The sequence below is a fragment of the Bradyrhizobium sp. 190 genome, assembly GCF_023073415.1.
Taxonomy (GTDB): Bacteria; Pseudomonadota; Alphaproteobacteria; order Rhizobiales; family Xanthobacteraceae; genus Bradyrhizobium.
Genome location: NZ_JADPJL010000083.1, coordinates 57672 through 113541, shown reverse-complemented (window position 1 = coordinate 113541; position 55870 = coordinate 57672). Strand labels below are relative to the sequence as shown.

Below are 55870 nucleotides of genomic sequence, written 5' to 3'. Positions count from 1 at the left end.
GGGTATGCGGGGCGACGGGGCGCATTACGGTCGAGGCAAATATGGGCGCCATCTCCGCGGTCATGCAGTATGGCACCGAAAAGCAGAAGCGGCTGGGAGCCGATCTCGTTCTTTCGGGCGACAAGCCGGCGATTTGCATCACCGAACCGGAAGCCGGATCGGCGGCGACCGAAATGACGACGCGTGCAGACAAGCACGGCAACACCTACGTTATCCGAGGCAAGAAGCACTGGATCACGGGAGGCGGGGTCTCAAAACTGCATCTGATCTTCGCCCGCGTATTCGACGAACAGGGAGAAGAGCAGGGGATCGGCGGCTTCCTCGCACTTAAGGGTACTCCCGGTCTGATCATCGGCAAACGCGAGCCCGCAATGGGCCTCCGTGGCATCCCCGAAACAGAGATCATCTTCGAAAATCTCGAAGTCCAGGAGGATATGCTGGTGCTGCCGCCGCGCGGGCTCCGTCGCGGGTTTGCGGATCTCATCGACGCCTATAACAGCCAACGGGTCGGCGCTGGAACGGTCGCGCTCGGGCTCGCGCAGGGTGCGTTTGAGAAGGCCATGACCTTCGTGAAAGAGCGCAAGCAGTTCGGACGCCCGATCGCTGAATTCCAGGGCCTGCAGTGGATGCTGGCCGACATGGCGGTGGCGCTCAATGCCGCGCGGCTGTCGCTTCATCAGGCAGCCCTTAGCGCCGATCCTTTTCCGGATCCTCTTCTCGCGGCGCAGGCGAAGATCATCGCGTCCGAGACGGCCAACACGGTCACGAACCAGGCGCTCCAACTGTTCGGCGCCAGAGGCTACTCGCGGGATTATCCGCTCGAACGCATGGTTCGGGATGCCCGCATGTTCACGATTGCCGGCGGCACGGCGCAGGTGCTGAGGACGCTGGTGGCGTCCAGGATTCTCGACACAAAAATCCCGCAGACCCGCAATGGATATTTGGAGGCGGTTCAGGCTCCATCCCTCGCGGCAAAGTAATCTCTTGCGGTGGTTCGCACCGCGCGGCTATGCGTTGCTGCAAAGTGCGGACGGTAGGCATAGAGTGCCGATGATCGACCACCGTCGCGGTGCCGTACTGTTTGCGGCCTTCCTGCTGAGGCCCATCAAAAAAGCTGTCTCACGATCCAGACGATGAGAAATAGCCAGCCCGCCATGGCGATCGCGACAGCGATCAAATAGTTTACTTTCATCCATGTGCGGTGCACTGGCGATCCAAAGAACAAAGCCGCCAAGCGGAGTATTTTCGCCTGGCGGCTTCGCTGGTGTGGGCCCGGACGCTTGGGGGAAATTGTCCGGTACTCAGTCAATAACCCAGCTTGAGGACGCTGCAACTGAACTCGCAACTTAACCTAACCAGTCAACCTTACTGTTCGGCAGGTCTTGGATCGCAGAGTAGCTTCTGCAACACGAACTTGCTGCTTAGGAGCTCCGCCATTTGCTCCGGCAGACTTCGAAGACGCGCCTGTGGCAGCAACTATTGGATCCTGAACTCATCGAGCTTTCTTCCACCCGCAATCAGTTTGGCTAGCCAGCGCGGGGTTTTGCCTCGCCCCGACCACGTCTCTGACGGGTTGTTCGGGTTTCGATACTTGGCCTCTACCTTCGGGTATGGTCGGCGCTCCGGACTTGGCGACGACAATTCTGCAACCCTGCTGGCCAGCTGATCGAGCTGCTGTTCAAGTTTCTTCTTCTCGTTCTCAATCTTGTCACTCAGGATCGCGCCGATTCTTTCGTGCAGATCCCAGAGGTCGTCGAGCGACATTTGCCTTAGTTTGTCGTCTTTCATGTCGCACCCCAGCAAGGAGCATGAAAAGCCAGTTCGTTACCAAACTGGACGCTTCGAAAGGAAAAGCCGCCCTGAGGCGGCCCTTCGACAAGAAACTGATCGCGGCTTTAGGCCAGAGCAGTCGCTTGGCGCTTCCGTCGATAGGTCATGTAGCCGACGCCGGCAAAGCCAAGGATCATCATGGCCCAGGTCGACGGCTCCGGCACGGGTCCAACATTGCCGTAGGAGATGTTGTCGAATTCGAATGAATTGCTCGACGATGCGAGAACGATCTTGTCGAAGTTCAGGCCGGTGAACGTGACATAAGCGTTCGTCAGGGCGCCCGACTGGTCGCCGTTAAACCCAAGCGCAGGCACTGCGTTGAGGTTATTTCCAAAAAGCGTCAGGAACGGCGAGGCGCTGTTTCCCAGATAGAATGCGACGCTGTTGTAGGAGTCGATCGATCCCCAAAACAGACCGAACGTGTTCTGGGTCCCCGAGAACGTCAGCGTCTCGGACGTGCCACCCAGAATGGACATGTAGTTTGTGGTGTCTCCCGCCGGCGTCGCCGAGATACCCGCCGAAGTTCCCGCGGCATTCTGGGCGATGATAGCCGTACCCGAGAAGGCGATGCCGCCAAGCGAAGCCGGCGCAGCGCCCCACTGGATGCTGGTGCCGGCAAACGTGTCCGGCGTGGCGAGGCCGTCGAACGTAATGTCGTTGTTGGTATTGGAATTGCCGGCGCTGAATGGGCCGCTGGAAGCCGTGACGACCACGGCACGGGCGTTATCGCTCAAGGCGACAAGGGCGGCGAGTGCGCAGAACGGTGCAAGAAATTTTCGCATCATCGGGTTTCCAAAATGAATCGTTAATATCTTGCCAGAAATTTAAATGGGAAAATTAAATAAAGCAAGGCCAATTAAAAGTAAAAGACGTCAATATTAACAGCCATTCCGTCCGACCTGGATGCAGGCCAATGCCGGAGAAGCGCGCATTGTGGGCTCTTTTGCTGCCGCCTTGCGTCCGCTTCGGCCGGCTTCTCCATTTCATGGACGAATTATTCAAATCCTAACGAATGCGTTGGGCCGGAATTATTCATGTCCCGGGCGGCGCAACGCCTTCGCGCGCAAAAGAGCCATATGGATAAAACTGTAACGGTCGGTTTGAGCGGCGGGCAATAGTCCTCCCGTCAAATGCCCCCAGAGCCCGCGAAAGGCTCCTTGGGGGTGTTTGATGTTTTCACGTGATCTGGCCGGCCCGACAAGCAGGGATGCGATTGACGGCTTCGATGCGATCGCCGATGCGCTCGATCGCGGCTTCGATCCCGCCCACGGCAGGAGCTCAAGGCTCGGCGACTTCCTTGCGATCGCGGCAGGCTGGCTCGTTCTCGGAGCGGTTATTTTTTACCCCGGTCTCCAGCTCGCTGCGATCGTGGTCTGCGTGGCTTTCCTCGCAACGCGCTCGTTCGCCCGTCTCATCCTTGGCCCCAGCCCGTCCCGTGAACAGCCGCGCGAAAGCCAGGCTCTGCTGGCCGCCTAGCTGTTCCCTGCGGCTCCCGCGCCATCGGCGGCCACCGCCGTTTGCGGCAAGGTGAGGTCGCCCATGTGAACGGGGTAGGAGTGGGACGTCTTGTCCCAAACGAGGGCTGTACCGGATATCCGGTGGCTGACGTAGATGCGCACGGCGCGCCACGTTGCGAAGAAGTTGACGAAATTGCCAACGACAAGCCTCGGCGCGGCCATCAGGGCATGACGCACGTTGTAGATCATGCCTGTGAACGTCATTCGGTTGAACAGGCGCCAGACCAGAAACAGGAAGTTTGCGAAAAACATCCAGACCGCCCAGTTCTGGTTCAGCAGGGTATAAACAAACTGCTTTTCGGTATCGAAAGCCGCCCGATAGAGTTCGAATACGGTCAAATTGGCGAGCGCAAAATAGGCGAGCATCACCGCAGGGCTGGTGATCACGCCCTTTCTATCTCGCGCCAGAAAGTACTTGGTTCCGAGAGAGCCTTTCCAGCCTTGCTCCTGGGAGCCCTGGAACACGATGCCGAGCAGCCAGCGCGCGCGCTGGCGATAGGCGGCCTCGAGGCCTGACGGAAAGAACTCGCGGGTCGCCACCGGAAGGGTCCGGTGGAGAATGCCTGGGTTGCCGCTGTCGATATCGATGTCGATCGCGTAGTTCGCCGGATAGGCGATAAACGCGGACTTGAACCCGAGCTCAGAGACGCGAAACGCGATGTCATAGTCTTCCGTGAACGATGACGTGCGGAAAGCCTCGCCGTGGTTCTGATCGTTGAGATGCTGGATCGCCTCCCGGCTGAAGCATGCGGAGACGCCGGCGCAGGGAATGACGCCGCTGATCCGCTGCCGAACCTCGAGGTCCTTGGTGTGCATCTCGGCGAACTCATCCATATAGAGGCCCGCGATCATCGAAGTGATCGGCCGGGAGAACGAGTAAACCGGCAACTGAATGAAGTCGTAGATGTCGACCAGCTTGTTGAAGAGCTTGAGCTCCAGCGGGTGAATAAGGTCCTCGGAATCGTGCATCACGATTCCCGCAAACTTGATGTTCTGCTCGGCCTCGAACATGAAGATGTCGGAGATCGTCTGGTTCAGGCAATCGGCCTTGCTGGTCGGGCCATCATGCGGGACCAGCACCATATGGATGTTCTTGTACAGTCCCTGCGCCTTGCGCACCTCGGCCTGGGTGAGGGGATCGTTCAGATAGACGCCGACGAAGTAATGCGCGTGCTCGTAGCGCACGAGCCGGGAGTTCGATGAGAGCATCGAAAAAATGACGTCGTGCTCCTTCCAGCACGGCACCATGATGGCGATGGGACGTTCGGGGATTTGCTCGAGAATCTCCACACTAGGCAATTCCCTGGACTTGCTGTTCGCCGTGCCCATCAGCCTGCTGCTCCAGTACAGCAGGTCCACTACGAGATCGTCGATGCTGGAGACCGCGATGATCACACCGGCGATCAGCATCAGAATCTCGACGACATAGAGATATTGAAAGATGAAGGAGGGAGCTTGTGTCATGAGTTAGGATGCGTGGTGAAGCTGAATGATTTCGGCGGACCGCATTTGCGGCGGCAGGACGAATTGTCGATAGAGCGCCTCGACGATCCGCTTGCTGGCGTGACCATCTCCATAGGGAAATACCGGCCGGGCCATGCGGGTATATTTCGCGCTGTTCTTGTACAGTTCGAACAAGGCACCGAATACCGCCTCGCGCGAAGTCCCGACCAACTCGACAACCCCTGACGCCACCGCCTCGGGCCGCTCGGTTACGTCGCGCAACACCAGAACGGGCTTGCCGAGCGCAGGCGCCTCTTCCTGGAGGCCGCCGCTGTCGGTCACCACGCACCAGGCATTCTGTATCGCGGCGACGATGTCGCGGTAGCCCAGCGGATCGACCAGCTTGATCCGGGGATGTCCCGAAAGAATCTCGATGGCCGTTTCGCGCGCATTTGGATTGGGGTGAACCGGAAAATACACGGCGACGTCGGGGGTGAGATCGACGAAGGCCCTGATCGCGGTGAATGCGTCCCGCAGCGGCGCGCCAAAATTCTCGCGCCGATGCGCCGTGAGGAGGATGGTCCGCAGCCTGGGAAAGTCGGCGGGCGGCGCCGGCTTCGAAGCCGCGACTTCGAGCAATGAGTCGATGACCGTGTTTCCCGAAACGAGGATCTTCTCCCGCGAAATGTTCTCTCGCGTCAGGTTCTGCGCCGCAGCCGATGTGGGCGCGCAGTGGAGAGACGTGGATACGGCGATCGAACGGCGGTGAAATTCCTCGGGGAAGGGCGCGTCAAGGCTTGGCGTGCGCAGCCCTGCCTCCACATGCACAAAGGCGATCTTGCGGTAGAACGCCGCAATCGAAGACGCATAGGCGGTCGTCGTGTCCCCCTGGGCCAGAACGCAATCCGGACGGACCTCGCCGAAATACTTGTCCAGGCGGCGAATCAGCAGGCTGGCGAGAACCGCCGGCGTGCGACAGTTGCTTCGATGCGGGATGGAGAAGTCCGGACGGAGGCCGAATTCGGCAAGCGTGCTGTCGAGTAGATCGCTCTGCTGGCCGGACGTCACGATCCGAACGGTCGCCCATTCGGCTTCGCGCAGGCGGCGGATGATAGGGGCCACCTTGATGACTTCAGGCCGGGTACCAATCACAAAGACAAAAGTGCGGACAGGCGTCGAGTGGCTGAAATGCTCTCTGCGAGGGTGATGCATACCTTGCTTTCAAAAAGACCGCATCGTCCCCCACGATACGAAATATCAACCGAGATGCCGTCCCCATCGCGTTGACCCGACGGCACGATTAGAAAACGCTGGTGTTTTATCTCGCAACCCTAAATCAGACAATTGATTTAAAGGAATTTTCGGAGATTGCCGTGGAAATCCGGAGGAGACTTGATGCATGGTAAATAGCCCGCGCCCGTATTTATACGTGCCGCATAATGTGTGACCATCAGTTTCGTGGCGTCGGAATCGAGTTTGACAGGCGAGGATGGCTGGTCGGATCGAGGAGCGTTGCGGATTATGCAATTGGTGGCCAGGCTTAAGCAGTTAATTCTGGCCTTGTTCTTCAATAGGCGTTGGTGGACTCGTCGCTTGCGAGTCGCGGGCGTTCGTGCGCCCGGTGTGGCGAGGGCGGCTTGGCGGACACGCGAAGGCAATCCTGAAGGCGAGTTCCGCCTTTTGAACCTCCTTGCGAAGCTGCTGAATCTCGAAATAGGCTTTTACAATGTCGACCGGCATTAATGTGCTCTCGACCACCACTCCAAATTGAACCACAGTCCCATCGCCCTGGATGGGTCACGAGGTAACAATGGAGCCGGCAACGAGGTACAGATGGAATGCCATACAAATGGGCTTGCTTAGTGCCGCGGTTTCGCCGCGCGCTTTTAGCGATGGAAGGCTCAATGCTTGTGGGCTGTCGCTCGTCTACCGCAGGACGCCGCGCTTTACCGCAAAAACAAAGTGATTGACGAATGTCTCGAGGCCGTCGCCTCGATTCGCCTCGAGGTTTGCTGCGGCCGAACGAAGCGAGGGATGCGGCCGTTGTTCGATGGCATCCAAATCCGCGGAAACCGCCTCGAGGGCGTATCGCAATCGTCTCAAATCGGAGTTGAGTTTGGTATCCACGGCCGCCACCGAAAAATTATCAAATTAACTAATTAAACTCAAAATATATGTGATGAAATTGTGGCGGTCAATGCGCGGTAATAAAAAATATTCCAATGATTTTATTCGCTTAGTCCGATAAGGCAGCCTTGGCGCGGCTTTCAGGTGGCGGTTTTCTGCTTTTCCTTAATTGCGGGCTGAACATGATTGCAATCAGGAGAAGCAGTCCGTGATGTTTGTGGCGGGCGTGATCGCGTCGCACTGATCCAAGTTTGACCCGGAAAAAGCAAACAGGGATCGTCTGGCAAATGTGGGCAGCAGAGCTTCGTGTGACGATTACTTCATGCGGCTGCAGTGGTTTTCCGCGGCTGCGTTTTTTGCTGGCGCAAGCGTGTCGGCGCGACCGACACAAGCCCGCATCACTCATGGAAGCGATAGCGTGACGCACCGAGGGTTGATGCTCGCTTTGATCTTAAAGCGGCGCATTTACTGCGCAGCAGCGGTCCGGAATAAAACCGGAAATGTTACGCAGCCGTCACAGTGATTCAATAGTGGTAAACGACGATAAATTGCCGCCATGCAACAGCGGCCAGGAAAGCCTTGTCTGAGGCGAGGCTAAGCTTAGCATATCAAGGAAGTATTATGAACAGTATCAAGACAGCCGCGGCAGTGGCCGCGATAACCTGCATCGTGGCGCTAAGTGCATCCCCCGCGTCAGCTGTTGTTATCAGCAATCCAGTAAACAATTACCCCCATAACACCCTTTCTGGCGCTCCGATTGGTGGTCAGCAAACCCAATTCATGGGTGAGACGTTCACCGCTCCTACCACGGGGGCGCTTACTAACTTTCAGTTTACCCTGAATAACTCGACCATCACTTCGTTATATGGGGCAGTGTACGCGTGGGATGGCTCCAAGCCGACCACAATGCTCTGGCAGAGCCCGGTGATATCCGGAAATGGAGCCGGTCTTCTCGACTTCTCGCCCATTGGGCTCAACGTCACGCAGGGCCAGACATATGTGGCGTTCCTGAGCACGTACGGAATCGCTGGTAACGCCGGCATAGCGAGCTTTGGTTCGTGTTTAAGTTTTAGTGGCTGCAACAACGTTAACTCTAACTCCAATCTTGGCACTTTCGTGTGGAGCACTATCCATGACGACACCGTGCCGCTCCCGACGCCTGGTCAAACTCAAAGTTCTTGGTCTTCAGCGAATCACTTCGACGCCACCTTCTCGGCGACGTTCACAAGCGCTGTTCCCGAACCATCGACGTGGGCGATGATGATCCTTGGCTTCGCTGGTGTCGGCTTCATGGCTTATCGCCGCAAGAACAACACCGCGCTTCGCGCCGCCTAATCCGGTCAGCCCTGATTTGAGATCGAGGGGCCGCTTCAGTTGGCGGCCTCTTTCCCCTCAAAGAATTGAAATCAGATACTCCAACTCCATTTTATTTCGGATTTGCGACTAGGCACGTTCGACATACATTTGAGGCGCCAAGTCTTTTCGCAAATGGGCCGCATGATGGCGCTAATATGCGGGCAGGGCGAGCGTGGCTTAAGAGCCCGTATTCCGCCACACGCTGGCTTCGTAGCCATCGACGACTTGCGTGGTGTGGGTAAATTCCTCAAGCTGACGCAGCGGCTCGATGATCTTGCGTGCCACCAGCACGGTATTCGGCTCGGCGTTCTTCTGCATGTGCCCGGCGACGTCGATGACGCGATCCGAGATCGTCTCGAGCGGAGTAGAGTCGTCGAAGTAGACGAGGCCCGCGTTCACGCCGCAGCGAACGGCGAAATCGGCCTTGGACACCTTCACCTCGCGGTTGAACACCTTGAGACTCTTGATGACATCCTTGCCTGACTGGCAAGCGTCCTCCACATGGGCGAAGCATGCCATCACGCCGTCGGGCGTCCATGCCGTCTTCAACACGCCTCTGGCGCGGAAGATGCGCTCCACGAGCTTTCGATACTCTTCGAAGTCATATTGAACTGAAGCAGGATCTTCGCCAGTCTTCATCCCTGCCGATCCGACCACGTCGATCGCAAGGAAGGCCACTTCACGGCCGAATGTGTCGAGCTTCTTCTTGGTTTCGGCAAACACCCGCAGCAACTCCTGACGGTTTACGGCCTTGCCGCTTTCCGCCATTCGCAGCGTGGTTTCCAGTTCGGCGTCGAGCTTGGAGCCCGGCTTCACACCCTCTTTCCGGCGCCATGCCTGGGCCGACTTTCGCAGAAGCCGCCGGTTCGAGGCGGTCTGCGTGCGCTGGGCGATTGCGCCTGAGAAAATAGTTACGGCAATAGCGAGACCAATGAGGATCCAGTCGGAACGATCGCTGCCGGCAATGTTGGTCGGCACATATCGATGCAGCACCGGCACCGATTTAGTGAGAATGTATTCGCGCGCCTCGAACAGCTTGGCTGGAATCGTTGCGTTCTTCGGATTGTCGAACAGGACAAACAGCTTCGGGCCCAGCAGAACAATGATCAGGGCGAACGTTGCGACGCCCAACAGTTTCCTCAGTCCAAACAGCACGTGAACCAGGATCGATTTAGGAGCTTCGCGATGAACCACTTTGATTGTCCCCAGGCAGAGCGGGCGAGACGATCGGACAACCGCTCGATCAGCTTATAGCTCGCCGTCCGCTTTAGTGGCAAATCACCCCGTCCGATCAGGCGGATGCCGGGCCAGTACCCAGGCGGCCCGTTCTTTCGGCGGAGCTTGCTGTCAGGTCGACGGCGGCTTTTCGTCCGCATTGCCAGCAATCGACCCCAGGGCAGACATCGCCGCGGCCTTCAGGCGGATCGGATCGCGCTCGCCGTCGGCGGCCACCTTCAAGATCCTGGCTGCAATCAATCGAAGCTGCTGGCCCGATGCCGGCTCGGGCAAGGAAGCCTCGGCGCCTTCCAGCGCCTTTGACATCAACTCGATCGTTTGCGGACCGAACGAGGGACCGCCAAATTGGCCATGGTCCAACTCCTCGATAAGCCGGCGGGCCTTTCCGCCCGGTGGGGCTTGTTCGGCATCGAGACTTGTCGCGCCATTCTGCGGAGCGTCGGGCTTTGGATCGGACGCAGAACTCCCGCCTGGGTGCATGAGCTTTGCAGGCACAAACAGCTCAAGAGCAAATTTCAAGGTGTCTCGAAATCTCATCTTGCTTCTGTCCGGTTGTCACCTCGGCCTATGCTTGGCAAACCTGTACGCTTGCACGGTCGTTGCTATTGCAGAAAATCCGAATCATCTAGCAATCTAGCCTTTCGTTTTTTCAAAAAAATGCAACGTTGTTGATCGGGCAGCGGTTCGATAGGCTGTACAAAACTTCCTTCCCAACGGTAGTCCAGCGATCTGCCGGTTCAGCAAAGCAGTGCAACGAGAACCGGTCTGCCCAAGGAGACTAGATATGGCACGAGCTTTCAAGGTTCGTTCCGCGGAGCGTGACGCTCAAACCGACAGCGAACGGCTCGGCTCAATTTCGGCCGCCGTTGCGGCCGCAGTCGCGTCGATCCAGAAAGAGAGGGACGCCCTGCGTGCGCGGGTCGATGCGGCGCGCGATCAGGCTGCCTTTGCCACAGGCACTGATTACGATGAATATCTGACGCGCGACGCCAAGGACGCGGCCAGGATCAAGGAATACGAGCAGCAAATGGCAAGCGGCGAAAAGCGCACGCAGGAGCTCGAGCGTCAGCTTGGCGGTCTGGGCGCCATTCAGGAAGTCTTCAGCCGGTATTTCGCCGACAAGGTGCGGTAGGGACCATCGGCCACGGAAAATTGCGGATAATCCGCGTTTAAATCGTATTGCCGGGATTATACCCGCTCTGAGTGCCGAATATTGATCCGGGATCGCAAATGCAAATAGGCCGGCCGGGTCGTTAGCCCCAGGAAATAGCCCACCTGAACGGTGATGATTGGAAGTGCCACGACGGCCAGGCCGTCCAGCAATCCATGGCCGTTGGCCCAGGCCGAGACCAGGTACGCGCCGGCGCCCAGCACTGAAAGCGGGAGCAGCGCCAAAATATTAAAATGGAGGCCCACATAGATGCCGACACCGCAGGCGAGGATGGGCAGCATGCGTCAGCTCGCTCCATAATACGGTTAAAAGCGCATTCAAAACTGATTAAATGTTGCGTCGCACTCCGGCCGAGTGTATGGTCACGGGTATTAACGAAGAGTTACTTAGGCCTTTGAAGGTCTGTCGGATTTATGGTCTCTCTGGCCAATAATCGGACGGTTGGTATCAGTGATACTGCGCGGGCATTTTTCTCATGTCGATTGGAGCGGATATTGGCAACAAGGTAGGCCAACTCGACAAATCCGCTGGCGGTTCTCCCGCTCGTTTTTCCAGCAATGCAGTCCCCTATCTGTTATCGACCGCAGATGCCTTCGTGATCCTGCTGTCCAGCGTGGCGGGGGGCGTTGGATATCAGCTATCCGTCGGCAACGACGTGCCGAACATTCTCCCGCATTGCGCGGTCGGGTTGTTGGCCAGCTTCATTCACATCCTGCGCATGAGCGGCAGCGGCTATTATGATTTTCCTGACAGCGCCAAACCGCGCGTCGAGATCGGCGAAATACTGATTTGCTGGTTTACGACAGGGCTGCTGCTCGCCTTCTTTGCGTTTCTGCTCAAGATCGGCGTCGATTATTCGCGCGGCGCCTTTGTGGTGTTCTATTTTGCTGCGCCGGCGGGATTACTCGCCGTCAGGAAGGCTACCAAGTTGGCCCTGGCGGCTGCCGTTTCGCGCGGTGCGATCGGCCGGCGCGACATCGTGCTGATCGGCGATCTCCAGGAGATCGCCGCGTTGGAGCCCCGGGATCTGCTGGTTTTCTTCGGTACGTCCGAAGTCAGCCGCTTCACGCTCAGTTCGGAAGACGATCCAGTGAAGCGCGACTCCACCGATGTCAGCGTTATCAATTCAGCCGCAAATTTTGTCAGGCGCAACAATTGCCGGGAAGTCTTGCTTGCGATGCCCTGGGAGGATGCGCCCCGGCTGGAGTTCATCCGCGAGCACGTCAAGACGCTTCCGGTAGCAGTGCGGCTCTTGCCCGACATGCGGGTTCGAACGTTAACGAATTATGCGTCGTCGGCGCGTCAGCGCGTCCTCGCCATCGAAATTCAACGTGCGCCGCTCAGTGCCGCGGAACGCTTCGTCAAGCGCGTGATGGACATCGTCATCGCGGCCCTGGCGCTGCTGTTCTTTCTCCCCATCATGGCGCTCACGGCTTTCGCCATCAAGCTTGACAGTTCCGGGCCGGTTATTTTCCGGCAGTTCCGAAAGGGATTTAATGGCAAGCAGTTCATGATGTTCAAATTCCGCACCATGACCGTGCAGGAAAACGGGCCCGCCGTGGTGCAGGCTACGCGCGACGATCCGCGGGTAACGTCCATTGGCCGTCTGTTGCGATCGGCAAGTATCGACGAATTGCCCCAGCTATTGAACGTCCTCAAGGGAGATATGTCCCTGATCGGGCCGCGTCCGCATGCGCTGGCCCATGACAATTATTTTGAGACGGTATTGAGCGAGTATGCGTTCCGGCATCACGTTAAACCCGGCATGACCGGTTGGGCGCAATGCAACGGCGCGCGCGGGGGCACGCCTACGATCGAGCACATCTCTGAACGCGTAAAACTCGACCTCTGGTACATCAACAACTGGAGCCTGTGGCTGGACATCCAGATCCTGATCAAAACCTTTTTCGAGGTACTGAGTAAGCGCAACGCTTACTGATCGGGCGAAGACGCCGGCGCTCGTAATCTGCCGGATGCCTGCTTCCTTCAACCCTTGGGTGCGGGGAACCTCGCTAACTGCGGCGTATTAACACCTGTCCGCCCCCGGAAGGGCAGCGGGCCAATCATGATTTGGGAGATATTTGAAGCACTTAGGTTTGGTGCTCTGCAAACCCATGTTTTACGGAGATTTGTTGCCAAATCTACAATTTTGCTGGAAAGGCCCGCCGCTGGACTTATAGTTTGTAGCGAATCGTGATGGTTACAGGCGGGATGAACAAGAAGCCAAATTTCGATGGAATGTCTGTAGACGAGTTATGGCAGCTCCATGAGGAGCTCAGCCAGGTCTTGTCGGTTCGGTTGACGTCGGAAAAGCGTGAGCTTGAGAAGCGGTTGGCGCAACTTCGGCGCGAGAAGGAAATGCGCCAAACGGAATCCGCGGATGCCCGAAGTGCGCCGCGCGAGCGCCGGAAGTACCCACGCGTATTCCCGAAATATCGAAACCCCGAGGAGCCTTCCGAAACCTGGTCGGGTCGCGGAAAGCAGCCGCGCTGGCTCACGGCCGCGCTAAAGACCGGTCACAAGATCGAGGAGTTCGTGATTGGCAAGCAGGAAACCAAGAGCGAAAGCACTCGCCGCCGCCGCGCATAGGCGCCTTTTGGCAGCCGCGAAAGCTGCGTAACCGGAGGTATTCATGAAGCTTGCGCTCTGTGCAGTGTTGTCCCTGCTGCTGCTTGGAACCGCCGCTGCGGGTCAAGGCAACGTCTCGATGGGCAAATGGCGCTTGGCCGATGCCACCACTGACGCCTGTCTTGCCAACTGCGCCAGTCAAAATGATTCCTGCAAGCGCGTGTGCCCAACCACGCTCGGCGCTCCCTGTCAGAGCGCATGCGACAGCCAGGCCCAAACGTGCAGGCAAAGCTGCCGGAACAGATAGCAGTTAGCGGTCGCGACCGCCGTCCATCGGGCGGACGCGACCTCCGTAGTTATTTTGCGGCCTGCCCGTAGAATTCAGCTTCGGCGTCCCAAGCCGATGTTTCGCTCCAGCCCAACCCCGCCCCGTCAATCCGGTCGGTGTTGATCCGGACCATCGGTTCGGTGAAGTCCTCCTGCTGCAGCAACGTGACCGGGCAGGCAACCCCAAGACGGGATGACATTTCGGTGGCGAAGCGTTGCGCAAAGGCGCCCTGGCTCTCGACATAGAAGCTCGGATTGAACTTCGTTATGCCGCGCTGCGAAGTCACGCTCTCGGCAAAGGTCGCGTAGGCTTTAGCCAGCAAATCAACATGAATGTTGTCACGAACGTACAGAGGTGTCCGTACCGCCGGAACTTCGCCCTTGAACCAGGAGCGTATCAAATAGCTGCAAAACCGCGGTTCCTCGAACGGTCCAATGGGGTTCGCGATCACGAACTTCCCGAGATTGAACTGCAGGGTCTCGCTCAGGAAGCGATAGTATTGCCAGGTGAGGCCTTTCGACAGTCCGTAGGGTGAAAAAGCTCTGAGCGGCGCATCGCCGGCACCTTCGTCCTGTTCGAATACCGAGCCGGTGAGCACGACGCCTGCCGAGCCGCGACCCATCATCTTCTTCAGGACCGCGACAAGATTTTTCGTATTGTCGGCGACGGCGCCAATGACGTCGAAGTCCGGATTGCGGTAATCGCCGGTTTGCGCCGCATGCTGGCACAACAGATCCCATGAGCCGGTCCCTGCGAGATCGAGAAAGCGGGCCGAGCCGAACGGGCAGTCCTCGACGACTTCAGCAACACGGCGAAGCTCGGCCACTCGGCTGCCGCGCAAGCCCGAATAATCGCTGCCCCTGAGGGAGGCAACGACGGTATGGCCTTTCGCGGCCAGGCTGCGCGCAAACCACAGACCGGTAAACGAACTGCCGCCGGTCAGAAGGATTCTCACGTCAGGCCTCGCAAGGATTCGACGCCATGGAATACGGGGTCGAAGTCCGGCCAGCTGCTGTCCTTGGGTGAAACTTCCACGGGTTGCCGCGGCCACTCGATGCCGAATCGTGGATCGTCGAAGCGCAAGCCGCGCTCCTGTTCGGGCGCGTAGAACGCATTCACCAGATAGAACGCTTCGGTGTCGTCGGTGAGCGTCATAATGCCATGCGCGAAACCCTGCGGAACGAAAATCATCGTTCGGTTTTCTGCGGTGAGTTCAACGCCGAACCACTTGCCGAAGGTCGGGGAGTCCGGCCGCAGATCGACGATGGCGTCGTAGAGCGCGCCGCGGATGCAGCGCACCACCTTGATCTCAGCGGCCGGCGCCAATTGATAGTGCATCCCGCGCAGGGTGCCGGCTTTTGCACTCAGGGAGTTGTTGATCTGAACGATTGGCATCGGCACGCCTGCCGCTTCGAATTCTTTCTGACAAAAAAAGCGTGCGAAGAAGCCCCGGTCGTCACCGCGCTTTTCGAGTTCGATCGTGTAGGCGCCATGAAGCGGCGTTGGGTGAAACTTCACGATGTAAGCCTTTCAAGATTATTGCCAGCGGAGGTCGGCAGACAGCCGACCCACCGCAATGTGGTCCTTGAGCGTCTTGAGCCGCATCAGGGAGGATGTGCGAAACTCCTTGTCCGAGAATCCCATTCCGTTCAGTCCGGCTGAGAGGTTTCGGACGGACTGAGCGAGCGGGACCGCAGGGAGATGCGCAGGAGCCAGTTCGGCAAAAAGTGAAAAATCGACCTGATAAGAGCGCAGGTCCGGCGGCGCCGCCGTGTTGATGCTGACCCGGGTTCCGGGCAGTTCAGCGGCCACGACCTGGGCCAGATCGCGGACTTGATAATTTCCTGTGTTGCTGCCGGCGTTCACCACAAGAACCCGTCCGCCCCGGTCGGTATCACGTCCGACGGCCCATTCAATTGCCCTTGCCATATCGGCCACATCGATCAGCGGCCGCCACGGTGTCCCGTCGCTGAGCACGGTAATCTCGCCAGTAGCCAGCGCGCTCGCGACAAAGTCGTTCAAGACCAGATCGAGCCGCAGGCGATCCGACATGCCGCAAGCGGTCGCAAACCTCAGGCAAGTGACCGTCATTTCGCCCGCGTTGCTCGCGCGGAGCGCATTTTCCATCGCGACCTTGGACCGTGCGTAGGCGGTGAGGGGATTGAGCGAGTCGCTTTCGCGCTTGGGGTGACCTTCAGCGGCGCCGTAAATGCTGCAGCTCGAAGCGAACACGAAGCGGCCGACGCCGCGCTGCTCCGCCATCTGCGCAAGCGCAACGCTGGCCTTTTCATTGATCGCTTCGGTGACGCCTTCGAATTCCTTGCCCATCGGGTCGTTGGAAATCGCCGCCAGATGGACGACGACATCGACACCGTCGAGCAGTTCCGGCGGAAAGTTTCTGATATCGCCGAAATGGGCGCGATCCAGCAGCGACTCGGGCAATCTGGTCGGCCCGGTAAGATTGTGGGCAAAGAATGCAGTATCGAAGCCGATCAATTCGGCGTCTGGAAATTTCTGCCGGAGGTGACGCGTAAGGATGGGACCGACATAGCCCATCGAACCGGTAATGAGAATACGCATGGAATCTTTCTTCTTTACCACTTCTTCCAGGGAGCTTTATTGCTTGCCCAAAGATCTTCCAAATATCGCTTATCGCGCAATGTATCCATCGGGTGCCAGAAGCCGTCGTGGAGGAACACGCTGAGCTGGCCATCGGTTGCGAGATTCGTCATCGGTTCCTTTTCCCAGACGGTCGCGTCGCCTTCGATGTAATCGCCGACCTTGGGCGAAAGCACGAAGAAGCCGCCATTGATCCAGTTGCCGTCGCCGCGCGGCTTTTCCTGGAAGCCCGTAACGCGGGGGCCCTGATGGTTGATGGCGCCGAAGCGGCCCGGCGGCTGTGTGCCGGTTACGGTCGCCAGACGGCCTTCGCGGCGATGGAACGCGATGCTTTCGGTGATGTCGATATCGGCCACGCCGTCGCCGTAGGTCAGGCAGAAGGCGTCGTCATCGCCGATATAGGGAAGGATTCGCTTGATGCGTCCGCCGATCATGGTTTCTTCGCCGGTGTCGATCAGCGTCACCCGCCATGGCTCGGCGTGCTTCTGCAGAACCTCCATCCTGTTTTCGCGAAGGTCGAAAGTGACGTTCGATTGATGCAGGAAGTAGTTGGAAAAATATTCCTTGATCACGTAACCCTTGTAGCCAAGGCAGATGATGAAGTCATTGATGCCGTGGCTGCTGTAGATCTTCATGATGTGCCAAAGGATCGGCTTGCCGCCGATTTCGATCATCGGCTTGGGACGAACATCGGTTTCCTCGGCAAACCGAGTTCCCAGGCCACCTGCCAGCAATACTGCGCGCATTAATTTGCCACTCAATACGTTGAGATTAATAGGATTACCGGTATTCATTACATGAAATGGCGAAGCCGCGCGAGGCCGGGTCGTCATTTCGTGACAGAATGGTTTATTTGATTTTGCCCGTCAATTTACGGGTTCCCGCCGAAACGCTGCGTGAAGTCCAGCCGGGTTCATTGCGTGCGCACGTTGAGATTGAATGCGGCCGAGTAAGGTTGACGGGTTAGCTTAATCCACGGCTTTGATTGAGCCGTTCATCGGCGAAGCTATGATGAAGCATGAAGCGAAATCAACCGCATCGGAAGGTCGTCACCAAGCGTAAATCGCGGGCTCGGTCCGCAGATCTTGCGCAAAGGTATCAGGAAGTGTGCGAGCTCCGGCGCAAACTCGAATGCGTTACGGCCAAGGTGGCTTCCCTTCGTCCCAGACAACATTGAGGTGTGAACGCGCGGTCATTTATTTCGGCGCGATTTGCCTTCAATGCCGGAGTTCAGCGCGATGAGTAAGTATAACCTGTTTCAAATCCCGGCGCTCAGTCCCGAGCGGACGTGGGCGGACACCTGGCATCTCTGGACGGTCATTGTGCCGCGGCGCTCGATCACCGGGCGGCTGTTATGGGGCAGGGTATGGCGCCGGCATGACGGCAGGCGCTGGATCTACAAGAAGTTCGTCGAATACGAGCCCGACGACCTCGATTGATGGATTGACTGCTTCACTCAGGCGTTGCGGACACGCCGTTGCGGCGTTCGGAGCGAAATGCCAATGCTATGCCGATGGCGATGATCGTCATCGTCGCCAGCAGACTCGCCGGAGCGGTGCAGTTGATGCACGTTCCAACGATCGAGAAGGTCTCGCTCACGGGAGCTGCGACAAGGTTCATCATACCGTCATCCTGACATTAAAGGCCGAGAGCGCGGGGCGGAATTAAATATAGCAGCTCCGTTCCGATCCAGCCAGCCGCTGGTCGCCGTTGGGGTCATTTTGATGGGTCCGAACCGGACCTATGGTCCTCTCCGGCTATTTTTTCCAGGTTTTCCTCGGCGCAGCTTGGCTGCACACCCCAGTGGTCCGGCCGATTTACTGTCGATTAACTATGATGTTTTACCAAATATTTACGCGCCAAAAATCGTCCACGGCGCGAAGCCGTTGGGGGTTTTACCTTTGTTGCCTTCTCGTAGCCTTGCGACGAGGTTAGCCGCCTGTTCGGCGGCAATACTCGTTGTGTCGGGCTGCAGCACGACCACCACCCCCACGCCTTTGACCACAGTGTCACAACCCAGATTGACTTCGGGACAGCCGGTTTCCCTCGAGCAAACCTATGCGTATGACGGCGGCCCTACGGGCGCCGTGCCGCTTCCGTCACCCTCATCGCAGGCCGTTGCCGTCATCGATGGTGGCAGCGGCAGCATGATCGGCGGGACGTATTCGAAGCGGAAGACCGCCGGGGCGGACGGGAACGTGGTTCTCAATCTGGCGAGCGTTCCGCTTCAGCAAGCCGCCAAGACCGTTCTCGGCGACATGATCGGCGTGAACTACGTCGTCGACCCTCGCGTCGACGGCGTGATTTCCGTGCAAACGACGCGTCCGGTCAGCAAGGCCGAGGCGATGGAGATGTTCCAGACCGCGCTGGTGCCAATCGGCGCGGTGCTGGTGCAAAGCCGCGGCACCTACCGGATTGCGCCTGCCGACCAGGCTGCCACGGGCGTGATTGCGACCGGCGATGGTCCGGCCGAGAGCGCCATCGCCGGCAACGGCATTCGCGTTGTTTCCCTGAAATACGTGTCCGCGACCGAAGTCGCCCGCGTGCTGGAGCCGATGGTGCCGAAGGGCGCCATCGTCCAGGCCGACGATGCGCGCAACATCCTCGCGCTCAAGGGCTCCCCGGCGGAAATCGAAAGCATGCTCGATTCGATCTCGGTGTTCGATGTCGATGTCATGAAGGGCATGTCGTTTGCGGTCGTTCCGGTGAAAACGCCGCAACCGGAAAAAATGGTCGACGAATTGAAGGCGATATTCGCGGCTGAGAAAGAGGGGCCGCTCAAGGGTCGCGTCAGGTTCATCGCCAACACGCGGCTTGGCGCGATTCTGGTCGTGACCTCGCAGCCGAGCTATTTGCCGAGGGCGCAGACCTGGATCAGGCGGCTCGACGCCAAGGCCGCCGGCTCAGAACGGCAGCTCCACGTCTATCAGGTGCAGAACCGGCCGGTGGCGGAACTCGCCAGCGTACTGCAGTCGATGTTCGCGAATGAAATGAAAGTGGTGAAGCAGCCGACGCGCAGCGTTTCACCGCGATCGAAGCAGGCGAGCTTCTCGGCAAGCTCGGCAAGATCGCCGGGAGCAGGCGGCGCGACCCTGGATATCGATCAGGGCGGACCGATCGGGCTTCGCGGTGTCAGTCCTGCCAACGATCTGCAAAGCCTGCAACGCGCACTGAACAATGAGCCGGAAGCCTTGGCGCCGGATTCGATGGAGCCATCTTCGTCTCCGTCCGCCAGCAGGGTGGGCGATGAACCGCCGCTCAAGATCGTCGCCGACGAAACTAAGAACTCGCTCCTCATCATGGCCAATGAGCGGGACTACCAGCGCGTGCTGCGCGTCATTCAGGGGCTCGATGTCGTCGCCAGCCAGGTCCTGATCGAAGCTGTCATCGCGGAGGTGGCGCTGAACGACAAGCTGCAGTATGGCGTGCAATGGGCGCTAGCGAAAAACCGCACGCCGACCGCCACGTTCACAAATGCGCTGACCGGCGGCGTTGCTTCCGTTTTTCCCGGGTTCAACTATGCCGTCAACGCAGCCAGCATCGCGTCGACACTCAGCGCATTGAACGCGATTACACGCGTGAATGTCATTTCGACACCTTCGCTTATGGTGCTGGACAACAAGACGGCCAGGCTGCAGATCGGCGATCAGGTGCCGATCACCACGCAGACCGCGACCAGCACCGTGACGGCGCAAACGGCGATCGTCAACTCGATCACCATGCAGGATACCGGCGTGATCCTTTCGGTGACGCCACGCATCAATGAAAGCGGCCGGGTGCAGCTCGAGATCGAGCAGGAAGTCAGCGCCGTGGTGAAAACCACGTCGTCCGGAATCGACTCGCCGACCATCCAGCAGCGGCGTGTGAAGACCACCGTGGTCGTCAACGACGGCGAGGTCCTCGCGCTCGGCGGGATGATCCAGGAGCAGGCCAACAAGACCAGCAACCAGATCCCGCTGCTCGGCGACATGCCCGGGCTCGGAGCCGCGTTCTCCAACCGGGGCGACCAGGTCCAGAAGACCGAGCTCGTCATCCTGATCACGCCCAAGGTTGTCCGCGACGGCACGGAAAGCCGTCTCGTGACCGAAGAATACCGGCGCAAGATGCATGTCTACATGCCCCACACGACGTCGCGCGAGCGTACGCCGGCCAATACGATGCAGCGGATAACGTCACAGTGACGAAACGAGCGGCAGCCTATTTGAGGAATTTCTCGCTGTTGTCGAGCATGGCCTGCTCGCTGGCCGGCTGCGTGACCTATGCCTATCCGATCATCGAACCGCCTCCGCCCTATGCCGTCTTGCCGGTCGATGAATCCATGAGCTGCAACGGCATCGCGGCGTCTTTCCGTTACGCAGCGCGGCGTGCCGCGCGGCTGGAGTATTGGCTGGCGGTGGGGCCGCTGGCAGGCTACGGCTACGAACGCTACCCGCTGGATGCGCCCAAGCAGCTCATCGATGAACGCAGGCGGCTCGATGCGCTGGCGGATCTGCAGCGCTACAAGGGCTGCACTGTGATGGAGCCGGGCCCCGCCGTCGTCGAGGAGCGTTTGAAGCTCGAAGGCTCCGTCCGTCCGCCGCCGCCACCACCTCTGCCGCCACCGGTCGTGCTCAACTCAAAAGGCTAGGACGCGGACTCATTAGCGCGCAGCTGGGCTCAACATGCCCGGCCAAGGAGCGCTTTGGTCGCGATGCGCCCGAAAGCGGACGCGTTATGCTCACTTTGAGTTTCGTCGTTCGTGACCCGGAACGGACCTCAGATGTGATGTGGTCACCCCTGCTTCGCCGTTCGCGTGAGCGGAGTATCGGGCGGCAACGAGACCCAGGGGTGGCGTGACTCCTCCCACACCGAGACGGTCGGCGCCGGGAAACTCGGGTCGGCGAAGTTTCCGATGGCAACAATGACGCGTCCAGGAAAACTTTCGCTCTCCCAGTAGACCGTGGAGCCGCATGTCGGACAGAAGTTAAAAGTCACCACGCTCGCGCTTTCGGCTGTCCGATTCCACGTCGTAGCCTTACCGGTGAAGGTGACCTGCTCGCGCCGGAAGCTCGCTTGGTTGCTAAATACTGCACCAGTACGGCGCTGGCACGCCAGACAGTGACACGTGGAGATACGCACCGATTCGCCTTCGATCGTGAGGTGAAGCTGCCCACAGCTGCAGGCGGCGTGTCGGGTGGTCATGGCTCAGCTCCTCGGCTGCTGATAGTGGCAGAGTGTAGGCTGGACTTGAGAACAATGCACCAGACGCAGTGGGGCCGCGCCCGTTCTCCTAGTGCTTCGGGTCACTTCGCGCAGCCGAAGAGGTGCTGCGACGACAGCATCGCGCGATGTCCGAGTTCGAGGGTGAAGCGGACCTCAATGTCACAAGCGCCGATTTCGGTTGATGGCACTTTTGAGACATGCCGACCGTCCGCGACGGTGTCCGCTTTCGGGGGAAAACCGGAAGCCATCGACGGAGAGCCAAACCGACGCAATTGACCCGAAGCGGACATTTGATCGCAGCAATCAGACCACTTGTTTTAGCTCCTCTCGGCTGGACGAGGCGGCGGAGCCTCGCATCAAAAAGGCATCGGCATCGCCGCGTTGTTGCCTACCTAGCGCGATTGACGTATTGCCCATATGCTACCTCTGGGATCAGGAGGGCGACAGCGGGGTCATGGTTGGACGCCGAATAACGGTCAAAGCGAGACTTGGGTGTCCGAGGAAGCAAGAGTGTCAGATACGGAACGGGCTGCAGAGGCCGAGGCGATCCGCAGCAAATTGATAGCGCTGGAAGAATACCGAAAGCTTCTCAACGGCAGGGAATTGACGTCGAATTGGCTAGTCGTCGATCAATCCATGATCGACACATTTGCTGCCGCCACAAGAGATCATCAGTTCATCCATGTCGATCCGACGCGTGCCAATGCTGAAACTCCGTTCGGAGGAACGATTGCGCACGGCTTCCTGACACTGTCATTGCTCTCGACCCTCGCTTTCGACGCCATGCCGGGCGTGGAAGGGACCCGCATGGGCGTCAATTACGGCTTCGAGCGCGTGCGTTTCCTGAGCCCCGTCAAATCCGGAACACGCGTGCGCGGCAAATTTCGTTTAATCGGCCTGACGGAACGCGCGGTATCCTTGCAATCCGCTTGGGAAACCGTGGTTGAAGTGGAGGGCGCAATTAAGCCCGCGCTAGAGGCGCACTGGATTACCCTCGCGTTAGTGGACCCGCGCAACGACTAGCTTTGTCTTGCGCACAAGTCTCTACGAAAGCATAGGCTTCCAATCCACATCATGTTGGGAATAAGGAGGCGAGGCCCATTCTTCGTCACTACGTCCTCAGGGCAGCAAAGGGGACCGTCGAAAGACCGACATTTCCTAACCGCCAATTGTTCAACGGGACAAGCAGGTCTGTTCTTGGCACTTTTGAGACATGCCGACCGTCCGCGACGGTGTCCGCTTTCGGGGGAAAACCGGAAGCCATCGACGGAGAGCCAAACCGACGCAATTGACCCATACCGGAAGTCGAGCTCCGCTCGGATGGGAGCACCTGGTCATCTCCAATTCCCGCCGCCCAGTCGGCGCCGGATTAGACAATTGTCCCGCTCCGGATACCTCGCGGGTCGATACCTCGGTTCGAGGCGACATAATCGACCTCACCGCGCGAGATGCCGATGTCTTCGAGCTCCCTGTCACTCAAGTCGAGAAGGCTAGTTTGTATACGGTGGCGATGACGTCGCTCTTGGTATGCATCCCAGCATATCCAGAAGAAGCTAGAGACGTATCGCGTCGATCTAAATGTTCGCTCCAGCCAAATTATGTCGTTGATCGTGCTCATTCGGGCCTCCCGAGGGTGCTGCACCATTCAAGGTGGCAGGAGATCGGCAGGCGTGCTTGATCAGCAGCTTACATTTTCCTCACCAGAAGCTTATTCTTGGACTACCCGGCCGACGGCCGGGCCGTGAAATCGCCCCTCATCCAAGGGATCACGCCTTGCGCTATCTCTTCGAGGACTACGCATTCGACACCAACCTGCGCGAGCTGTATCGCGGAGCGGACGTCGTCTCTGTCACGCCACAGGTATTCGATTTGCTGGAATACTTGATCCGCCACAGGGCGCGCGTTGTTAGCAAAGACGACCTCATTAACGCTATCTGGAACGGGCGCAGCGTGTCCGATGCAGCGCTGACGACCCGCCTGAATGTCGCCCGGAACGTGATTGGCGATTCGGGCGGCGAACAGCGCCTCATCAAGACCCTGCCGCGCAGAGGCTTCCGTTTCATTGGACAAGTGCGGGCAGCGCAGGAGCCCTCGGGCGTAGCAGGATACGATAACCCTATAGAACCACCGAAGGCCACTCTGCCGCTTCCGGATAAACCTTCGGTCGCCGTTCTCCCCTTCACCAACCTGAGCGGCGATCCCGAGCAGGAATACTTCGCGGACGTTCTGACCGGATCGCCAGCGAGGGAGCGAAAGGAACGGTCACCTCGCGAGATCGACCAGGAGGTAGCTCGCAAGGCGGCACTTGCCTATGAGAAATGGAGGCGCGACGCCGAGAGCCGAAAGGAAGAGGCGGCGAGGGAAAATGCCCGCCAGCGTCGCGAGCGGACCATTGAGAAAGTTCAGGCCGCGCTTGATAAGGCCGAGCGGGAGCATACCCGTAGGGTTGATGTCATCGAGACCGAGCGCGCCGACATCGAAGCACGGGCACAGGCCGAAGATGCACGCTGGCACAAGCAGAAGAGCGAGCTAGAAAAGGAATTGCGTCGTGCCCGTAGCTGATCGAAAGAACGTTGATGAAATACTCCGAAGCTCGACCCTACGCTGATCCCGAGAGGGCCGCGCGCCGCATCGTTGAGATCGCCAGCACCGTCGAGCCGGTGCAGGACGGGCGCCTCCACGTCGAGCTGATCAACGGCCCGTTTTTGTTCAAGGACAAGGGCAGCCTGGCCGAATACGGCGCGGGATGGCGCTCGCCATCGAGCGCGGCTGGCTGACGATGCATGAGAGCGGCACTTATGTGCGTTTCACACCGGCCGGTGCTGATCTGTTCGCGTAGCGTCAGCCCCCACGCTGTCGATGTCGGCTTTTGGCCGATTTTGTTGCAAAAGTCGGCTGTTTGCGATGGATAGTTCGGCCACTTCGCTAGGGGCGGCCGGCTTTGATCCGCCGGCCCTGACGCCTCTACACAACTCCAACGCTACGCGATGCACAAAGCCTGAGCGGGTGGCGGTCGCGCGACCAGCGACGCGAGCCGCCGCAGGTTCTGGGCGATGGCAGCAAGAACAAACTCGTCCTGGGCGCCTCGTGGTCCACGCAGTCGAAGCCGACCGAGCTTCAGGATGCGCTTCAAGTGTGCGAACCGCATCTCGATCTTCTTGCGCTCACGTCGTGACTTCTCAAAGCCTTCGGTGTCAGCAAACGACCGGGCAACGTCTCGGGCGTGTTCATGGATGTCGCGCGGGATCTTGCGCGATGGGTCTTTTGGACAGCACTGCGGTTTGAGTGGACATACATCGCAGTCGAGTTTGCTGGCGCGATATAGAAGTGTCCTGCCCTCGTGCACGGTGCCGCTCGTTCCGAGTTGCTTCCCGCCCGGGCAGTGGTAGACGTCGCTGGTCGCATCATATCGAAAGTCGCTGCGCGAGAAGGTGCCGTCATCTCGCTTCGACTTGTCGAACACGGGGATATGTGGCGCGATGCCCTTCTCCTCGACCAGCCAGTTCAGCATCGGAGCAGCCCCGTAAGCGGTATCCCCAACAAGCCGCTCCGGCTTGAGACCAAAGCGCTCCTCCGTTCGCTCAATCATGGTCCTCGCCGCTCCGACCTCGGCCTGGCGAATGGAGCGGGAGGCCTCGACGTCAACGATGACGCCGAACTTCACGTCGATGAGATAATTGTCGGAGTAAGCGAAGAATGCTGGTCCCTTGTGAGCCCCGGTCCACTGGGCCGCAGGATCGGACGGCGAGATGAACTTCGGGACAACGTCACTGGCCGCACCCCACGCCGTATCGTCGAGGGTCGCCAGATACTCCTTCACCGCGCGGCTCGATCTTGCCGGATCACGATCCCTGCGCCAATCCTGACCCGCGATCGAGCGCTGCTTGTTGGCGTCGGCTTGGATCAGGCTCGCATCGACGGCAAAGCCTTCGCCACCAACCAGACCGGCCGCAATGCACGCCTCAACGACACGCTCAAACACGCGGCGAAAAACATCCCCCTCGCGAAAACGCTCGTTCCGGGCACGCGAGAACGCCGAATGATCCGGGACAGCATCGTCGATACCGAGCTTGCAAAACCAGCGATAGGCGAGGTTCACCTGCACTTCACGACAGATCAATCGCTCCGAGCGGATCGCAAAGACATAACCTACGACCAGCATCCGGATCATCAGTTCCGGATCGATCGACGGGCGGCCCATCGACGAATAATGGGGTGCAAGTTCGCTGCGGAGCCAGGATAGATCGAGAGCAGTGTCGATCTTCCGCACCAGATGATCTTCGGGGACCGCATCGCCAAGACGAAACTCGTAGAACAGTTGACCTTGGTCACTCTTCAGACGGCCCATCATGGATCGACCTCACCGAGAATCGCGTCACCACAACGGAATCACGCTTCGCAGCCTGTCTCAACTGACTTTTGCAACAAAATCTGCCCGAAGGCGAAGTGCCGTGATGTCGGCTCCCGCGCCGCTGTTGGGGGAGAAGCAGACATCGGGTGGCCGACTCGCAGCAACCGACTTTATGAGTACGCACCCTAGCTGCAGCTTTGAGTCGTGCGGAAGGTCAGCTTGCTGCTGCTTCGCGAACACGCAGGCATGCGCGCGCAGCGCCTTGGGGGCGCTCCTGCCGCGGGCTTGATGAATCGATATCCCCGCGCCGCCATTCGCGGATGACGTAGGGGCGCCCGTTACCGCCCTCCAGCGAGACCAGTGCCTCGCGTATGAAGCGCGTGCCGTCCAAGGCGCTGATGTCCGCGCGGATGGTCATGCTGCCGCCTGTGGGCAGCCCTCGCTTGGCGGTCGCCTGCTTCGGCTCGACATTGAGCAGTCTAAGCATGGCGGGGGAGGCGGCTTCCATGTCAGGCTCCGGCCGTCCCGAGCGAACCGTGACATGGCGAAGCGCTGTCCGAAACAACCGGGGCGACATGCCGTCGATCTGGTCCAGTTGCATCACGGTCGTGAAGCGCGTTTCAGCAGGCCCTGCGGCTGGTGTGATCTGCGCCTTCGGTTTGCGGAATTCGATGATCTGCGCGGCGATGCGCGTGCCTCGCGACTGATCGCCGGTGAGCGCGGTGAAGAGGCGCGTCAATGCGGCCGCGCTCGCCGTGTTCAGGTCGATTTTTCCGGTCTCTTCCTCGACCGTGATCGTGGCGCGTTCGCCGCCGGGCAACCGGCACCGTAACGGAAAATTAACGGCTTGTTCGGGCGCAGCAGTCAGCGCCGTGGCAATCGCCAGATTGACGGCGCTCTCTGCCGCCATCTCGGCTGCGGTCACCGAAGCGTAGTTCGACGACGTCTTGGTGCGGTAACGCGCGCCGACGATGACAGCCATTCCAAGCAGCGTAATCAGGCCCAAAGTCCAGATCACGGCGACCAGCGCGAAGCCCGATTGGCTGGCCCTGGAGCGAGGCAGGGAAGGGCGTTCCGGTCGGTCGGGGACAGGACGTCGGTTGGTTCGAGCCTTTGGCCGGTTTGCCACGTCGATAAGCCTTGCTGGGCCGGCCAGCGGACCTGACCTTGCATCTTCGGCTGATATTTACGCGGGAATGGCAAACAAAGCGTCAAACAGCTTGTGTTAATCAAAACCCCCTAGAATCGCGCGGACGCAGACCCCACCGCCGAGCGCGCGAATGTCATTCGATATCCAGCAATTGTTGCGCCCGGCCGCGCCTCCAGGCCGGGGAACGGAATGGCCGAGGCCAAGGGACGCCGGCTTCGCGCAGGCGTTCTCCGACCTTCTGGTCGGCAAGGACCTGGTCGATGCCGCCGCCGTCGGCCGGGCCCGGCGGGCCGCCGAAGCGGCTTCCGAGCGTTTCGATCTCGTACTGGTCAAGCTTGGTCTGATTTCCGAGGCCGACCTCTGTCTGGCCTACGCCACCTATTGCGGTCTTCCTCTGATCGAACCTGTGGATCTCCCGGCCCGGCCCGTCCTGGCGGATCGCTTGCAGTTCTCTTTCCTCAAGACTAATCGGATCCTGCCGATCTCGTTCGACGGCCGGCGCCTGTTGATCGCCACCGCCGATCCCTTTGTCGACGAGTCCGTAAAGGCCATCAGCTACATGCTCGACGTGCGCGTCGAGCTCGCCGTGATTGCGCCGGCGGAAATCGAGCGCGCCTTGCGGACGCTGTATCAGGTCGCGGCGTCCGAGATGCCGCCTGAGGAAACCGACGACATCGCGATATCAGGCAACGACGGCAGCGAATTCGACGTCGAGCGTCTGCGCGATATCGCCAACGAAGCGCCGGTCATCCGGCTGGTGAATCAGATCATTGCGAGGGCCGTCGAGCGTGGCGCGTCCGACGTGCACATCGAGCCCGGACGCGATGCCGTCGCCGTTCGATTCCGCGTTGACGGATTCTTGCAGCAGGAGCGTCTCGTGCCCGCGACGCTGCGCGCAGCGCTGACGACGCGCGTGAAGATCATGGCCAAGCTCGACATCGCCGAGCGGCGTTTGCCGCAGGACGGCCGTATAAAGACCGTGGTTCGCGGCGTCGAGATCGACATTCGTGTCTCGACCTTGCCGACGGTGTTCGGCGAAAGCGTCGTGATGAGAATTCTCGATCGAACCCGGGTGGAGCTGGATTTCACCAAGCTCGGGCTCGACGGCAGGACGCAAGCATGTCTCCAGCGCCTGATGGCGCTTCCGAACGGCATCATTCTGGTCACCGGTCCGACCGGCAGCGGTAAGACGACGACGCTCTACACTGCGTTGAAGGATCTCAATCGACCCGAACTGAAGCTGTTCACCGTGGAAGATCCGATCGAGTATCAGCTCTCCGGGATCAACCAGATCCAGGTCCAGCCGCAGATCGGTCTCGACTTCCCCACGGCGCTTCGCTCGATCCTGCGCCAGGACCCTGATATCGTCATGATCGGCGAAATCCGCGATCTCGAAACCGCGCGGATCGCCATCCAGGCAGCGCTGACCGGCCATCTGGTGTTCTCGACCTTGCACACCAACAGCGCGATTGCCGCGATTACGCGCCTGATCGACATCGGACTGGAACGCTACCTTCTCGCCTCGACGATCGCGGGAGTGATGGCGCAGCGCCTGGTCAGAAAGCTTTGTCCGGTCTGCTCGCGACTGCACAGCGACGGCGAGCGCGCGCATGGCAAGCTCAAGATGGCGATAGCAGGCAATCCGCGAATAGATTGGTCGCACAGCCGGGAGCCGGTTGGCTGCGAGGCGTGCGGCAATACCGGCTATAGCGGCCGCACGACGATTTCGGAGCTGCTGGTAATCGACGATGCCATCCGCGAAACGATCGGAAGACGAAGCCAGGATCAGCGTGCGATCGAGCAGATCGCGCGTGAAGCAGGCTTTCACTCGCTCTACGAAGACGGCTTGCTGAAGGTCGGGGCCGGCGAGACTTCGCTTGAAGAAGTCCTTCGCGTAACCCGCGCGTCCTGAAGGGAGCACGGCCCGTGGCAACTTTTCACTACAAGGCTTACACGGAACGAGGCGCGGTCACCGTAGGGACGATCGTTGCCGAAGGCCTCGATGCGGCTATCGACGCGCTCTACGGCTCGGGGCTGACGCCGTTCGAAACCTACGGCGTGACCGACCGGACGGCGGAACGCTCGGGACAGCCATCCGCTCCAGCGCGCGAAACGGAGACGTCGATCTGGAAACGGGAGCTCGTTCAGTCAAACCGCTTCAGCCTGAAGGAGCTGACCGCCTTTACGGTTGAGCTGGCTTCGCTGACCAATTCCGGGCTGACGCTCGATGCCGCGTTCCGGATCATCGCAGGGCCGGGCGCCGCGCCGAAAACCGCGCGTCTTGCCAACGGGCTTCTCAAGGACGTGCTGGCCGGATTGCAGCTTTCGGAGGCGATGGCGCAACGACCGGACGTGTTTCCCTCGGACTACCGGGCCATTCTGGCTGCCGGCGAAGCCGGAGGTGTCACCGGGCAGGTCCTCAAGCAGATCGCCGAATTGCTGGCGCGCCGGCTCGAGATTCGCAACAAGATTGCCTCCGCGCTCGTCTATCCCCTGATCCTGATCTTGATGTCGCTGGTATCGGTCGTGGTCATCGTGTTCGTGCTGATACCCAGCATCTCGCCGATCTTCGTCGATGCCGGCCTTCCGCTTCCGGGCATCCTGCATTTCTTCGAGGAGGTTCAGGACAACTGGCTGATCGTCCTGCTGGCAGTCGCTCTTTGCGGCGCAGCGGGTTTCGTATTGTGGGGCAAGGCGAAGCAAAATCCGGAAGTCATGCTCGGTGCCGATCGCTTGAAATGCTCGGCGCCGGTGATTGGCGCGCTCATTCGAAACCGCGAAGCCGGTGGCTTTGCGCGGGCGCTCGGCACGCTGCTCGTCGCAAGGGTGCCGTTGATGTCTGCGATGCAGACCGCCCGTGCGCTCGTCACCAACCGGCACCTGAATGCGCTCTACGAAAACGCGATCAAGCGTGTTCCGGAAGGCACGCCGCTGCACCGCGCCTTCGAGGGGGACGGTCTGTTGCCACCGGCATCGCTTCGTCTCGTCGCCGTCGGAGAGGAATCCGGTCAGCTCGGCCCCATGCTCATTCAGGTGGCAAGCGTGATCGAGGCCGACCTGCAGCGGCGCATCGAGCGCATGGTCAGCCTGCTGACGCCGGCTTTGACGCTTGTCATCGGCGGAAGCATCGGTGGGCTCATCATGCATGTGATGAGCGCCGTGCTGTCGATCAACAATCTCGCTTTCCAATGAGACGCCCCGCACGATCGTCCGCCGGGTTCACGCTGGCCGAATTGCTCGTCGTCATCGGGATCATCGGGCTTGTCCTTGCCGGCACGCTGTCCGCCAAACCGAAGGCCGTGGCCACGCGTGTCGCCGTCACGGCGCGCTCCGTCACGGCGACGCTTCAATTGGCCCGCGCGCAGGCGATGTCGAGCAATGCCGAAACGCTGTTCCGGATCGACGTGGAGAAAGGCCGGTTCGGCCTGCCGAATTCCATGCACAATCTGCCGCGTGGAATGATTGCCGCGGTGGTGGTGGCCGAGACCGAACGTTCCGGCGATCTCGGCGGTATCAGATTCTATCCGGACGGCCAGTCTTCCGGCGGCGAGATCGCGTTGACGCTGGATGGGCGATCGGCGCGCATCGCCGTCAACTGGCTGACCGGCGAACCGCGGTTGATCCAATGATGGGCGCGCGATCCAGACGAATGTTGACAAGGCGCGATGGCGAGCGAGGTTTTGCGCTAATCGAAATCCTCGTTGCCTTCGTCATCCTGGCGCTGGGGCTCGGTGCAATATCGACCGGCGTGGTGATGGCGATGCGTTCCGATGCGCGCACGCAGGTCAATCGCAGTGCGTTGCGGGTTGCACAGTCGCGTCTCGAAGCCGCCGGAATTTCCGAGGCGCTTGCGCCGGGCTACCGGGAGGGGTTGGTTGCGAACAAATTCCGGTGGCGGCAGACCGTCACGGAACTTCGTCCCGCCGGCGATACGCGATCGGCGCAAGGCGCGCGGCCTGCGCCTGCAAATGGCGCCTTGCAGTCGTTCTGGGTTGAAATAGCCGTCGAGGCGCCGGACGGCACCGCCATCAAGCTCGCGGCGTTGAAGCTTGCGAGCGAGGCGAAGCCATGACGCGCGCGGTCCGCAGCCGGCTGATCGCCCGCGTTGCTGCGCGCCGGAGGGGCGAGCAGGGGCTGACGTTGATCGAGCTGCTCCTGTCGCTTGCCATCCTGGCGATCCTGACAGGCTTTCTGGCCGGCGGGCTGTCGATGGCGCGGCAGGCTTTCGGCGCCGATCGCGCGAGCGAGATCGTGAGTGAGACCAGTGCCGCGATCCAGACCGTCGCCGCGCTGGTGGGGTCCGCGCTCCCAGTCCGGTTTGACGGGGCAGGGCCGAAAGACGCCATCGGGTTCGACGGTCGCGGTGAGGTGGTTTCCTTCGTGGGGTTGAGCGAGGGACGGTCGTTGCGAGGCGGGTCGCACAAGATCGTCTTGCGGCGGAGCGGCGGCGATATCGTCGTCGATTTCGTCCTACTCAAGGGCGGCCTCGCGAAGGAGAATCCCGAACCGTGGCCAACGCGCGTCGTGGTGCTCCGCGGCGTACGCGAAGTTCGTCTTGGGTATTTCGGCACCATCGACCCGAAGGTAAAGCCGGCTTGGCGCGCCGATTGGGTTCGCGCCGAGCGGCTGCCGGATCTGGTCTCGATCCGGATTGAATTTGAGGACGAGCGGCGCAACGAGCCCGCCACCGTCGTGGCCCTGCGTCAAGGATAGAGCAGATGAGATCAGGTTGGGCCGTGACGACGGACCATCTCGTGCCCCGGATGCAAGCGGCGTGAGTGCTGCGAGCCGGGGCCCATCCTACTTTGCATGGGGTTGTTTTGACGATTTTGCGTCTGGGCGCTGAGGCGTGCCGCCCAAGTTTCGAATAATCGCGTCTAAACAAGACGGTAAACGAATGATCAAACCCAGTTGAAGCACGGACTGAGGACCGCCGGGCACCTCACGCAGCCAGTGAACGGCCGCTCGTTACTCTTCGTAAAGAATTAGTAAATAGGCTTCGCGCATTCGAATCGAATGTCCCGATCACGCAAGTGACGATCATGCCTGTCGCCGATCTGCCAGCCCGCGCCGGTGGCCTCCACGTCCTCACGGCGTGGGGCAAGGGCTTTGCGCAATGGTGGCTGTCGGGCCTGCGTGACGCGGTTCCTGCGCGCTGGCGCGAATGGGCCGAGGGCGAGGCGAGGCCGCAGGTCACGCTTTGGCGGGATGGCGACAGCATCACATGCCGCTTGGTGTCTGCCACGGGTCCCGGGGAAATCCGGATTCCATCGCCGCTTTTCAACGCGGCCGCACTCGAGCAGTGGCTCACCGAGCAGGGCGCGTCGCGGGATGCGACGACCGTGGCGCCGGTGCTTTCGCGCGAGCTTTTCTTTCTGCGCGAGTTGAGTGTGCCCAAGGCGGCCTTTGGCGCCCTGCCCAAGATCCTTGACCAGGACATATTGCGGCGAACGCCATTCCAGCTTTCGGATATCTGGCATGCCGCAACCGCTGTCGGAGAGGAATCCGATGGCGTCGTTCCGATGTGTCACTGGATTATCAGGCGTGATCGCGCCGAGGCGGCTTTAGCGGAGCTCGGTCTGGCGTCGCGGGATGTCGACTGTCTGGCGGTGGCAGACGCCGGCGGCGAGGCCGCGCACGTCATCACGTTCCGCGCCGTCAGTGACGAAGATCCGGCGTGGGCGCTGCGGGCGGTTCGGCTGCTGGCAGTCGCCGCGCTCGGCGCCGTCCTGCTTGGCCTGATCGTGTTCGAATGGCGCCAGGCCAGCGTTGCCGCCGCGCTGGAGACGGCAGTTGCTGAGGCCCGGCTATCAGCTCAAAGCGGTCGCGACGGCCTGGATCCTGCGGCGCGCTTGTTCGCAATGAAGGCTGAGACCGGCATCCTTGCGGTGTGGGACGAGCTGTCGCGTATTCTGCCCGAACATACTTTTCTGACCGAAACCCGCATCGCCGACGGCACGGTGACGCTGTCAGGGTTTTCGGCGGATGCCGCACGTCTGGTTCGCATCATTGACCAGTCTCCGCTGTTTTCGGGCGCGACGCTGAGTTCTGCGATTACGCCGGATGCGAACGAGCGCAAGGATCGCTTCAGCATCGTGTTCAAGCTGCGTGGCGCGCGTGCGGCGACCGCGAGATCCCGGGCTGCGCCATGATTCAGAATCTGAAATTGGCGCGCGGCACGCCGTTCCTGGCCTTCAATGCTGCCGCGATACTCTTTGTCGTCATCTTCTTCCTTGCACCGATCATGGCGCACTTTGCCGGCAGGGGCGAAGACATTTCGGACAATGCGGCGCAGCTTGCGCATTTCCAGACCGTGACCCGCGCGGCAAAGAAGTCGGCCGGCAGCGTCGGGCGGTCCGGCGATCCTTTCCTTTCCGGCAGCGAGGAGCGCGTCGCCAGCGCCGACCTGCAGGCCAGCCTGAAGTCGATGGCGACGAATGCCGGCGTCAACCTGCTCGCTATCCGAGGGTTGCAGGGCGGGCGGTCCCACCCGTTGCACATGATTGTCGTCAGCGTAGAGCTCGAAGGGCCGCTGAAGGCCATCAGGGACATGATCTTTGCGATCGAGAACCAGACGCCGCTATTGTTCGTCCCCTCGGCCTCGTTCCGCAGCCTGGCGGACGGGGAGGACGGTCCGATCAGGGCCGAGCTCAGGGTTCAAGGAGCTATCCGCAACGGTTCGCAGCCTTCCGGCAGAGAGGCAGCCATGGGCGGCCGGCAAGCCGGCCCTGGATCGGCTCCGGCGGAGCGGATGCCATGACGTCGTTGGCGCAAATGGTCCAGCTTCGGCTGTCGGGCATGACCGGTTCACCGCGGCAATTCGCGGCGTCCAGGCTTGCCGCCATGCTCGGGCGGACCGACCTGCCCAGCCGGAGCGAATTGACGGCGCTGCGGCCTGCGACGCGCGTTCTCATCGTGGGCTTTGCGGCCTGGATCGGACTGGTCGGCGTGATGACACTAAGCGCGGTGATTTCGCTTGAGCTTTCGACGGTCACGGCCCCGACCTGGTTTGGCAGAAGTGGACCGGTCGCCAAGGCCTCCGAAGCGCGCGCCGCCGCGGGCTTTGAGAATATCGTGCAGCGCCCGTTGTTCTCACGGAACCGGCAGGGTTTTGTTGCGGCCGAGCCGGTCGCCGCGCCACCGCCGCCGATGGCGACCTTGGACGCAGGGATCACCCTCAAGGGGGTGTTCATGAGCGACGGGTTGGCGAAGGCGTTCCTGGTCACGACGCAAAGTCCGCTGGGCGTGTGGGTTCAGGTCAATGGGCAAATCGACGGCTGGCGCGTCGCCGCGGTGACCCCCGAGCACGTCGTGTTGGAGGGGCAGAGCGAGAAGTTGACGGTGCCCCTGCATGCGAGCGGGAGATGATGCGCGCGCTCCGCAAGACCAGTGACCGTACCAGCCGCTTTTTTGGCGAAGCGCTGGCATGGCGCTCGCCAGGGCGGCCATACGTTGTCGTGGCATGGGCCTTGATCGCCGGCGCGGTCTGGTTCGCCATCGGCCTTGCAGGCGATCCCGCCTGGGCACTGCCCACCATCGCAGGCTGCTACCTCGTCGTTCTGTTGGCCGCTGTTTGCGCCATTGACGGCCGCTACGGGATCATTCCGGACAGCATGGTCCTGGCGCTGGCCGCCGGCGGCGCACTACAGGCCTATCTGTGGGGCCCGGCGGACTTCTGGTGGCGTGGATTTGAGGCTGTGCTGGTCTTTGCTGCCGCGTCGCTGTTCCGCGCCGGCTATCGCTGGCTGCGGGGTTTTGACGGCCTGGGTTTCGGCGACGTCAAGTTCGTCGCGGCGGGCACCCTTTGGATCGGCGCGGAAGGAATTCCCGGCCTGCTGTTGATCGCGGTGGTCTCCGCTCTGGTCAGTTTGCTGATCCTGAGAGCGCAAGGACATGACCTGCACGGCAAGCAGGCCATCTCGTTTGGGCCTCACCTTGCCGTCGGCCTTTGGTGGGTCTGGCTTTTGGGACCGCAGCCGATTTAAAGGACGATACGATCCCGACTAAACCAAAGCACGCTGCACGCTGTAGATCCTGGCGGTCAAATGCCGCCGGCGCCGAACGCCCGCCACGGCCGTAGACAAAATTGGCTTCGTTCTGCCAAAAATCGACTGTTTCGCGAGCAGATGAAATAGGTATCATAATGCCGGAAAGGCGCGACGCATCGATTGCGAAAACTAAGCTGATTATCGGATTGGCTGTGGACTATGGGCATGCCGGAGGTTTGGGAGACTTCGACCTACTTTTCGCCGGCTGCCTCGACGGTAATCAAAAGCTCAGACTGGTATCCTGTTATCGCTCGTTTCGAATTCGACTTGAACCGAATCTTTGCCTAAGAAATCTTTGCTCACGGTGTAGAATATCGCATGGCCGGTATTTTTCGGGCCGGGCAAGCGTTGGTTGCCGCAACTTCACCCGTCACAATTTGTAGGCCTACAGCCCCGTGCGCTGGCTTCTCCCGAAGTTTCGGCAAGAGGATCCGTTGCTGGTGCCGCTTCCCTGAGTCCAGCCCGAGGCCAGATTCTGATTAAACGTGACGACTGCCGAGCCGCTGCTGACAAAAGAGGTCAGCGCAAGCGCAGTTCCGAGTGATCAAACCCAGCGACGAAAATCGCATAATTCCCCATTTATTATTGGTTGTATTATCCCTAAACACGTTTGTTTAATTAGAGTCAATCTCCGGTGGGGATAACACTTCGTTGCACGTGCACCTCACGGCTATCACCCTGGCGCTTATTTGGAGTTGGGACCCTGACGTGAGATCGGACTGCTAGCCGCGGCGAAGCATCATATCGGGAATTGGGCATTTTACAGCCGCAACCAGCGGCTTAAGTCAGGAAGGCCCGTCAATCGCTCAGGACGGTTTATCCTTGGCGAACCACAGCCGATGCGTGATCCTCGCGAAAAGGATGCCGGCCGCTCCGCCTGCCATTTTCTCCAGCGCATCGACCATTGTGCCATGCCGGTCCGTCGTCATGGTCTGCGCAAGTTCGAGAAGGACGGCGCCGCCGAGCACCACACAACAAACCAGCAGCAGTTTTTGGGGGTAGGCGTAGGCAAACAACGCGCCGAGCACGGCGAACGCCAGGACATGCTCGAAATGGGCATAAGTCCTCATTTCCGGACCCATCAAGATCGGTGCAAGCTTGAAATAGATCGAGTACACGAACCCGACGTGCGTCAGCGTCGCGTAAGCGATCGCGGTGATGGCAACCCATGCAGCTATCGTAATTAATTGGGTGACGATTTTCCGGTTCATGCTGAACTTGTGCAATGGCGTTCGCTTCCGCGCGAATGAATTGGTGGCTTAACCTTACCGTGGCGAAACACCCGGGTGAATGGTTTCGCGTGTCGATCCTCATGGCTGACTGCAGGATTACGCGCGAGCAACGCGGAGGACGACGGTCGGGGAGCGCTTGCTTTTTCGGGCTCTACGCTGGCGCGTATGGTCACGGGCCCAACGTTTCTTACGACCATCCTTCCGGGCTTGGCGAGCATGCGCAGTTGGGTTGGTGCTACCATGGTTATGATGGCTGTTCGTCCTACTGGAACATGCACAAGCCTCCCACCGAGGACCAAGCTCAAGAGCGCACTGAATTAAACATCCGAAACAAGATTTCCTTGCGACGGTTCCTAATCTGCTTCGAAATTAACTGCAAAATCAGCCCGTTAGGCGCAAAAATTCTGCTATTAATCCGATTAAAAAATGGGCTCGATTTAATCAATAAAATAAAATCGCTGATGTGGGCGCGGCTGGATCTAGAATTCGCCTTGTACGATCAGCCGCCGGACAAAAAAGAAGCCGCCCAATTGGGCGGCTTCCAATTCAGACACGGCTGAAATCATCAAGCGAGACGAAAGCCGATCTTCTTCGAAGTTTCCCGACGGCGATAGGCCAAGAAGCCAACGCCGACGAAGCCCAGGATCATCATCGCCCAGGTCGATGCCTCAGGGACAGCCGCCACCGACGCGTTATCGAGCACAAAGTCAGCCGCAGGAATGCCCTGTCCATCGAAATTCAGCGAGAAAGTATAGGGACCAGCACTAGCCGCGAAAATAGCCGAGTAGAGGGTCCATCCGCTCGCCAAAGTCTTGGCCGTGAAAAGCGGGGAAAGCACCCCGTCCACGCTCGACTGGAGAGTGGCATCGAATGGGTTATTCCGGCCATTGTTGGGGGAGTAGATCTCGAAGCTCACTTGGTAGTTCTGACCCTGCGTCAGGCTGATCGACTGGGAGATCGACTGGGTGGCAGTGTCTGAAACGAAGTAAGCACCAGAGTTACCACCATTGGGAGCTGCGGGGATAGGTTCCCCGAACGCGCCGGTCGGATATTCGCCAGTTTGATTATAGGCAATAACGACCTGAGGATAGCTAACGTCACCGCCGGTATTCACCGTCCAACTGGTGAAATCCCCTGATTCAAACCCGCTGTTTAGAAGAACATTCGCCTGTGAGGCGCCGCTCTGCAGCAGAACGCCAATTAATGCAGCGCCAGTAAATTTGAGCAGCTTATTCATTTTTTCACTCCTGGAATTTAATAAGATATTAATATCTGCGAATTCTAGCCAAGTCAACCGCGGCGGCGCACAACATTCCAAATCATTCGTTTATCAGTTTTTTAGGCTGTTTTTGTCCATTTTTGAAACAGGAAGGTCAATTTCGCGGCAAGCCCTATTCGGACCACCAAGACAGCGGCCTCGGCCGTGCCATTCTAATGCTGGAGATGATTCCATCGAAATGGCGAAGCTTGTCGCGCCGGGATATGATCCAAAATTTAGATCATTTTTTCAAGGGCAATTAAACGTTTTTCCGCCTTATGGCGCCGTCGGACCCGTGCGGCGCCTGTGAGCACGGTCCATGTCTACCTGTGGGAAGATCGAAATCGTCAAAAAAACGAGACAAAAACTCGGGGGCTGACGCGGGGAGGTGGTTATTATCGAAGCAAGCTGGTCGCCCTTCGATCGTTGCCGAACACGCGCCTGTTTGGCAAAGAACCCCGGAAGGTGAAACGGTCGCATTTATCAGTGGTCCCAAAGACCGATGTCCGACGTCGGTGCGGCTGCCTTTGGCGCGCTATCATCAGAACCGGCGATGGCATGAAATCTGGTCGGCAAGCGTAGATGCGCCGGCCCGCCTTCAATGACACGGAGTATTTGTCTGATCCGTGCTTGCATCCAGATAAGCTCCGAAATCAATCTGGAAAACGACGCCGCTCCAAATTGCCGAATCTATGTCTTGAGCGGATATTCTCGCAGCAAGGACATCGTCCTCAATTGTTCGGCCATTCCGGGATTTGAAGTCAAGACCACCCAACCCCTTCTTGCTCCAGTTTCTTCCTTTGATCGAGTTGTAGGGTAGAAACAAGATAGTTTTGAGAGACCGGAACTCCGAACATAGGCGAGGGTCAACTCCTTGTCTGGCGCATAGTGGTCAAAGCCATAACCCGCATCGTCCTCCACCTTGAAATCGTCGATCAGGACGACGGCGTTGGTGTAGTGACTGAAAATCAATTCGAGTTCCTCCCGCAAGGGAAGATGATTTTCCCAATGAGAATCTAGATAGAAAAGTTGTCGAGCGTCCTTCTCCACCGATCCGAGGGCAATCCGTTCCTTCAAGAATGGGACCGAGGATTGCAAGTAAACTTTCGCGTTCGTGAATCTGGCCAGCCGGGCTCGTGAAAAAGTCCAATAGCGTTCCGCAAGCTCGACGGTTTCGAATGGAAGGCCAAATTGAGCAAACCATTCAGCCGTCGTGCCACGAAATGTTCCAGTTTCGACAATTCTATCAATGGCGAGCCCGTGAATGATCTGGCGCGTGGCCTCCAATCTGGAGGTCATGCCGTTCATCGCAAAACCCCAAGGATAGAACTTGCCTTTGCTGCGAGAATAGTAGTCCGCAAGGCCAATGACGCGTTGAAAATTCATAACCCCACCGCAAAGTGATTAAGCAAAGTAACCATATATGACGCTTTTCCGTGCAAGTAACCTCGGCGGGTTCCTACTTTTAAGAGCTTCTGGAAACAAATCCATCGGTAAATCTGCCGTAGATTTGGATCGGTTTGAATAACCCTTCGTGATGCCAGCTGCTGAATGATCGCGATACATATCGCCGCAATACCGCGTTTGATAGCTGTGCCCTTCTCATTTTGGCACTTTGTACCGGTTCAGGGCTACTTTCGAGATAATTGAATCTTTAACCTTACCTTGGGACGGAAAAGTCACAGGTTTTGCCAAGCCTTTGTCGGCCAGCTGTGGCGGTAAACTTTCCAATAAGGGAAACTATCGATTGCGGACCGATCGTTTAGGCGAAACCCAACGGATTTTCGATAAGATTGCTGAAAGACAAAATCAACAAGGACGGGCGGGTAGGGTGTTTGCGGACCGGCGAAAAAGCGAACGTCGCTCTTGTCACGGGACGGCAAAAATTCAGTTTGGGGTCGGTTCTCTGCCGCGCGACTGCACGATCACAGACATATCTGATGGCGGTGTGCGGGTCATCGTTGAAAATCTCGATATGCCTGCGGAGTTCACTCTGATCCTTTCAGCAGGCCGTCCGCGCCTGTGCCGCCTGGCGTGGGGCATCGGATGCGAATTCGGCGCCCAGTTCATCGACCAGCTGGCCACGGCCCGGTCGCAACATTCGGCACCCCGGAGCGGCGCCAGGACACTGGAATATGCGTAAGGCACATTCAGCTCTGTTTGTGCTTGTCCTCGCGCTGATCGTCCCCGAGATCGCAGCGGCCGGCGGCACGTTTGTCGTCGCCCCGGGATTTCGCGGGTTTGCCTATGCGGGCGGGTATGGCTACGCGCGCCTCTACGGTCATCCATTTGACGATGGCTACGATTATCCGTTCGGCTATGGCGAGTATGCCGAGTACGGTCCATGGGCCTACCGCGGCGATGGTGCATGCTATGCGCTGCGTCGGGTATGGACCCTCAGGGGCTGGCGGCAAAGATCGGTGAGAGTCTGCGATTAAGCGCAAGGTTCGATCCGGCGCGATCTCGCCCGCACGCCCTAGAAGTCAAATGCCCAGGCGAGGCTATGCAGAAGCAGCCACGACCAGCCGATCATGGCTGCGGCGATGGCAAACAGGTAGACGAACCTGGCAGCGCCTGAGCGCATGACGCTACTTCGAGGCTAGCCGGTTGACATGGGCCGGCGCCCGTAGCGCGGCCTGGGTTCGGAACACCGCCTGGCGCAGCCTCACCACTTCTGCGTAGCGGTCGCTCAGCGACTTCTCGACCGGCAATTCCCTGATATCTTTTGGTTTGCTCAAACGCTGGCGCTTCACGAAATACTCCGCGAGTTCATACAATCAATTTGGCCGAATACGGTAACTCAAAAACAACCATAGTTTCCCGCGCGTCGTTCGCAACGCAACTCGTGCGTTAAGCTTGATACCCGCGCAAAACGTTAAATCGGGAACCTCGCTCTGGCGCTTGCGTGATGTACCGTCGATCTCGAATGCTCGAACCATCGCCGCCATTTCGCAGAAGGCAGCACGATCGCTGAACGGATGCTGAACGATCAACCCTGATACGCGGCACGTTGCGAAATCGGCTTATCTGGACGATGCCGCCGGTGCTCCGCCGGCATTCTTGTGCCATGGCCACGCCGAGAGGATGCGCTCCGCGTCGGCTTCTAGAAGCTTTCGCTTCGCGATGACTTCTTCCTTCACAAGCCGGAAGTCTTCGTCCTGATACAAGAAATCGGAGCAGCGTGAATTGTAGTCATTTGCAAGTGCGTTATAGGCGCGGATGTCTTCGGGCCCCCGGACCTGCTGCTTGACCACACGCAGCCGTTCTTCCTGAAAATGACAGTAACGAACATATTCTCGCGGAAAGCGTTGGCCTTTGCCGACCGGGGGAAGCAACTCCGGTTCCGTTTTCGGCTGAGGCGGATTAGGTGCCGAGGCGACAGAGAATGTTGCTCCAAGTTCCAGAGTCCAGTACGCACCCAGAAGTCCAAGCATGGCCAGCAGCGCCGCAGCCGCGAGCATGGCTTTCTTGATGTGACGGAAGCCGCGGTTTGCTGCAGGCACCGTAAGATCCTGGTCCGGACCGATATCGTTCGAAGCGGCGCGCCGCATATCGCGCAGTATTTCTCCGACTTCATCGAGCCGTGCGGCCGCATCCGGAATTGATCCGAAAGCGTCAAGCGCGTGATCCAGAACCTCCTGCACCCTGGGGTAATGGTGTTGGCGGCTCAGAACGCCGAGCAAGCCAAAGATGCGATCGGGAGTGACGTTCATCTCCGGCTCGCTGAACCCCTGGTGCGCGTCCAGCAACAACACGGGCTCGCAGAACGAGGCCCACAGATGCAGCGCCTCGGCCAGTCCCTTCATCGAGGAGGCATCGTCCGGCCGTTGCTCGAACGATTGGCAGGCATTGTCGACCTGCTGGTCAGCGTTGGAGCGCATCTCTCCAATGGCGCGCCGATAGGCTGCCAGCAGGAGGGAATGCGTCTGGATGAGCGGCTGTTCGCGCGTTGCAAGGATCCGGCGAGTGGCCTCGAGCAGCGGTCCTGCGGCACTTTCGACCGGGTCGTAGGCGTCGATAACGGCCACGCAATGTGTGTTGAGCAGATCGTTCAAGCCATCCCTTACGCTCGCTAGCGATGGTGGGGCCCAGCCGGCTTGATGCCGGAGCGCCTGCAGGGCTTGATAGATTTCCATGGCATCGATGGAATTGTGCGCGTCAATCAAGGCAAGGAGCAGTTCGCTCGACGCGCCGCGGCGAGCCGCGTAACGTGCAATGAAATTGGCCCTTGAGAGCGGTGCAAACTGAGCCGACGTTTGCAGTATGTCTTCGTCGGAAGCGTCGGCAGGCAGTTCGGCGTAAAAGAAATCGACGCGATCGGGCGTGCAGCCGAAGGGATAGGAGAGCTCGCCCGGCAGGCGCCGGACAGGGTCCAGGAGGTTTGCATAGGCTTTCGCCAAGTCCTTCTCCGGCGCGATACGCGTCTCTCGTGCCCGAGCCAGAGCGGCCTCGATCTCCAAGGCTGTTGCGCCAGGATCGATTCCCAGGAGGCGGAATGGTTGAGCTAACGGACCAGATCCGGAAGGCGAGGTATTGTTGGCTGAGACTGCCATATCAGGGATATCCGACGTGCGCTCCGCTGGCGCAAGCTCTCTTGGAACAGAGCGACTACGTCGAACCGTTTGTCGAGATGGTTGATTGATCAGCAACGTCGAAGTCGTTTCTGAGCCGCACGCCGATGTCGTGCACCCGCGAACACCAGAGCTCGCGATCGATGCGGGGGGCCGGCTTCCAGTCGTATTGTCAGCATGGCGTTCCACGGATTTGATCCATAGACCGTAACGATAAATCCGCGTGCTGGGCAACCATCGATGCTGCGCAGCGACTTCATGATGATGCCTCCTGCGATTTCTTCTGCGTTACGAACCTGTTTTGCCGCCTGCGTCGGTAGGCGGGGCAGGCGGGATGTCCGGATCGGGCTGCCTGCCGATGGGAAGCGGGGGAGGCAGGCTCTGGCTGCTAACCTCGGCTGCGGCCGGCGGCGCCGCACGGGAGGCGACCGGCGGCGGCTCCGCGGGGCGAGCTTCGTTCGCAATTTCTTTCGGTATCGCAGCGATCTTTTGGGCAAACTTAACAGGCTTCGATCAATCTCTTCGTCGGTGGGCAGTAAATAATCCCGGATCGGGGTTGAAAAATTTAGGAGGTCAAGGCTGGATTCTTGACGTCGGTCACCTTGAAGCCCTTCAAAAATACGCTATGCCGGATTGAATCAGAAAGGTGCTGCGGAGGTGTGGTGTCTTCCTTTCCGGTAAGTAGAACCCGCAATCGCCAAAGCGACAGGCCCGCAATTCTGCAAATGTCGACCATGGCGGCGTAGAACGCGCCGTAATTCTTCAGGAAATGGCGTCTGCGGGCTTCCAGGAGATAGGGCGGCAAACGCTTGGGCTTATTGTTCACGCCGGTCGATTGACCGACGAGGTGGACCACGTGGCTTGCCGGAACGTACCAGGTCGGCCAACCCTGCTTCCTGGCATTGAAGCAATAGTCGATGTCGTCGAAATAGGTGAAATAGCCTTCGTCGAGCAATCCGGTCGCTTCCATAGTCTCGCGCCGGATGATCATGCTGGCGCCCGCAACCCAGTCAGTTTCGAAGGTGTGATCGACCACGGGAGGAGCTACGATCCAACGCTTTAGAAGCCTGCTCACCGGCCTGAGCTTCAGGCTGCCTTCGAGTTCTCCGAGCGGTGACTGAAAGCGGAACGCGGATCGTTGCGGCGTGCCGTCGGGGTCCTCGAGGCGACTGCCGGCGATGCCGACGTCCGGATTGTTGTCCATGAAGTCGACGAGCGCCTTGAATGCGTTCGGCCGGACGATCGTATCGGAATTGAGCAACAGGAAGTATTGCGGCTTGTCAGCCGATTCCAGCGCCGGACGCAGGACCGCATTATTGCCGCCGGTAAATCCGAGATTTACCTCGAGTGCCGTGAGCGTGCACCAGGATGACCAGCCATTGTCGTCGATCGCCCGCTGGATGAGCGCGGCGGAATCATCTCCCGACCCGTTTTCGCAGATCGCGACATGGATACCGGGAACGCTGGCGACCTCCTTTGCGACCGAATGCAGGCAATCAATCGCAAGATGGGTGACACGGTAATTAACGATAACAACGAGCAATTTCACGGCGGGAGACCAGTTGGTTCAAGGCAATTGGCGATCATTAGTCTCGCAGATCAGAAAAGAAAAGGCATCTTTGATCTTCGCCCGCCGCCTCCGACGTGGATCGGGAGCAGAGTGGGTCGCGTTAAATGACCTCGCGGGCCGTCGCCGGCGGCCATGTCGCGGATCGATATTCGTTTTGTATGTGCGGACTCTTGCATAGCGCACGATGGGTAAATTGCAGAGACGTGAGCCTTCGGTCTCTGCAAGGCTGACGGGCTGATGTTGGTTGAAAGTAGCCTACGGGATCCCAATCCTCGCCACAGTTTACTTTACCCTGACGTGACCCCGGCCGGGGCAGCGACGCAACAAATGCGCGCTTAGCCCTCGCCCGTACGTTGGGCCTCCGAGAATTTTTCCCGAGAGTACTTGACGTTAACCGTCTTTTAAGCGCCCTGCACAGTAGATGGTCACAGGCGGTGCCGGCGTGCGGCTGACCTTGACCGCCGGCCGCGGTTTCTAGGTCGTGCTGCTCGCGGACTAGCGCGGTTGAGCTACTCCTCTGCGGCGATTGAGCAAACCGCTCTTAATGCATTTCTTCTTCGTGAGCGGGCCCTGCGTTCGTAACTTTCCAATTTCTTCAACCGCCCCAAGATCGCATTGACCTGCTTCTGATCATTCAGATTGGTGTAAATCAATTCTTGAATAGTCTGAGCTGACAGGACTTTGACTCTTTCAAGTTGAACCTGGCATTCGGCGACGTAGCGGGCGCGCTCCATGATCCAACCATCGTTGCTTCCCTTCGCCAAACTTTTCGCAACGTGATCCATTCTCAATTGCTCAGAGCGAATCGATCCAACCCTCGCTGCCAGTCCGTGCCTTCGCGCATTATTGCAAGAACGTTTCTTGCCCTCTGCGGTTCGGGGGCCGGTGCTCCTAAGCGCATTGGTCCTGTTAGCCTCTCGCTGTCGAAATGTACTCACAAGGTCATTCCTTGTTCGGAGCAGGCAGTCCAACATTCTCAATGACCCTGTCCGACATTTGACGGGCGCGTCGCGCCAGCTCGCGGTGACCCCAGACCTCGCGGAGGAGAGCATTGCGCCTTTGCTGGGCGGAAAACAGTCTCTTTTCTAATACCTCGAGCGTCGGAAGACTTTGGAGAAATACCTCAACCTCTATCGCATGTTCAGAAATGCCCTTGCTGTTGAGACGCTTTTCGATTTCTTCTCGAGAATTGATATCCTCGCGCCACCGCTTTGCCTCTAGCTTGGCTTCAATCTTCGCAACTTTTTCCGCACCGGGCGGAGCATCCGAGAGGATTCCTCGCGTCAACAATGCCTCGATGCCATGACTCACTGACGCCGCTTTCCAGGCAACTATTAAGCGACGAAGGTTTAGGATCTCAAAGGTGATATCGACGAGGTCGATAACAAAAAGCTGCTCGACATAATTTGTTGGCCTGATGCTTTCGAGCATCCTCAGGCTGATCTCGGAATATTCGGTCGGATCTTCAAAATCCCCGCGCACAGGAGCGCTGCCGAGCATAGTGTCGAACTCTTCCGCATCGAATGCTTCTGGTTTGGACGAGGGCTGCAGCCCTGGCGAAAGTTCCGACACGGCGAAACCTCTCTTGTTGGAGTAACCTCCTGCAAGGGATCAGATTCGCGCTTCTCTAGGACTGGCGCCCCAGAAAAAATAATTGCTCGGAGTATTTCGGGGGTAAACGCGCCGCTGAACAAATTTTGGCCTTAAAGGGAAAGTCCATCTCTAGGACCGAGAGTTGCGTTCTGGCCCATATGCAGCTTTGCTTCATTAGCGACGCGGCGGCCGAGTCTCTGTGAGTTTGTGAGCGCCACAAACTCACTAGTACCGATCGTCATTTGCACGATTTGGCCTTTTCAACCGCACGCCCGCGCCACCGCCACCGCCATTCTCGTCGATAAACTCGACACCCGCAGCATGCAATGCCTGTGTAATTCGATCGCCAGTTTCGGTTCTTCCACCTAGCGGGCCGTCGCTGGCCTCTAATCTCTTTATCGTCGGTCGAGATATGCCGGCGGCGGCCGCCAAATCATCTTGAGTCCAACCTAAGAGGGCTCGGGCAGCTTTGACTTGGCGGATCGATACTTTTGGTATTGACATTCTTCCCAACTTAGATACTTTTAGTATCGATAGATATCCCTGTATCTTCGTTATAGGAAGAATTGGCCATGCCTCAACATCTTTCCAGACCTGAGCACGGCGTAGCTCGCCGGTCTTTTATCGGAGGATCCGACGCACGCGTAATTATGGGTACCGACGAGAAAATGATCATGCGTCTTTGGCATGAAAAGCGTGGCGAGCTTGAGCCAGAAGATCTGACGGCAAATTTGGTCGTGCAGCTTGGTACGGTGACCGAAGACCTCAATCGGCGCTGGTATGAGCGTAACACCGGTCATGTCGTCAAAGACGTACAGCGGCGGGTGAAGCATCCGGTTATCAAATGGATGGCTGCTACACTCGACGGAATCGTTGATCCAACCGGTGCCGTGTTCGAAGCCAAATTCATGCTGCCTTGGACATTTTCGGAGGAAGCAGCCGCGGAAAAGCACATGGCGCAGCTCCAACATAACATGTGGGTCTGCGATGCGCGATGTTCGGTCCTTTCTATCATCACGGGAGGCGGTAAATGGGTCGAACTCACCATTCGTGCCGATCCCCTGTACCAACACCTCCTAATTACCGCAGAGAAAAAATTCTGGCGCTGCGTTCAGAACGGCGAAACGCCGCGATTGTTCGGCGTAGAGCCACCTCGGCCTCGGCTTGAAGCGGTTCGTGTTGTCGATATGAGCCCTTCGAACAGTTGGGCGGAATTCGCGGCCGCATTCAAGCGAACCCGCGCGGCCCACCAGGAACACGAAGGCGCAAAAGCCGATTTGAAAACGCTCGTGCCAGAAGACGCCAAGGAGGCCAGCGGCCATGGCCTCCGGGCGAAACGCTCCAAATCTGGAGCAATCAGCTTTGACCTCACGGACGGGGAGGCGGCCAATGCATCGCTCCAGTGAATCGATCGGAGCCATTGCTGCGGCTCTCGCCAAAGCCCAGGGCGAACTCACGAATCCTGAAAAGTCCCTTATCGCCACCATCCGCTCGCCCTTTCCGCGGGAGAACGATCGTACGTTTCGTTATGCCTCGTTGGCCAGCGGCCTTGAAATTGTGCGTAAGAGCCTTGGGCGGCACGAGATCGCAACGATTCAAACGACCGCGATCGATAACGAAATGGGTCACATTCGCCTGACGACCCTTCTGGCCCACGCATCCGGCGAATGGATCGCGTCGGACTGGCCGGTCTGTGCGATCGCGCAAACGAATACACCACATCTCATGGGAGCCGCTCTCAGTTACGCCCGACGCTACGCACTGTTTGCTCTGGTCGGTATCACGGGCGAGGACGATCTTGATGCGCCGGATCTGCTCGTCGAACCGTCACCGGCAATCAATGTTCCGATGATTCAAGATCAAAAGGACCCTAGAAGCCGAAAGCGCCCAAGCGGATCGATCCACAAGCCATCCCAACCAATCCTCGCGCCCGACGCTTCAACTGATCTGCGGGATAAGCTGATTGCAGAAATCAACGGCTCGAAAAATCCAGACGATCTTGCGCTGTGGGTACACAGACGGTTCGCCGCCAAAAATACGCTCACAACAGAAGACGCGGCGGCGGTCGAGACTGCATATATTCATGCCTTGAAAGCATCTCACGATGGTCTCGACTATCTCTTTGAACCCAAAGGAGGATCATCCGACTTGCTTCCGATAACGCCAGAAAACGGTGAGGGCGACATCGCTTCAGGCGAATTGGGCCGAATAGGAAGCCAAGGATCCGTAGCCCAGAAAAGGGTAACGTCTTTCCCAAAGGCCACCAGGGTGCGAGATAAGGGCCATCTTCGATTTGTAGCAGAGCAGGCGTGCCTTGTTTGTCAGCGTTCTCCTTGCGACGCCCACCATATAAAGTTTGCAGAACCCCGAGCTCTTGGACGAAAGGTGAGTGACGAATTTACCGTGCCGTTATGCCGAGATCACCACAGCGAGTTACATCGTTACGGTAACGAGAGGGCATGGTGGGCCAACGTCAATTTGGCGCCTCTTGAGGTGGCAAGAAGTCTATGGGACATGACTATGTCGGGGCTTGGTAATGGACCGTCGCTTCCCGATTCTATTCGTGACGCTTCGCCGGGCAATCCACGATGAATAGCTCCGTTCAAGTCTTCTGGGTGCACTCTCATGATGTGCTCTCACCGAACGGAAGCCGGTTAGCCCGACTTTCTTCCACGCGTCCTCTTAAGCGGTCGATCAGGAGGTAGATCACCGGCGTCGTGTACAACGTCAGGATTTGAGAAACCAGCAATCCGCCGATGATGGTGATGCCGAGCGGCCGGCGCAGTTCGGTGCCGGGGCCGGTGGCAATGACCAGCGGAATGCCGGCAAACAGGGCCGCCATCGTCGTCATCAGGATCGGCCGGAAGCGGGCGCGGCAGGCCTCGAAGATCGCGTCCGCCGACGACAGGCCGCGGTTGCGTTCGGCATCGAGCGCGAAATCGACCATCATGATGCCGTTCTTCTTGACGATGCCGATCAACAGAATGATGCCGACAAAGGCGATCACCGTCAGCGGCGTATTCATCAGCTGCAGCGCCAGCAGCGCGCCGAGCCCTGCGGACGGCAATGTCGAGATGATCGTGATCGGGTGCGCCAGGCTCTCATAGAGCACGCCGAGCACGATATACATCGCCACCAGCGCGCCGAGGATCAGCAGCGGCTGCCGCCCGCTGGTCTTGTTGAAATCGCCGGCATTGCCGTCAAAACTGCCGCGGATGCCTTCCGGCATATGCAGTTCCTCGACCGCGCGCTGGATGTTTGTGGTTGCGATCTCCAGTGGCACATTGGGAACGAGGTTGAACGAGACCGTGGCCGATGGAATCGACTGGGTGTGATTGATCGCCAGCGATGCCAAACCGCGGTCATAGCGAACGACGGCGGACAGCGGCACCTGAGCGTCGTTTGCGCCGGCCACGAAGATGCGCTCCAGATTTGAGGGATCGCTCTGGAATTTCGGATCGATTTCCAGCACCACCATGTACTGGTTGCGTTGGGTATAGATGATCGAGATCTGCCGTTGCGCGAACGCGTTGTTCAGGGCGTCGTCAATGTCCTTGACGCGGACGCCAAGCGTGGCGGCGGTGTTGCGGTCGATCCTCAGCGTGAGCTGCAGCCCGGCGGCATCGCGGTCGGTGGAAATGTCGGTAATGCCCTCGACCGTCTCCATGCGTTTGGCGACGATGGGGGCCCACTTCTTGAGCAGGTCGACGTCGACGCTTGAAACGGTGTATTGGTAGTCGGAGCTGCTTTGGCGTCCGCCAGCGCGAACATCCTGAGCGGCAAACATATAGAGCCGTACGCCCGGCATTGTTTCGAGCTTCTTGCGTAGCCGGTCGATCACGAGCTGGGTGCTCAGGCCGGCTCTTTCCTGCGGCGGCTTGAGGCTGATGAAGAACAGCCCCCGGTTCGCCGTCATGCTGCCAAGGATCGATCCGACCCCTGCGACGGCGTCGTCCGATTCAACGGCGTCCTCAAGCTGTTGCTGAAATCTGGTCATGGACTGGAACGAGGTGTCCGATGAACTTTGCGAGGCACCGACGATGAGACCGCTGTCGTCGGTCGGAAAATAGCCCTTCGGGATCTTGATATAGAGCACCACCGTCAGCGCGATGGTCGCAAAGAACACGATCAGGGTCAGGAACGGGAAGCCCAGCACTACCCGCAGCGTCCAGGTGTAGAAGGAAACGACGCGCGCCAGCGTGCCTTCGACCAGGCGGTCGAACCAGGTGGCACGGTCGGAGGTCGCCTCCTTGATGTAGTGCGCGCAGATCATCGGTGTGACCGTGAGCGACACCACGGTCGACACCACGATGGCGAAGGTCAGCGTCAGCGAGAATTCGCGCAACAGCCGGCCGACGATCCCGTCCATGAAAATCAGCGGCGTGAAGGCCGCGATCAAGGACAGGCTGATCGAGAGCACCGTAAAGCCGATCTGCTTGGCCCCTTCCAAGGCCGCCGGGTAAGGCGCCATACCCTGTTCGAGATTGCGGTACATGTTCTCGATCATGACGATGGCATCGTCGACCACGAATCCAACGGAGATCGCCAGCGCCATCAGCGACAGATTGTCGATCGAGAAGCCGGCGAGCCACATGCCGGCGCAGGTGCCGGCCAGCGCCAGCGGCGCCGAGACACCCGCTGCGATGGTCGGCGTCAGCCGCCGCAGGAAGACGAACACGACCACCATGACAAGGAACGCCGTCGCCAGCAGGGTGAACTGCATGTCGAGCACGCTGGCGCGGATGGTGCCGGTGCGGTCGACCAGCGTCGAAATCTCGAGGCCGGCGGGCAGCCATCGCTTCAGCTCCGGCAGCAAGGTCTTCACGCGATCGACGGTCTCGATCACGTTGGCGTCGCCCTGCTTGGTGATCTGGATCAGGACCGCGGGCTGCTTGTTGAACCAGGCAATCGAGCGGTGGTTGCGGACGGAATCCTCGACCTCGGCGACGTCGGCAAGACGGACGAAATTGCCGGCCGAGCTCTTGATGATGACGTCGCGGAATTCGGCCGCGGTGCGCATCTGCTTGTTGGTCGAAACGGTCTCGCTCTGGCGGCCGCCGTCGAAGATGCCGACCGGGCCCAGCGGATTGGCATTGATGATGGCCAGCCGCACGTCGTCGGTGGCGATATCAGCGTTCGACAGCGCCACCGGGTTGAGCGCGATCCGCACCGCCGGCTGGTCGGCGCCGCTGACGAAGACTTCGCCCACGCCGGGCACCTGCGAGATACGCTGCGCGATCACAGTATCGGCGACGTCGTACATCGCGCTGGTCGTCAACGTCTTCGACGTCAGCGCCAGCACGAATACGGGCGCCGCCGCGGGATTGGACTTGCGGAACCGCGGCAGCGACGGCAGGTCGGTCGGCAGATCGGCCAGCGATGCATTGATCGCCGCCTGCACGTCACGGGCGGCGCGGTCGATGTTGCGGCCGATCGAGAACTGCAGCTGGATGCTGGTGCTGCCGAGCGAACTGGTCGAGGTGATCTGGTCGAGGCCCGCGATCTGGCCGAGCCGGCGCTCCAAGGGGGCTGCGACGGTGGCCGCCATTACGGCGGGATCCGCGCCGGGGCGGTTGGCGAACACCCGGATCATCGGGAAGTCGACATTAGGCACCGCCGAGACCGGCAGGAAGGCATAGGCGACCATCCCGACCAGAAAGAGCCCGATTGCCAGCAGCGTGGTGCCGACCGGCCGGCGGATGAAGGGCTCGGAAATCGAGGCCATGCTCAATCTCGTCCAAGGCGCCGGCGGAGTGGGCGCCGCATGTGGTGCTCCAGTCTTTCGAACCTGCCGGAATCGCGGATTAAATGATTGGCCCGGACAGCGTCAGTTTAATTTGGTATTTACCAGACGGCCGCGGCCCTGAATAAGCCCTTCTGCAAATATAATTAGCTTTCCCGATCTCCGTTACTTGACGTTGACCGTCTTCCCAGCGGGTTCCATTCGTAAACCCTTTGAACACCGGTAGCCAACAGTATCGTTCGCGGAAATTCACGAAGATGAATTCAGGGGCGATCAGGATGTTGGCCAAGATATTGGACAGGGCGAGACCCCGTGTCGGAAGGCTGTTCCGGGCGGGGACATTGCAGTCCCGCGACCGTAAAAATGCGGGTTATACGCTGCTCGAATTGCTCGTCGTGATGGGCATTCTGGCGGTTCTGACGGCAATCGCGACGCCGCAGCTGATGGGTTATTTCGGCAAAGCCAAGACCCAATCGGTGCAGCTCCAGATCGAGAATATCGGGACCGCGCTCGAGCTCTATTATATGGAAAACGGCACCTATCCGAGCGCCAGCGCCGGCCTGAAAGCCCTGGTCGAGGCGCCGCCCGAGGCGCCCCGCTGGAACGGCCCGTATCTGAAGAAGGCGAAGAACCTGCTTGATCCGTGGGGGCGGCCTTATCAATACGCCATCATCGACAGCCAGTACGAGGTCTATTCGCTGGGGCCGACCGGCAAGGCCAAATCCGCTGACAACTCCGCGAATGCGGGCGCGGCGGCGTTCCGCGGCGGTTAATGGGCCGAATTAAATGTTTTCCGAGAAGTGATAGACTAGCGTGGATGACGGGGCCTGCGGTAAAATCAGCTCGGTCGCGCGATCAATCGTCTTCAAATTTTCCCTTAACGATGATTGGACCTGACTATGACGTCTAATATGAACCGTAGAACCTTTCTGCGGGGCGTGAGCGTAGCTTCCCTGACGTCGATGCTGCCGGCCGCTGGGCTTGCGGGGCCAGTGCCTCTGGCAGCGCCTAGCATCAGCAGCGGTACAGCTTCACTGCGCTCGGTCATCAACATCGGCTTTGCTGCGGGCGGAGGTGAGTATCGCTTTATCGATCATTTCTTGATTGCGGAGCAGTTTGGTCCGGTCGGAAATTCGTGGAGCACTGGGCCCACATGGATGCAATCGATTGGTAAGGACGGCTATCCAGTCATCAGCATAAAGGCTTCGGATAATAAGCCTTTTGGTGGAGGAGTACGCATACCCGCTTCGTTTCAATACGGAGAAGTTGGGAGCGGCCAGTACTACGTGCTGCGATGGAAAGGTAACGGCGAGGTTAGGCTCTCGCTGCAGGCTGGTTCCTGGGCCTATCAGGCGAGCAAGAGCACCAACGCCACTCAGGTTTCGTCCGACCGGTGGAAGACGACTTCTGGCTCCGATACCTACATCGTCCTGAGCTTTAGTGGACCGGCGCAACTCTTCTCAGTCATCGTCTACGCCACAGATGGGACAGGTGCGCGGTTGCGCAACGTGCAATTCTATCGATTGACTGACGAGGCTGATCTGCAAGCCGGAAAAATCTTCCGCACGCCTTACAAGCAGTCGTTGGTCGATCTATGCCCAAGTGCAATTCGATTTATGGATTGGGTCGGCGGAAACAATGCGAAGCAGACGCGATTTGATACCAGTCGCACGCTGCCCACGTATGCGGCTTGGGGAGGTTCGGCAGGAGGGGGCGGTAATACAAATTGGGTGGCATCGCCGCCGTATGGCCAGACAACGGGAGTGAACCAGTATTCTCTTGCGTCCGTAACGGGGACGCCGGCCACGCCATTGCAAGGGGAAGTTGTCACCTGCCGTATCGGTTCAGGGATGGTGCGTGCCGGATCCAAAACGATAAAGGCGGTGACCAACTCGAATCCCGGGCGCGTCACCGCGAATGCTCATGGCTTTGCGACAGGCGATATTATTTCACACAGGTTCGCCAGCGGCGTGATGCCAAAGCTGAATCTTCTGCCCTGCACGATCACGGTTATCGATCAGGACAATTATTCGATCGGAATCGATACAACTACATTCGGTTCATTTTCGGGCGCTGCGCAGGCAAATCAATTCATCAGCCTAAATGTGGGAGGAAGAGGGGCTTATCCAGTCACATTCCCGATTCCGACGGCACCTCCCTCGTATTACGGAAACGGCTACATCGCGAGTGGAGATTACAAGACGTTTGTCTTTGACAAGACTATCGCGGCCCAGACGGATGGCGCAGGTAATTATGTCTACGGCGTGTGGATGTTCAATGATCTAGGCGCAAACAACGGACATGATGGCGGTGTACCGCTGGAGATTTGCACGGCGCTCGTGAACGAGGTCAATGCGATGCGACCGGCGCGTCCAATTCATATGTGGACGAACATCCCACACCTTGGTCTTTGTTCGATGGATCCGGATTATGGATTGGAATCGAGCTGGGGTATCCAGGCGGTGAACGTCATTCTTAACGGCGCCAATGGCTTCAAGGGACTGTCTTCCGGCCTGCAACTGTTTGTCGAGTTCAGCAACGAGACATGGAACTCAGGCGGCGCCGGCTTTTCTCAAACATATTACTGCGCATATCGCGGCTCACTCCGTTGGCCAACTGCGGGAGCTTCAGATTACGCCAGCATGGTCGCGCTTCGCTCAGTCATAAACGTGGAAGATATCAAGAAATCCGCGTTCAATAATTCGCGTCTGCGATTTGTTCTGTCAGGTCAAGGCACGCTTGGAATCTCAGGATTGAACTTGGCGCGCATCGATGGAAGCAAGTTCTATCTCAATGATCCATTGAACGTGTGGGGACCGACTATAGCGCCGATGGCGCACCACGATTTCTTTTCGTTCGGCGGATATTTCTTGACGAGCACTTCGTTCGATACCGCAAATCTTGACGCCTATGCATTTAGTTGGGCCAAGAGCACCGGCAATGCTGCAGCTCAGGAATTGATATGCGCCGCATACGTGAAGGGGATAGTTGATCCTGCCTTGGGCGGAAACGAGACATTGGATCGCTACCGGACGGTTCTGCTGCCCGCCTACATCTCCAAAATGAAATCCTACGGCAAGTCGGTCATTATGTACGAGGGTGGATGGGATCGTAACGTTCAGGCTATCAGCGCAGGTGGTCAAGTCACGGGGACCCTTCCGTATGCCCAGGGAACGATCGACGGAAAGACCAACATGATAACCGGAGTGAATACGTCCTATGTAGCGGCGTTGGCGCCAGGATATTTTGTTGCGGGCTATGGTATCCCCGCAGGGACAACAGTGTTGTCGGCATCAGGCACCTCGATCACACTCTCTAACAACACCACGGCTAGCCTGTCGTTTGGCCAGTTCGTGGCCTTTACTCCTCAGCAAATGTTTTTGCGCGCTGTGAAGCGGAGCCAGTCATGGGCGGATGCAATGCTCAAATTTATGAACCAGTTCGGCGCGGGCGCCGGAATGCCCGCCGAATACATTCAAACCGGCCTCCGCTGGGGACATAATTTCCCAACCGCTTATGGCTTCGGAAATGCTGAATGGGGCGATGCCTCTCCGGTGTGGCTTCAGCAAGGAGTCAGGAATCGCAGCATAAACTAGCCTCGGCTGTCTCTGCGAATAGAAGCAGATGTGCTTGTCTGTCTGCCTCTAGGATAACCTGGTCGCCTTTCGCCGAGACTACGCTGAACCGCCAGCTGCGGAAGACGTGAATATGTCGGCTGCAGCCTGGTAGGCGCTAGTCGCCTCTATCGCGATTCGATGTGAGTTGAATGATGTTATGCAATCCTTTTTTGCCTGGGATCCAAGGGCTTTGGCGAGTGAGGGATCATCAAGCAAGGACCTGCAAGCTTCACTCAATTCGGCTACATTTTGACCAGTAAACAGAAGTCCGTTGTGTCGGTGTGAGATCAGCTCAGGAACTCCACCTACATTGGCCGCGACGACCGGACTTCCAACCGACATTGCCTCAAGAACAGCGTAGGGGAACATTTCGAATCGTGATGCAACGATTGTAAAGAGGTGGTTAGGTCGCAACGACATCACCTCAGCATGAGATATCTTGCCGAGGTAGTCGATGCGAGACGAGGCGGAAATTGGCAGGTGTTGACCGACGAACTGTTGAAAGGAATAGTTCCGTCCGTCATTGTCTTGAATTCCGGCGTCTGGACCCACGAAGGTAAGTCGAAGGCTTGGATACTGTTCGGCTAGCTTTCCGAACGCACGAAGCACCAAGTCACCGCCCTTCAATTCATCGAATCTGCCCACATAAAGTACGCGATTTATATCGGATTGGTCCAAATGCCAGGTGGCGGTGTTTGCACTTGCACCCGAGGGGTTCGGAATCACGCGCGAGTTTTCCAATTTGATGTTGTAATGCCTCTTCACCTCCGTCAGGGCGGCTTGCGATGGTGACGTCACCAAAGTTGCTGCTTCAATTCCGATGCCTTCACACCTTACTTTTTGCGCGTAGCGAACGGCATCTCCGCGGTTGCCGAAACGTGCGGTGAGAAAAGCGGGACCATGCAACCTGACAACCAAAGGAACAGCGTTTAGCCGCGCAACGGCTGCGCCCCACCCGAAAGACTCCTCCATTTCAAATACGTCGATTTGATGCTCGTTTTTCAAAGCTTCGACGGCCGCGGCAATTCGCATTGCGGGTACTTCGAGAATGTATTGATGCGGAAAGATGCGCGACCTGATGCGGGAGAGTAAGGGCTGAGAAAATGAGAAAGTGCGCAAGTCAATTGTGAATCGATCGCATTCGCCGATGCAGTTTGGCGTCAGTATGAAGACTTCATGCCCCAGTTCGCGTAGTGCTGGGACAAGGTGTGAGGCGTAGGTAACAATGCCATTCGCAACTGAGCCCGCGGGCCAAGAGGGTACGTAAATCGCGATTTTCATTTATAACCTAAGTCGTTTGGGGTGCACCTAAGGCAAGGTCCCAGGAGAGCGCCCGATAG

Annotated in this window: 54 protein-coding genes and 4 pseudogenes (1 of these 58 running past the window's edge); 28 read left to right on the top strand and 30 right to left on the bottom strand. The window is 58.8% G+C overall.

Translation table 11 applies throughout. From position 1 onward, the window contains the following. Positions 1 to 980, top strand: the 3' portion of a protein-coding gene (gene acdA / locus IVB22_RS40350; RefSeq protein ID WP_247522697.1) for a 3-sulfinopropanoyl-CoA desulfinase. The gene continues 232 nt to the left of window position 1, outside the view; the window shows 980 of its 1212 coding nt (coding positions 233-1212); its start codon lies beyond the left edge, outside the window; the stop codon is at positions 978 to 980. A 496-nt stretch (positions 981 to 1476) separates the two neighbouring features. Here the strand turns inward: acdA and IVB22_RS40345 are convergent, their stop codons facing one another. Then, positions 1477 to 1788, bottom strand: coding sequence for an H-NS family nucleoid-associated regulatory protein (locus tag IVB22_RS40345; protein ID WP_247522696.1), 312 nt, complete (start codon positions 1786 to 1788; stop codon positions 1477 to 1479). Between the two features lie 107 nt (positions 1789 to 1895). After that, a complete protein-coding gene (locus tag IVB22_RS40340; RefSeq protein ID WP_247522695.1) occupies positions 1896 to 2615 on the bottom strand; it encodes a PEPxxWA-CTERM sorting domain-containing protein in 720 nt (239 codons plus the stop codon). A 385-nt stretch (positions 2616 to 3000) separates the two neighbouring features. Between IVB22_RS40340 and IVB22_RS40335 the strand changes: the two genes are divergently transcribed. Then, positions 3001 to 3306, top strand: coding sequence for a hypothetical protein (locus tag IVB22_RS40335; protein ID WP_247522694.1), 306 nt, complete (start codon positions 3001 to 3003; stop codon positions 3304 to 3306). On the opposite strand, the gene IVB22_RS40330 is transcribed toward IVB22_RS40335, so the two are convergent. The 4 genes from IVB22_RS40330 to IVB22_RS40315 form a co-directional block, all read right to left on the bottom strand. Next, positions 3303 to 4811 (bottom strand): glycosyl transferase family protein, encoded by a 1509-nt coding sequence (locus IVB22_RS40330; RefSeq protein WP_247522693.1) that lies wholly within the window; start codon positions 4809 to 4811, stop codon positions 3303 to 3305. The genes IVB22_RS40335 and IVB22_RS40330 overlap by 4 nt on opposite strands. Positions 4812 to 4814: 3 nt before the next feature. Then, positions 4815 to 6002 (bottom strand): non-hydrolyzing UDP-N-acetylglucosamine 2-epimerase, encoded by a 1188-nt coding sequence (gene wecB, locus IVB22_RS40325; protein ID WP_249805730.1) that lies wholly within the window; start codon positions 6000 to 6002, stop codon positions 4815 to 4817. Positions 6003 to 6338: 336 nt separating this feature from the next. Beyond that, the gene (locus tag IVB22_RS40320; RefSeq protein ID WP_247522691.1) at positions 6339 to 6530 is read right to left on the bottom strand and encodes a hypothetical protein; all 192 of its coding nucleotides are present in this window, start codon (positions 6528 to 6530) and stop codon (positions 6339 to 6341) included. Positions 6531 to 6716: 186 nt separating this feature from the next. Further along, positions 6717 to 6917 carry a hypothetical protein gene (locus IVB22_RS40315; RefSeq protein ID WP_247522690.1) on the bottom strand — a complete coding sequence of 67 codons (201 nt, stop codon included), beginning with the start codon at positions 6915 to 6917 and terminating at the stop codon, positions 6717 to 6719. A 1218-nt stretch (positions 6918 to 8135) separates the two neighbouring features. On the opposite strand from IVB22_RS40315, the pseudogene IVB22_RS42245 reads away from it, so the two are divergent. Next, positions 8136 to 8252 (top strand): annotated as a pseudogene (locus tag IVB22_RS42245) (PEPxxWA-CTERM sorting domain-containing protein); the annotation flags it as partial. Positions 8253 to 8450: 198 nt separating this feature from the next. On the opposite strand, the gene IVB22_RS40305 reads toward IVB22_RS42245, so the two are convergent. Then, complete coding sequence (locus IVB22_RS40305; RefSeq protein WP_247522688.1) at positions 8451 to 9467, bottom strand: hypothetical protein; 1017 nt, start codon at positions 9465 to 9467, stop codon at positions 8451 to 8453. A 153-nt stretch (positions 9468 to 9620) separates the two neighbouring features. Then, positions 9621 to 9815, bottom strand: coding sequence for a hypothetical protein (locus tag IVB22_RS40300; protein ID WP_247522687.1), 195 nt, complete (start codon positions 9813 to 9815; stop codon positions 9621 to 9623). A 478-nt stretch (positions 9816 to 10293) separates the two neighbouring features. Here IVB22_RS40300 and IVB22_RS40295 point away from each other — a divergent pair, with 478 nt between their 5' ends. Then, positions 10294 to 10641, top strand: a complete 348-nt coding sequence (locus IVB22_RS40295; RefSeq protein WP_247522686.1) for a hypothetical protein — start codon at positions 10294 to 10296, stop codon at positions 10639 to 10641. A gap of 56 nt (positions 10642 to 10697) precedes the next feature. On the opposite strand, the gene IVB22_RS40290 is transcribed toward IVB22_RS40295, so the two are convergent. Next, positions 10698 to 10961: a hypothetical protein gene (locus IVB22_RS40290; RefSeq protein ID WP_247522685.1), complete on the bottom strand. Its 264-nt coding sequence runs from the start codon at positions 10959 to 10961 to the stop codon at positions 10698 to 10700. A 194-nt stretch (positions 10962 to 11155) separates the two neighbouring features. On the opposite strand from IVB22_RS40290, the gene IVB22_RS40285 reads away from it, so the two are divergent. Both IVB22_RS40285 and IVB22_RS40280 read left to right on the top strand, forming a co-directional pair. Continuing rightward, complete coding sequence (locus IVB22_RS40285; protein WP_256467529.1) at positions 11156 to 12619, top strand: undecaprenyl-phosphate glucose phosphotransferase; 1464 nt, start codon at positions 11156 to 11158, stop codon at positions 12617 to 12619. Positions 12620 to 12891: 272 nt separating this feature from the next. Beyond that, complete coding sequence (locus tag IVB22_RS40280) at positions 12892 to 13269, top strand: H-NS family nucleoid-associated regulatory protein (RefSeq protein WP_247522684.1); 378 nt, start codon at positions 12892 to 12894, stop codon at positions 13267 to 13269. A gap of 335 nt (positions 13270 to 13604) precedes the next feature. Here IVB22_RS40280 and IVB22_RS40275 read toward each other — a convergent pair whose 3' ends face one another. Genes IVB22_RS40275 through rfbF form a run of 4 tightly spaced genes read right to left on the bottom strand, consistent with a single transcriptional unit; the run spans position 13605 to position 16941 of the window. Then, the gene (locus IVB22_RS40275) at positions 13605 to 14627 is read right to left on the bottom strand and encodes an NAD(P)-dependent oxidoreductase (protein WP_247522683.1); all 1023 of its coding nucleotides are present in this window, start codon (positions 14625 to 14627) and stop codon (positions 13605 to 13607) included. Continuing rightward, positions 14528 to 15094: a dTDP-4-dehydrorhamnose 3,5-epimerase gene (rfbC, locus tag IVB22_RS40270; RefSeq protein WP_247522682.1), complete on the bottom strand. Its 567-nt coding sequence runs from the start codon at positions 15092 to 15094 to the stop codon at positions 14528 to 14530. The genes IVB22_RS40275 and rfbC overlap by 100 nt, the downstream gene beginning before the upstream one ends. Positions 15095 to 15112: 18 nt before the next feature. Next, on the bottom strand, positions 15113 to 16156 hold the full coding sequence (locus IVB22_RS40265) for an NAD(P)-dependent oxidoreductase (protein WP_247522681.1): 1044 nt from the start codon (positions 16154 to 16156) through the stop codon (positions 15113 to 15115). Between the two features lie 14 nt (positions 16157 to 16170). Then, on the bottom strand, positions 16171 to 16941 hold the full coding sequence (rfbF, locus tag IVB22_RS40260; protein WP_247522680.1) for a glucose-1-phosphate cytidylyltransferase: 771 nt from the start codon (positions 16939 to 16941) through the stop codon (positions 16171 to 16173). 492 nt (positions 16942 to 17433) lie between these two features. Here rfbF and IVB22_RS40255 point away from each other — a divergent pair, with 492 nt between their 5' ends. After that, complete coding sequence (locus tag IVB22_RS40255; RefSeq protein WP_247522679.1) at positions 17434 to 17634, top strand: hypothetical protein; 201 nt, start codon at positions 17434 to 17436, stop codon at positions 17632 to 17634. A 13-nt stretch (positions 17635 to 17647) separates the two neighbouring features. Here IVB22_RS40255 and IVB22_RS40250 read toward each other — a convergent pair whose 3' ends face one another. After that, complete coding sequence (locus tag IVB22_RS40250; RefSeq protein WP_247522678.1) at positions 17648 to 17818, bottom strand: hypothetical protein; 171 nt, start codon at positions 17816 to 17818, stop codon at positions 17648 to 17650. A 229-nt stretch (positions 17819 to 18047) separates the two neighbouring features. Next, entirely contained in the window at positions 18048 to 18173 is a 126-nt protein-coding gene (locus IVB22_RS41505; RefSeq protein WP_256467528.1) for a hypothetical protein, read from the bottom strand. Between the two features lie 169 nt (positions 18174 to 18342). Between IVB22_RS41505 and gspD the strand changes: the two genes are divergently transcribed. Next, positions 18343 to 20376: a type II secretion system secretin GspD gene (gene gspD / locus IVB22_RS40245; protein ID WP_247522677.1), complete on the top strand. Its 2034-nt coding sequence runs from the start codon at positions 18343 to 18345 to the stop codon at positions 20374 to 20376. Next, positions 20373 to 20822 carry a hypothetical protein gene (locus IVB22_RS40240; protein WP_247522676.1) on the top strand — a complete coding sequence of 150 codons (450 nt, stop codon included), beginning with the start codon at positions 20373 to 20375 and terminating at the stop codon, positions 20820 to 20822. Before gspD ends, IVB22_RS40240 begins: the two co-directional genes overlap by 4 nt. A 143-nt stretch (positions 20823 to 20965) precedes the next feature. Here IVB22_RS40240 and IVB22_RS40235 read toward each other — a convergent pair whose 3' ends face one another. Next, a complete protein-coding gene (locus IVB22_RS40235) occupies positions 20966 to 21376 on the bottom strand; it encodes a GFA family protein (RefSeq protein ID WP_247522675.1) in 411 nt (136 codons plus the stop codon). Positions 21377 to 21907: 531 nt separating this feature from the next. Between IVB22_RS40235 and IVB22_RS40230 the strand changes: the two genes are divergently transcribed. Continuing rightward, positions 21908 to 22420, top strand: a complete 513-nt coding sequence (locus IVB22_RS40230; protein ID WP_374207860.1) for a MaoC family dehydratase — start codon at positions 21908 to 21910, stop codon at positions 22418 to 22420. 346 nt (positions 22421 to 22766) lie between these two features. Here IVB22_RS40230 and IVB22_RS40225 read toward each other — a convergent pair whose 3' ends face one another. Continuing rightward, a complete protein-coding gene (locus IVB22_RS40225) occupies positions 22767 to 23015 on the bottom strand; it encodes a DUF1127 domain-containing protein (RefSeq protein ID WP_247522674.1) in 249 nt (82 codons plus the stop codon). Between the two features lie 155 nt (positions 23016 to 23170). Here IVB22_RS40225 and IVB22_RS40220 point away from each other — a divergent pair. Beyond that, positions 23171 to 23620: pseudogene (locus tag IVB22_RS40220) on the top strand (winged helix-turn-helix domain-containing protein); the annotation flags it as partial. 353 nt (positions 23621 to 23973) lie between these two features. Next, positions 23974 to 24174 (top strand): hypothetical protein, encoded by a 201-nt coding sequence (locus IVB22_RS40215; protein ID WP_308200516.1) that lies wholly within the window; start codon positions 23974 to 23976, stop codon positions 24172 to 24174. Between the two features lie 203 nt (positions 24175 to 24377). On the opposite strand, the gene IVB22_RS40210 is transcribed toward IVB22_RS40215, so the two are convergent. Then, the gene (locus IVB22_RS40210; RefSeq protein ID WP_247522673.1) at positions 24378 to 25748 is read right to left on the bottom strand and encodes a transposase; all 1371 of its coding nucleotides are present in this window, start codon (positions 25746 to 25748) and stop codon (positions 24378 to 24380) included. A gap of 214 nt (positions 25749 to 25962) precedes the next feature. Beyond that, complete coding sequence (locus IVB22_RS40205) at positions 25963 to 26766, bottom strand: type II secretion system protein GspK (RefSeq protein WP_247522672.1); 804 nt, start codon at positions 26764 to 26766, stop codon at positions 25963 to 25965. A 262-nt stretch (positions 26767 to 27028) separates the two neighbouring features. On the opposite strand from IVB22_RS40205, the gene IVB22_RS40200 reads away from it, so the two are divergent. From IVB22_RS40200 to IVB22_RS40160, 9 genes are all read left to right on the top strand, one after another. Continuing rightward, a complete protein-coding gene (locus tag IVB22_RS40200) occupies positions 27029 to 28810 on the top strand; it encodes a GspE/PulE family protein (protein WP_247522671.1) in 1782 nt (593 codons plus the stop codon). A 14-nt stretch (positions 28811 to 28824) separates the two neighbouring features. Beyond that, positions 28825 to 30090 carry a type II secretion system F family protein gene (locus IVB22_RS40195; protein WP_247522670.1) on the top strand — a complete coding sequence of 422 codons (1266 nt, stop codon included), beginning with the start codon at positions 28825 to 28827 and terminating at the stop codon, positions 30088 to 30090. Further along, positions 30087 to 30527 (top strand): GspH/FimT family pseudopilin, encoded by a 441-nt coding sequence (locus tag IVB22_RS40190; RefSeq protein WP_247522669.1) that lies wholly within the window; start codon positions 30087 to 30089, stop codon positions 30525 to 30527. Before IVB22_RS40195 ends, IVB22_RS40190 begins: the two co-directional genes overlap by 4 nt. Before the next feature lie 20 nt (positions 30528 to 30547). After that, the gene (locus IVB22_RS40185; protein WP_247522668.1) at positions 30548 to 30970 is read left to right on the top strand and encodes a prepilin-type N-terminal cleavage/methylation domain-containing protein; all 423 of its coding nucleotides are present in this window, start codon (positions 30548 to 30550) and stop codon (positions 30968 to 30970) included. Then, positions 30967 to 31611, top strand: coding sequence for a prepilin-type N-terminal cleavage/methylation domain-containing protein (locus IVB22_RS40180; RefSeq protein ID WP_247522667.1), 645 nt, complete (start codon positions 30967 to 30969; stop codon positions 31609 to 31611). Before IVB22_RS40185 ends, IVB22_RS40180 begins: the two co-directional genes overlap by 4 nt. Positions 31612 to 31940: 329 nt before the next feature. Beyond that, positions 31941 to 33050: a PilN domain-containing protein gene (locus tag IVB22_RS40175; RefSeq protein WP_247522666.1), complete on the top strand. Its 1110-nt coding sequence runs from the start codon at positions 31941 to 31943 to the stop codon at positions 33048 to 33050. Continuing rightward, the gene (gene gspM / locus IVB22_RS40170) at positions 33047 to 33658 is read left to right on the top strand and encodes a type II secretion system protein GspM (RefSeq protein WP_247522665.1); all 612 of its coding nucleotides are present in this window, start codon (positions 33047 to 33049) and stop codon (positions 33656 to 33658) included. The genes IVB22_RS40175 and gspM overlap by 4 nt, the downstream gene beginning before the upstream one ends. Beyond that, positions 33655 to 34266: a hypothetical protein gene (locus IVB22_RS40165; protein ID WP_247522664.1), complete on the top strand. Its 612-nt coding sequence runs from the start codon at positions 33655 to 33657 to the stop codon at positions 34264 to 34266. Before gspM ends, IVB22_RS40165 begins: the two co-directional genes overlap by 4 nt. Beyond that, positions 34266 to 34883: an A24 family peptidase gene (locus tag IVB22_RS40160; protein WP_247522663.1), complete on the top strand. Its 618-nt coding sequence runs from the start codon at positions 34266 to 34268 to the stop codon at positions 34881 to 34883. The genes IVB22_RS40165 and IVB22_RS40160 overlap by 1 nt, the downstream gene beginning before the upstream one ends. Positions 34884 to 35752: 869 nt before the next feature. Here IVB22_RS40160 and IVB22_RS40155 read toward each other — a convergent pair. Beyond that, entirely contained in the window at positions 35753 to 36157 is a 405-nt protein-coding gene (locus tag IVB22_RS40155) for a VanZ family protein (RefSeq protein ID WP_247522662.1), read from the bottom strand. 14 nt (positions 36158 to 36171) lie between these two features. Here IVB22_RS40155 and IVB22_RS40150 point away from each other — a divergent pair, with 14 nt between their 5' ends. Continuing rightward, a complete protein-coding gene (locus tag IVB22_RS40150; protein ID WP_247522661.1) occupies positions 36172 to 36738 on the top strand; it encodes a hypothetical protein in 567 nt (188 codons plus the stop codon). Between the two features lie 5 nt (positions 36739 to 36743). On the opposite strand, the pseudogene IVB22_RS42240 reads toward IVB22_RS40150, so the two are convergent. Continuing rightward, positions 36744 to 36857, bottom strand: a pseudogene (locus IVB22_RS42240) (PEPxxWA-CTERM sorting domain-containing protein); the annotation flags it as partial. A gap of 1269 nt (positions 36858 to 38126) precedes the next feature. Further along, complete coding sequence (locus tag IVB22_RS40140) at positions 38127 to 38822, bottom strand: hypothetical protein (protein WP_247522659.1); 696 nt, start codon at positions 38820 to 38822, stop codon at positions 38127 to 38129. Positions 38823 to 39267: 445 nt separating this feature from the next. Here IVB22_RS40140 and IVB22_RS41780 point away from each other — a divergent pair. Together IVB22_RS41780 and IVB22_RS40130 are read left to right on the top strand one after the other, a co-directional pair. Then, positions 39268 to 39510: pseudogene (locus IVB22_RS41780) on the top strand (PilZ domain-containing protein); the annotation flags it as partial. 61 nt (positions 39511 to 39571) lie between these two features. Beyond that, positions 39572 to 39874 (top strand): hypothetical protein, encoded by a 303-nt coding sequence (locus tag IVB22_RS40130; RefSeq protein WP_247522657.1) that lies wholly within the window; start codon positions 39572 to 39574, stop codon positions 39872 to 39874. 150 nt (positions 39875 to 40024) lie between these two features. Here IVB22_RS40130 and IVB22_RS40125 read toward each other — a convergent pair whose 3' ends face one another. The 6 genes from IVB22_RS40125 to IVB22_RS40100 form a co-directional block, all read right to left on the bottom strand. Beyond that, positions 40025 to 40174, bottom strand: a complete 150-nt coding sequence (locus tag IVB22_RS40125; RefSeq protein WP_247522656.1) for a hypothetical protein — start codon at positions 40172 to 40174, stop codon at positions 40025 to 40027. Between the two features lie 285 nt (positions 40175 to 40459). Next, complete coding sequence (locus tag IVB22_RS40120) at positions 40460 to 41836, bottom strand: hypothetical protein (RefSeq protein WP_247522655.1); 1377 nt, start codon at positions 41834 to 41836, stop codon at positions 40460 to 40462. A gap of 736 nt (positions 41837 to 42572) precedes the next feature. Further along, positions 42573 to 43556, bottom strand: coding sequence for a glycosyltransferase family 2 protein (locus tag IVB22_RS40115; protein WP_247522654.1), 984 nt, complete (start codon positions 43554 to 43556; stop codon positions 42573 to 42575). 530 nt (positions 43557 to 44086) lie between these two features. Beyond that, complete coding sequence (locus IVB22_RS40110) at positions 44087 to 44362, bottom strand: hypothetical protein (protein WP_247522653.1); 276 nt, start codon at positions 44360 to 44362, stop codon at positions 44087 to 44089. A 157-nt stretch (positions 44363 to 44519) separates the two neighbouring features. Then, the gene (locus IVB22_RS40105; protein WP_247522652.1) at positions 44520 to 45149 is read right to left on the bottom strand and encodes a hypothetical protein; all 630 of its coding nucleotides are present in this window, start codon (positions 45147 to 45149) and stop codon (positions 44520 to 44522) included. Between the two features lie 246 nt (positions 45150 to 45395). Continuing rightward, positions 45396 to 45674, bottom strand: coding sequence for a helix-turn-helix transcriptional regulator (locus IVB22_RS40100; protein ID WP_247522651.1), 279 nt, complete (start codon positions 45672 to 45674; stop codon positions 45396 to 45398). Positions 45675 to 45742: 68 nt separating this feature from the next. Here IVB22_RS40100 and IVB22_RS40095 point away from each other — a divergent pair, with 68 nt between their 5' ends. Beyond that, positions 45743 to 46576: a YqaJ viral recombinase family protein gene (locus tag IVB22_RS40095; RefSeq protein ID WP_247522650.1), complete on the top strand. Its 834-nt coding sequence runs from the start codon at positions 45743 to 45745 to the stop codon at positions 46574 to 46576. Next, positions 46560 to 47762, top strand: coding sequence for an ERF family protein (locus IVB22_RS40090; RefSeq protein WP_247522649.1), 1203 nt, complete (start codon positions 46560 to 46562; stop codon positions 47760 to 47762). Before IVB22_RS40095 ends, IVB22_RS40090 begins: the two co-directional genes overlap by 17 nt. Positions 47763 to 47793: 31 nt before the next feature. Here the strand turns inward: IVB22_RS40090 and IVB22_RS40085 are convergent, their stop codons facing one another. After that, positions 47794 to 50895, bottom strand: coding sequence for an efflux RND transporter permease subunit (locus IVB22_RS40085; RefSeq protein ID WP_247522648.1), 3102 nt, complete (start codon positions 50893 to 50895; stop codon positions 47794 to 47796). A gap of 359 nt (positions 50896 to 51254) precedes the next feature. On the opposite strand from IVB22_RS40085, the gene gspG reads away from it, so the two are divergent. Then, on the top strand, positions 51255 to 51686 hold the full coding sequence (gene gspG, locus IVB22_RS40080; protein WP_247522647.1) for a type II secretion system major pseudopilin GspG: 432 nt from the start codon (positions 51255 to 51257) through the stop codon (positions 51684 to 51686). A gap of 126 nt (positions 51687 to 51812) precedes the next feature. Further along, complete coding sequence (locus IVB22_RS40075; protein ID WP_247522646.1) at positions 51813 to 54509, top strand: hypothetical protein; 2697 nt, start codon at positions 51813 to 51815, stop codon at positions 54507 to 54509. Between the two features lie 78 nt (positions 54510 to 54587). On the opposite strand, the gene IVB22_RS40070 is transcribed toward IVB22_RS40075, so the two are convergent. Continuing rightward, complete coding sequence (locus IVB22_RS40070; RefSeq protein ID WP_247522645.1) at positions 54588 to 55811, bottom strand: glycosyltransferase family 4 protein; 1224 nt, start codon at positions 55809 to 55811, stop codon at positions 54588 to 54590. Positions 55812 to 55870: the final 59 nt, after the last annotated feature.

Coding starts and splice junctions, on each gene's coding strand:
- IVB22_RS40190 (WP_247522669.1), top strand. CDS start 30,087: ATGAGACGCCCCGCACGATCGTCCGCCGGGTTCACGCTGGCCGAATTG.
- IVB22_RS40290 (WP_247522685.1), bottom strand. CDS start 10,961: ATGCTGCCCATCCTCGCCTGCGGTGTCGGCATCTATGTGGGCCTCCAT.
- IVB22_RS40130 (WP_247522657.1), top strand. CDS start 39,572: ATGCGTAAGGCACATTCAGCTCTGTTTGTGCTTGTCCTCGCGCTGATC.
- IVB22_RS40160 (WP_247522663.1), top strand. CDS start 34,266: ATGCGCGCGCTCCGCAAGACCAGTGACCGTACCAGCCGCTTTTTTGGC.
- IVB22_RS40330 (WP_247522693.1), bottom strand. CDS start 4,811: ATGACACAAGCTCCCTCCTTCATCTTTCAATATCTCTATGTCGTCGAG.
- IVB22_RS40095 (WP_247522650.1), top strand. CDS start 45,743: ATGCCTCAACATCTTTCCAGACCTGAGCACGGCGTAGCTCGCCGGTCT.
- IVB22_RS40155 (WP_247522662.1), bottom strand. CDS start 36,157: ATGAACCGGAAAATCGTCACCCAATTAATTACGATAGCTGCATGGGTT.
- IVB22_RS40255 (WP_247522679.1), top strand. CDS start 17,434: ATGAGTAAGTATAACCTGTTTCAAATCCCGGCGCTCAGTCCCGAGCGG.
- IVB22_RS40070 (WP_247522645.1), bottom strand. CDS start 55,811: ATGAAAATCGCGATTTACGTACCCTCTTGGCCCGCGGGCTCAGTTGCG.
- IVB22_RS40340 (WP_247522695.1), bottom strand. CDS start 2,615: ATGATGCGAAAATTTCTTGCACCGTTCTGCGCACTCGCCGCCCTTGTC.
- IVB22_RS40210 (WP_247522673.1), bottom strand. CDS start 25,748: ATGATGGGCCGTCTGAAGAGTGACCAAGGTCAACTGTTCTACGAGTTT.
- IVB22_RS40320 (WP_247522691.1), bottom strand. CDS start 6,530: ATGCCGGTCGACATTGTAAAAGCCTATTTCGAGATTCAGCAGCTTCGC.
- IVB22_RS40085 (WP_247522648.1), bottom strand. CDS start 50,895: ATGGCCTCGATTTCCGAGCCCTTCATCCGCCGGCCGGTCGGCACCACG.
- IVB22_RS40285 (WP_256467529.1), top strand. CDS start 11,156: ATGTCGATTGGAGCGGATATTGGCAACAAGGTAGGCCAACTCGACAAA.
- IVB22_RS40225 (WP_247522674.1), bottom strand. CDS start 23,015: ATGAGCACGATCAACGACATAATTTGGCTGGAGCGAACATTTAGATCG.
- IVB22_RS40090 (WP_247522649.1), top strand. CDS start 46,560: ATGCATCGCTCCAGTGAATCGATCGGAGCCATTGCTGCGGCTCTCGCC.
- IVB22_RS40200 (WP_247522671.1), top strand. CDS start 27,029: ATGTCATTCGATATCCAGCAATTGTTGCGCCCGGCCGCGCCTCCAGGC.
- rfbF (WP_247522680.1), bottom strand. CDS start 16,941: ATGCGCGCAGTATTGCTGGCAGGTGGCCTGGGAACTCGGTTTGCCGAG.
- IVB22_RS40235 (WP_247522675.1), bottom strand. CDS start 21,376: ATGACCACCCGACACGCCGCCTGCAGCTGTGGGCAGCTTCACCTCACG.
- IVB22_RS40100 (WP_247522651.1), bottom strand. CDS start 45,674: ATGTCAATACCAAAAGTATCGATCCGCCAAGTCAAAGCTGCCCGAGCC.
- gspM (WP_247522665.1), top strand. CDS start 33,047: ATGATTCAGAATCTGAAATTGGCGCGCGGCACGCCGTTCCTGGCCTTC.
- IVB22_RS40165 (WP_247522664.1), top strand. CDS start 33,655: ATGACGTCGTTGGCGCAAATGGTCCAGCTTCGGCTGTCGGGCATGACC.
- IVB22_RS40215 (WP_308200516.1), top strand. CDS start 23,974: ATGAAATACTCCGAAGCTCGACCCTACGCTGATCCCGAGAGGGCCGCG.
- IVB22_RS40335 (WP_247522694.1), top strand. CDS start 3,001: ATGTTTTCACGTGATCTGGCCGGCCCGACAAGCAGGGATGCGATTGAC.
- IVB22_RS40250 (WP_247522678.1), bottom strand. CDS start 17,818: ATGATGAACCTTGTCGCAGCTCCCGTGAGCGAGACCTTCTCGATCGTT.
- IVB22_RS40265 (WP_247522681.1), bottom strand. CDS start 16,156: ATGCGTATTCTCATTACCGGTTCGATGGGCTATGTCGGTCCCATCCTT.
- wecB (WP_249805730.1), bottom strand. CDS start 6,002: ATGCATCACCCTCGCAGAGAGCATTTCAGCCACTCGACGCCTGTCCGC.
- IVB22_RS40140 (WP_247522659.1), bottom strand. CDS start 38,822: ATGAATTTTCAACGCGTCATTGGCCTTGCGGACTACTATTCTCGCAGC.
- IVB22_RS40280 (WP_247522684.1), top strand. CDS start 12,892: ATGAACAAGAAGCCAAATTTCGATGGAATGTCTGTAGACGAGTTATGG.
- IVB22_RS40185 (WP_247522668.1), top strand. CDS start 30,548: ATGTTGACAAGGCGCGATGGCGAGCGAGGTTTTGCGCTAATCGAAATC.
- IVB22_RS40150 (WP_247522661.1), top strand. CDS start 36,172: ATGGCGTTCGCTTCCGCGCGAATGAATTGGTGGCTTAACCTTACCGTG.
- IVB22_RS40345 (WP_247522696.1), bottom strand. CDS start 1,788: ATGAAAGACGACAAACTAAGGCAAATGTCGCTCGACGACCTCTGGGAT.
- IVB22_RS40180 (WP_247522667.1), top strand. CDS start 30,967: ATGACGCGCGCGGTCCGCAGCCGGCTGATCGCCCGCGTTGCTGCGCGC.
- IVB22_RS40075 (WP_247522646.1), top strand. CDS start 51,813: ATGACGTCTAATATGAACCGTAGAACCTTTCTGCGGGGCGTGAGCGTA.
- IVB22_RS40295 (WP_247522686.1), top strand. CDS start 10,294: ATGGCACGAGCTTTCAAGGTTCGTTCCGCGGAGCGTGACGCTCAAACC.
- IVB22_RS40300 (WP_247522687.1), bottom strand. CDS start 9,815: ATGTCAAAGGCGCTGGAAGGCGCCGAGGCTTCCTTGCCCGAGCCGGCA.
- IVB22_RS40175 (WP_247522666.1), top strand. CDS start 31,941: ATGCCTGTCGCCGATCTGCCAGCCCGCGCCGGTGGCCTCCACGTCCTC.
- IVB22_RS40110 (WP_247522653.1), bottom strand. CDS start 44,362: ATGGATCACGTTGCGAAAAGTTTGGCGAAGGGAAGCAACGATGGTTGG.
- gspD (WP_247522677.1), top strand. CDS start 18,343: ATGATCGGCGGGACGTATTCGAAGCGGAAGACCGCCGGGGCGGACGGG.